This is a genomic window from Sphaerisporangium rubeum (assembly GCF_014207705.1).
Classification (GTDB): domain Bacteria; phylum Actinomycetota; class Actinomycetes; order Streptosporangiales; family Streptosporangiaceae; genus Sphaerisporangium; species Sphaerisporangium rubeum.
The window spans coordinates 57672-112500 of record NZ_JACHIU010000001.1 but is presented as its reverse complement, the minus strand read 5'-3'; the positions used below and the strand labels follow the sequence as shown (position 1 = coordinate 112500).

The 54829-nt window shown below is 69.7% G+C and carries 61 protein-coding genes, 2 tRNA genes and 1 other RNA gene (2 of these 64 only partly in view); 27 read left to right on the top strand and 37 right to left on the bottom strand.

The genetic code is table 11. The features are described 5' to 3' along the window. A protein-coding gene (locus BJ992_RS00585; protein ID WP_184977993.1) for a TetR family transcriptional regulator crosses the window boundary here: on the bottom strand, positions 1-364 show its 5' portion. 227 nt of this gene lie to the left of the window's left edge; 364 of the gene's 591 nt are visible here — the first part of the coding sequence; it begins with the start codon at positions 362-364; the stop codon falls past the left edge of the window. Positions 365-469: 105 nt separating this feature from the next. Next, positions 470-994, bottom strand: a complete 525-nt coding sequence (locus BJ992_RS00580) for a GNAT family N-acetyltransferase (protein WP_184977992.1) — start codon at positions 992-994, stop codon at positions 470-472. Positions 995-1085: 91 nt separating this feature from the next. Between BJ992_RS00580 and BJ992_RS00575 the strand changes: the two genes are divergently transcribed. Further along, positions 1086-1580: a winged helix-turn-helix transcriptional regulator gene (locus tag BJ992_RS00575; RefSeq protein ID WP_184977991.1), complete on the top strand. Its 495-nt coding sequence runs from the start codon at positions 1086-1088 to the stop codon at positions 1578-1580. On the opposite strand, the gene BJ992_RS00570 is transcribed toward BJ992_RS00575, so the two are convergent. Continuing rightward, complete coding sequence (locus BJ992_RS00570) at positions 1577-2242, bottom strand: VC0807 family protein (RefSeq protein WP_184977990.1); 666 nt, start codon at positions 2240-2242, stop codon at positions 1577-1579. The two genes, BJ992_RS00575 and BJ992_RS00570, sit on opposite strands and share 4 nt — an antisense overlap. A gap of 255 nt (positions 2243-2497) precedes the next feature. Here BJ992_RS00570 and BJ992_RS00565 point away from each other — a divergent pair, with 255 nt between their 5' ends. Together BJ992_RS00565 and BJ992_RS00560 are read left to right on the top strand one after the other, a co-directional pair. Next, complete coding sequence (locus tag BJ992_RS00565; protein WP_184977989.1) at positions 2498-3316, top strand: SURF1 family cytochrome oxidase biogenesis protein; 819 nt, start codon at positions 2498-2500, stop codon at positions 3314-3316. Positions 3317-3491: 175 nt separating this feature from the next. Continuing rightward, positions 3492-4688 carry an amidohydrolase family protein gene (locus BJ992_RS00560; protein WP_184977988.1) on the top strand — a complete coding sequence of 399 codons (1197 nt, stop codon included), beginning with the start codon at positions 3492-3494 and terminating at the stop codon, positions 4686-4688. Positions 4689-4823: 135 nt separating this feature from the next. Here BJ992_RS00560 and BJ992_RS00555 read toward each other — a convergent pair whose 3' ends face one another. The 3 genes from BJ992_RS00555 to BJ992_RS00545 form a co-directional block, all read right to left on the bottom strand. Beyond that, complete coding sequence (locus BJ992_RS00555) at positions 4824-5204, bottom strand: YkvA family protein (protein ID WP_184977987.1); 381 nt, start codon at positions 5202-5204, stop codon at positions 4824-4826. A 116-nt stretch (positions 5205-5320) separates the two neighbouring features. Further along, complete coding sequence (locus tag BJ992_RS00550) at positions 5321-6280, bottom strand: LLM class F420-dependent oxidoreductase (RefSeq protein WP_184977986.1); 960 nt, start codon at positions 6278-6280, stop codon at positions 5321-5323. A gap of 140 nt (positions 6281-6420) precedes the next feature. Further along, entirely contained in the window at positions 6421-7098 is a 678-nt protein-coding gene (locus tag BJ992_RS00545) for a TetR family transcriptional regulator (RefSeq protein ID WP_184977985.1), read from the bottom strand. Positions 7099-7252: 154 nt separating this feature from the next. On the opposite strand from BJ992_RS00545, the gene BJ992_RS00540 reads away from it, so the two are divergent. Next, entirely contained in the window at positions 7253-8110 is an 858-nt protein-coding gene (locus BJ992_RS00540) for a hypothetical protein (RefSeq protein WP_184977984.1), read from the top strand. A 17-nt stretch (positions 8111-8127) separates the two neighbouring features. On the opposite strand, the gene BJ992_RS00535 is transcribed toward BJ992_RS00540, so the two are convergent. The 7 genes from BJ992_RS00535 to ffs form a co-directional block, all read right to left on the bottom strand. Further along, positions 8128-9192: an aspartate-semialdehyde dehydrogenase gene (locus BJ992_RS00535; protein ID WP_184977983.1), complete on the bottom strand. Its 1065-nt coding sequence runs from the start codon at positions 9190-9192 to the stop codon at positions 8128-8130. After that, positions 9189-10466, bottom strand: a complete 1278-nt coding sequence (locus BJ992_RS00530) for an aspartate kinase (protein ID WP_184977982.1) — start codon at positions 10464-10466, stop codon at positions 9189-9191. Before BJ992_RS00530 ends, BJ992_RS00535 begins: the two co-directional genes overlap by 4 nt. A gap of 90 nt (positions 10467-10556) precedes the next feature. After that, positions 10557-11087 (bottom strand): DUF5063 domain-containing protein, encoded by a 531-nt coding sequence (locus tag BJ992_RS00525; RefSeq protein WP_184977981.1) that lies wholly within the window; start codon positions 11085-11087, stop codon positions 10557-10559. Next, positions 11080-11679, bottom strand: a complete 600-nt coding sequence (recR, locus tag BJ992_RS00520) for a recombination mediator RecR (protein ID WP_184977980.1) — start codon at positions 11677-11679, stop codon at positions 11080-11082. Before recR ends, BJ992_RS00525 begins: the two co-directional genes overlap by 8 nt. Positions 11680-11684: 5 nt before the next feature. After that, entirely contained in the window at positions 11685-12032 is a 348-nt protein-coding gene (locus BJ992_RS00515) for a YbaB/EbfC family nucleoid-associated protein (protein ID WP_184977979.1), read from the bottom strand. Between the two features lie 102 nt (positions 12033-12134). Next, entirely contained in the window at positions 12135-14201 is a 2067-nt protein-coding gene (locus BJ992_RS00510; protein WP_184977978.1) for a DNA polymerase III subunit gamma and tau, read from the bottom strand. 111 nt (positions 14202-14312) lie between these two features. Next, positions 14313-14408: signal recognition particle sRNA small type (gene ffs, locus BJ992_RS00505), an RNA gene on the bottom strand. Positions 14409-14535: 127 nt separating this feature from the next. Here ffs and BJ992_RS00500 point away from each other — a divergent pair. Further along, a tRNA-Ser gene (locus BJ992_RS00500) sits at positions 14536-14621 on the top strand. Positions 14622-14809: 188 nt separating this feature from the next. Then, positions 14810-15661 carry a permease-like cell division protein FtsX gene (locus tag BJ992_RS00495; protein WP_184977977.1) on the top strand — a complete coding sequence of 284 codons (852 nt, stop codon included), beginning with the start codon at positions 14810-14812 and terminating at the stop codon, positions 15659-15661. A gap of 33 nt (positions 15662-15694) precedes the next feature. On the opposite strand, the gene BJ992_RS00490 is transcribed toward BJ992_RS00495, so the two are convergent. Then, on the bottom strand, positions 15695-15907 hold the full coding sequence (locus BJ992_RS00490; protein ID WP_184977976.1) for a hypothetical protein: 213 nt from the start codon (positions 15905-15907) through the stop codon (positions 15695-15697). A 234-nt stretch (positions 15908-16141) separates the two neighbouring features. On the opposite strand from BJ992_RS00490, the gene ypfJ reads away from it, so the two are divergent. The 3 genes from ypfJ (at position 16142) to BJ992_RS00475 (ending at position 17804) form a co-directional block, all read left to right on the top strand. Beyond that, a complete protein-coding gene (gene ypfJ / locus BJ992_RS00485; protein WP_184977975.1) occupies positions 16142-17020 on the top strand; it encodes a KPN_02809 family neutral zinc metallopeptidase in 879 nt (292 codons plus the stop codon). Beyond that, entirely contained in the window at positions 16980-17411 is a 432-nt protein-coding gene (locus BJ992_RS00480) for a type II toxin-antitoxin system VapB family antitoxin (protein WP_425503633.1), read from the top strand. The genes ypfJ and BJ992_RS00480 overlap by 41 nt, the downstream gene beginning before the upstream one ends. Positions 17412-17534: 123 nt before the next feature. After that, the gene (locus BJ992_RS00475; RefSeq protein ID WP_184977973.1) at positions 17535-17804 is read left to right on the top strand and encodes a hypothetical protein; all 270 of its coding nucleotides are present in this window, start codon (positions 17535-17537) and stop codon (positions 17802-17804) included. Positions 17805-17882: 78 nt separating this feature from the next. Here the strand turns inward: BJ992_RS00475 and BJ992_RS00470 are convergent, their stop codons facing one another. Continuing rightward, positions 17883-18161 carry a hypothetical protein gene (locus tag BJ992_RS00470; protein ID WP_184977972.1) on the bottom strand — a complete coding sequence of 93 codons (279 nt, stop codon included), beginning with the start codon at positions 18159-18161 and terminating at the stop codon, positions 17883-17885. 301 nt (positions 18162-18462) lie between these two features. Here BJ992_RS00470 and BJ992_RS00465 point away from each other — a divergent pair, with 301 nt between their 5' ends. Beyond that, the gene (locus BJ992_RS00465; RefSeq protein ID WP_184977971.1) at positions 18463-18984 is read left to right on the top strand and encodes a GNAT family N-acetyltransferase; all 522 of its coding nucleotides are present in this window, start codon (positions 18463-18465) and stop codon (positions 18982-18984) included. A gap of 62 nt (positions 18985-19046) precedes the next feature. On the opposite strand, the gene BJ992_RS00460 is transcribed toward BJ992_RS00465, so the two are convergent. The 4 genes from BJ992_RS00460 to BJ992_RS00445 all read right to left on the bottom strand — a co-directional run bounded on the left by BJ992_RS00460 (position 19047) and on the right by BJ992_RS00445 (position 20701). Then, positions 19047-19136 (bottom strand) — tRNA-Ser (locus BJ992_RS00460). 82 nt (positions 19137-19218) lie between these two features. After that, entirely contained in the window at positions 19219-19653 is a 435-nt protein-coding gene (gene tadA, locus BJ992_RS00455; RefSeq protein ID WP_184987384.1) for a tRNA adenosine(34) deaminase TadA, read from the bottom strand. A gap of 51 nt (positions 19654-19704) precedes the next feature. Next, positions 19705-20196: a tRNA adenosine deaminase-associated protein gene (locus BJ992_RS00450; protein ID WP_184977970.1), complete on the bottom strand. Its 492-nt coding sequence runs from the start codon at positions 20194-20196 to the stop codon at positions 19705-19707. A gap of 16 nt (positions 20197-20212) precedes the next feature. Next, positions 20213-20701, bottom strand: coding sequence for a tRNA adenosine deaminase-associated protein (locus tag BJ992_RS00445; protein ID WP_184977969.1), 489 nt, complete (start codon positions 20699-20701; stop codon positions 20213-20215). Positions 20702-20877: 176 nt separating this feature from the next. On the opposite strand from BJ992_RS00445, the gene upp reads away from it, so the two are divergent. The 5 genes from upp (at position 20878) to BJ992_RS00420 (ending at position 24931) form a co-directional block, all read left to right on the top strand. Further along, positions 20878-21513 (top strand): uracil phosphoribosyltransferase, encoded by a 636-nt coding sequence (upp, locus tag BJ992_RS00440; RefSeq protein ID WP_184977968.1) that lies wholly within the window; start codon positions 20878-20880, stop codon positions 21511-21513. A gap of 135 nt (positions 21514-21648) precedes the next feature. Next, positions 21649-21867, top strand: coding sequence for a three-helix bundle dimerization domain-containing protein (locus tag BJ992_RS00435; RefSeq protein WP_184977967.1), 219 nt, complete (start codon positions 21649-21651; stop codon positions 21865-21867). Positions 21868-22143: 276 nt separating this feature from the next. Continuing rightward, positions 22144-22671 (top strand): PH domain-containing protein, encoded by a 528-nt coding sequence (locus BJ992_RS00430; RefSeq protein ID WP_184977966.1) that lies wholly within the window; start codon positions 22144-22146, stop codon positions 22669-22671. Between the two features lie 133 nt (positions 22672-22804). Beyond that, positions 22805-24142: a helix-turn-helix domain-containing protein gene (locus BJ992_RS00425; protein WP_184977965.1), complete on the top strand. Its 1338-nt coding sequence runs from the start codon at positions 22805-22807 to the stop codon at positions 24140-24142. A gap of 108 nt (positions 24143-24250) precedes the next feature. Beyond that, complete coding sequence (locus tag BJ992_RS00420; RefSeq protein ID WP_184977964.1) at positions 24251-24931, top strand: FCD domain-containing protein; 681 nt, start codon at positions 24251-24253, stop codon at positions 24929-24931. Positions 24932-24940: 9 nt separating this feature from the next. Here BJ992_RS00420 and dnaN read toward each other — a convergent pair whose 3' ends face one another. From dnaN to BJ992_RS00405, 3 genes are all read right to left on the bottom strand, one after another. Beyond that, the gene (dnaN, locus tag BJ992_RS00415) at positions 24941-26035 is read right to left on the bottom strand and encodes a DNA polymerase III subunit beta (RefSeq protein ID WP_184977963.1); all 1095 of its coding nucleotides are present in this window, start codon (positions 26033-26035) and stop codon (positions 24941-24943) included. A 112-nt stretch (positions 26036-26147) separates the two neighbouring features. Further along, the gene (locus BJ992_RS00410) at positions 26148-26801 is read right to left on the bottom strand and encodes a LuxR C-terminal-related transcriptional regulator (RefSeq protein WP_184977962.1); all 654 of its coding nucleotides are present in this window, start codon (positions 26799-26801) and stop codon (positions 26148-26150) included. Continuing rightward, positions 26798-28294 (bottom strand): histidine kinase, encoded by a 1497-nt coding sequence (locus tag BJ992_RS00405; protein ID WP_184977961.1) that lies wholly within the window; start codon positions 28292-28294, stop codon positions 26798-26800. Before BJ992_RS00405 ends, BJ992_RS00410 begins: the two co-directional genes overlap by 4 nt. A 132-nt stretch (positions 28295-28426) precedes the next feature. On the opposite strand from BJ992_RS00405, the gene BJ992_RS00400 reads away from it, so the two are divergent. Together BJ992_RS00400 and BJ992_RS00395 are read left to right on the top strand one after the other, a co-directional pair. Then, the gene (locus BJ992_RS00400) at positions 28427-29485 is read left to right on the top strand and encodes an ABC transporter ATP-binding protein (protein ID WP_184977960.1); all 1059 of its coding nucleotides are present in this window, start codon (positions 28427-28429) and stop codon (positions 29483-29485) included. A 2-nt stretch (positions 29486-29487) separates the two neighbouring features. After that, entirely contained in the window at positions 29488-30300 is an 813-nt protein-coding gene (locus tag BJ992_RS00395) for an ABC transporter permease (RefSeq protein ID WP_246496481.1), read from the top strand. A gap of 54 nt (positions 30301-30354) precedes the next feature. On the opposite strand, the gene BJ992_RS00390 is transcribed toward BJ992_RS00395, so the two are convergent. From BJ992_RS00390 to dnaB, 3 genes are all read right to left on the bottom strand, one after another. Continuing rightward, positions 30355-30582: a hypothetical protein gene (locus BJ992_RS00390; protein WP_184977959.1), complete on the bottom strand. Its 228-nt coding sequence runs from the start codon at positions 30580-30582 to the stop codon at positions 30355-30357. 6 nt (positions 30583-30588) lie between these two features. Next, positions 30589-31035 (bottom strand): redox-sensitive transcriptional activator SoxR, encoded by a 447-nt coding sequence (gene soxR, locus BJ992_RS00385; protein ID WP_343072432.1) that lies wholly within the window; start codon positions 31033-31035, stop codon positions 30589-30591. Between the two features lie 265 nt (positions 31036-31300). Beyond that, on the bottom strand, positions 31301-33559 hold the full coding sequence (gene dnaB, locus BJ992_RS00380; protein WP_184977957.1) for a replicative DNA helicase: 2259 nt from the start codon (positions 33557-33559) through the stop codon (positions 31301-31303). Between the two features lie 304 nt (positions 33560-33863). Here dnaB and BJ992_RS00375 point away from each other — a divergent pair, with 304 nt between their 5' ends. Beyond that, positions 33864-35174, top strand: coding sequence for an MATE family efflux transporter (locus BJ992_RS00375; RefSeq protein WP_343072431.1), 1311 nt, complete (start codon positions 33864-33866; stop codon positions 35172-35174). A gap of 89 nt (positions 35175-35263) precedes the next feature. On the opposite strand, the gene rplI is transcribed toward BJ992_RS00375, so the two are convergent. The 4 genes from rplI to rpsF all read right to left on the bottom strand — a co-directional run bounded on the left by rplI (position 35264) and on the right by rpsF (position 37001). Beyond that, positions 35264-35710: a 50S ribosomal protein L9 gene (rplI, locus tag BJ992_RS00370; protein WP_184977955.1), complete on the bottom strand. Its 447-nt coding sequence runs from the start codon at positions 35708-35710 to the stop codon at positions 35264-35266. Between the two features lie 16 nt (positions 35711-35726). Beyond that, positions 35727-35963: a 30S ribosomal protein S18 gene (rpsR, locus tag BJ992_RS00365; protein WP_061256131.1), complete on the bottom strand. Its 237-nt coding sequence runs from the start codon at positions 35961-35963 to the stop codon at positions 35727-35729. A 76-nt stretch (positions 35964-36039) separates the two neighbouring features. Next, positions 36040-36609: a single-stranded DNA-binding protein gene (locus BJ992_RS00360; RefSeq protein WP_184977954.1), complete on the bottom strand. Its 570-nt coding sequence runs from the start codon at positions 36607-36609 to the stop codon at positions 36040-36042. 101 nt (positions 36610-36710) lie between these two features. Next, positions 36711-37001, bottom strand: coding sequence for a 30S ribosomal protein S6 (gene rpsF / locus BJ992_RS00355; RefSeq protein WP_184977953.1), 291 nt, complete (start codon positions 36999-37001; stop codon positions 36711-36713). Positions 37002-37263: 262 nt separating this feature from the next. Between rpsF and BJ992_RS00350 the strand changes: the two genes are divergently transcribed. Further along, positions 37264-37575, top strand: a complete 312-nt coding sequence (locus BJ992_RS00350; RefSeq protein WP_184977952.1) for a hypothetical protein — start codon at positions 37264-37266, stop codon at positions 37573-37575. A 51-nt stretch (positions 37576-37626) separates the two neighbouring features. On the opposite strand, the gene BJ992_RS00345 is transcribed toward BJ992_RS00350, so the two are convergent. Further along, entirely contained in the window at positions 37627-37812 is a 186-nt protein-coding gene (locus tag BJ992_RS00345) for a hypothetical protein (protein WP_184977951.1), read from the bottom strand. A 99-nt stretch (positions 37813-37911) separates the two neighbouring features. On the opposite strand from BJ992_RS00345, the gene BJ992_RS00340 reads away from it, so the two are divergent. Further along, positions 37912-38667 carry a deoxyribonuclease IV gene (locus tag BJ992_RS00340; protein WP_221474622.1) on the top strand — a complete coding sequence of 252 codons (756 nt, stop codon included), beginning with the start codon at positions 37912-37914 and terminating at the stop codon, positions 38665-38667. 6 nt (positions 38668-38673) lie between these two features. On the opposite strand, the gene BJ992_RS00335 is transcribed toward BJ992_RS00340, so the two are convergent. The 3 genes from BJ992_RS00335 to BJ992_RS00325 all read right to left on the bottom strand — a co-directional run bounded on the left by BJ992_RS00335 (position 38674) and on the right by BJ992_RS00325 (position 43484). Beyond that, entirely contained in the window at positions 38674-39807 is a 1134-nt protein-coding gene (locus BJ992_RS00335; RefSeq protein ID WP_343072430.1) for a mannosyltransferase family protein, read from the bottom strand. A 140-nt stretch (positions 39808-39947) separates the two neighbouring features. After that, complete coding sequence (locus tag BJ992_RS00330) at positions 39948-41297, bottom strand: glycosyltransferase family 87 protein (protein WP_184977950.1); 1350 nt, start codon at positions 41295-41297, stop codon at positions 39948-39950. Between the two features lie 60 nt (positions 41298-41357). Continuing rightward, positions 41358-43484 carry a transglycosylase domain-containing protein gene (locus BJ992_RS00325; protein WP_184977949.1) on the bottom strand — a complete coding sequence of 709 codons (2127 nt, stop codon included), beginning with the start codon at positions 43482-43484 and terminating at the stop codon, positions 41358-41360. A 243-nt stretch (positions 43485-43727) separates the two neighbouring features. Between BJ992_RS00325 and BJ992_RS00320 the strand changes: the two genes are divergently transcribed. Further along, positions 43728-44033 carry a hypothetical protein gene (locus BJ992_RS00320; protein WP_184977948.1) on the top strand — a complete coding sequence of 102 codons (306 nt, stop codon included), beginning with the start codon at positions 43728-43730 and terminating at the stop codon, positions 44031-44033. 259 nt (positions 44034-44292) lie between these two features. Here the strand turns inward: BJ992_RS00320 and BJ992_RS00315 are convergent, their stop codons facing one another. Further along, entirely contained in the window at positions 44293-44700 is a 408-nt protein-coding gene (locus tag BJ992_RS00315; protein WP_184977947.1) for a DUF5318 family protein, read from the bottom strand. Between the two features lie 133 nt (positions 44701-44833). Between BJ992_RS00315 and BJ992_RS00310 the strand changes: the two genes are divergently transcribed. Next, entirely contained in the window at positions 44834-45478 is a 645-nt protein-coding gene (locus BJ992_RS00310; protein ID WP_343072429.1) for a PadR family transcriptional regulator, read from the top strand. Positions 45479-45491: 13 nt separating this feature from the next. Further along, positions 45492-46571, top strand: coding sequence for an inositol-3-phosphate synthase (locus BJ992_RS00305; RefSeq protein WP_184977946.1), 1080 nt, complete (start codon positions 45492-45494; stop codon positions 46569-46571). Between the two features lie 4 nt (positions 46572-46575). Here the strand turns inward: BJ992_RS00305 and idi are convergent, their stop codons facing one another. After that, complete coding sequence (gene idi, locus BJ992_RS00300; protein ID WP_343072428.1) at positions 46576-47172, bottom strand: isopentenyl-diphosphate Delta-isomerase; 597 nt, start codon at positions 47170-47172, stop codon at positions 46576-46578. A 210-nt stretch (positions 47173-47382) separates the two neighbouring features. On the opposite strand from idi, the gene BJ992_RS00295 reads away from it, so the two are divergent. Next, positions 47383-48690, top strand: coding sequence for an MFS transporter (locus BJ992_RS00295; RefSeq protein ID WP_184977944.1), 1308 nt, complete (start codon positions 47383-47385; stop codon positions 48688-48690). 25 nt (positions 48691-48715) lie between these two features. On the opposite strand, the gene BJ992_RS00290 is transcribed toward BJ992_RS00295, so the two are convergent. Further along, positions 48716-49990, bottom strand: a complete 1275-nt coding sequence (locus BJ992_RS00290; protein WP_343072427.1) for an adenosylmethionine--8-amino-7-oxononanoate transaminase — start codon at positions 49988-49990, stop codon at positions 48716-48718. A gap of 42 nt (positions 49991-50032) precedes the next feature. After that, the gene (locus tag BJ992_RS00285) at positions 50033-51544 is read right to left on the bottom strand and encodes a CCA tRNA nucleotidyltransferase (RefSeq protein WP_184977943.1); all 1512 of its coding nucleotides are present in this window, start codon (positions 51542-51544) and stop codon (positions 50033-50035) included. Between the two features lie 140 nt (positions 51545-51684). Here BJ992_RS00285 and BJ992_RS00280 point away from each other — a divergent pair, with 140 nt between their 5' ends. The 3 genes in view from BJ992_RS00280 to murJ are tightly spaced (at most 46 nt apart) and all read left to right on the top strand, a layout consistent with a single transcriptional unit that may run on beyond the window. Continuing rightward, positions 51685-52263 carry an aminoacyl-tRNA deacylase gene (locus BJ992_RS00280; protein ID WP_184977942.1) on the top strand — a complete coding sequence of 193 codons (579 nt, stop codon included), beginning with the start codon at positions 51685-51687 and terminating at the stop codon, positions 52261-52263. 46 nt (positions 52264-52309) lie between these two features. Next, positions 52310-54406, top strand: a complete 2097-nt coding sequence (locus BJ992_RS00275; protein WP_184977941.1) for a DUF6049 family protein — start codon at positions 52310-52312, stop codon at positions 54404-54406. Then, a protein-coding gene (gene murJ / locus BJ992_RS00270) for a murein biosynthesis integral membrane protein MurJ (RefSeq protein ID WP_184977940.1) crosses the window boundary here: on the top strand, positions 54403-54829 show its 5' end (the start). Its footprint extends 1196 nt past the window's final position; only the first 427 of its 1623 coding nucleotides appear in the window; the start codon lies at positions 54403-54405; its stop codon lies beyond the right edge, outside the window. Before BJ992_RS00275 ends, murJ begins: the two co-directional genes overlap by 4 nt.

Below are 54829 nucleotides of genomic sequence, written 5' to 3'. Positions count from 1 at the left end.
CGGGGCCGCCGGGCTCCTCGCGGCGCGGCGGCCGTTCGCTGATCAGGATGCGGGCCCGCTCGGGGTGCTTGCCGCACCACGCCATGTGCATGGCCACGATCGCCTCGATGCCGTCGCGCGCGCTCTCGTGCCGACGCAGCTCGTCGATGAAGGCCCGCTGGTACATGCTCTGGATCTCGGCGTAGAGGACCCCGAAGACGTGTTCCTTGCTGGTGAAGTGGTGGTAGAAGCTGCCGACGCTCACGCCGCTCTCCTGGCGCAGGCTCGCGAGGGTGGTGGCCGACACGCCGTCCTGGCTGAACCGGCGCAGCGCTCCCTCGATGATGCGGGTGCGGCCGTCGCGGCCGTTCTTCGGGCTCTTCACGAAGTCAATGGTGACTCAACAGAACCTTGTTCTGCAAACCGCGCTGGAGGCGCCCCCATTCTACCGGCCTCCAGAGCGGTCACGTGAGAACAGCTCGCGTCCGGCTCAGAGCGGGCCGATGAGCGCGGTGACCTCCACAGTGCCGGCCTCGACGCGCATGCGGGCCCCGGGCCAGTGCCGCTTGATCATGGCGAGCACCCTGCGGTTGTCCCCCATCACGTCCATGCCGACCTCGCGCGCGCCGTTCGCGACGGCCCTGCGCAGCAGCGCGCGCACCAGGCGGGAGCCGACGCCTCGGCCCTGCCACTCGTCGGCCACCATGACGGCGATCTCGGTGGTGCCGTCACGCAGGAAGCCCATGGCGTGACCGAGCACGCGCTCCTCGCCGTCCACGGCGAGCAGCACGTCCCTGCGGTCACCGGCGGCGATCAGCGCGCGGACCAGCCTGCGGTCCGGACGGCTGCATCCGGTGAAGAAGCGGCGGGTGAGCGTGTGGGGTGACAGGCCCGCCATGAAGACGGCGACCCGTTCCTCGTCGTCCATGCGCACCGGACGGATCTCGACGACCGGCGCCTGCGTGGCGACCGGAGGGGGTAACACACCCTGGTACCGCACCTGAGTTCCCAGCATGGACTCAGGGTCCCGGACCCGACCTGAGTCTGTCAACTAGACTTAGCACGATCGGAGGCAGGGTGGTGAAGCACGGTTGGGGAGGAGGAACATGACGACCTACGATTCGTCCATGCCCGAGCGTGACGTCTTCCGAGTGGAGAACTGCTCGATCGAGCGCACCCTCGCCGTCGTCGGCGAGAAGTGGACCTTCCTCGTGCTGCGTGAGGCCTTCAGCGGCGTCCGCCGCTTCGCGGACATGCAGGCGAGCACCGGGGCCCCGCGTCAGGTGCTCAGCGCCAGGCTGGCCAGGCTCGTGGACGAGGGCCTGCTCAGCAAGGTCCCCTACCGAGAGCCCGGCAGCCGCCGCCGTGACGAGTACCGCCTCACGCAGAAGGGCCGCGACCTCTATCCGATCATGGTGAGCCTCATGCACTGGGGCGACCGCTACCTCGCCGACCCCGAAGGCCCCCCGGTGATCCTCACCCACCGCGACTGCGGCGCGCCGATCAGCGGCCGGCTCGTGTGCGAGGAGGGCCATGAGGTGCCCTCACCCCGCGAGGTCACCCCGCGACCCGGTCCCGGCGCGCGGCGGCTGGCCGGCTAACCCGCCAGGGCCTGCTCGCGCTGCACGGCGTTCAGCACCCGGCGGAACGCGAACAGCGTGACGAGGGCCGCGGCGAGCATCAGCACGGCCACCGCGGCGGTGCGGACGATGAGATAGGTCTTGATGGGCTCGCTGAAAAGCAGCCAGAGGCTCAGCGTGCCGTTGACGAACTGCGCGGCCCCCCACAACACCGACAGGTGGACGAACAGGCGGCGCATGCGCGGATGGCCGACCAGATGGCCCGGCAGCGGCACGAGATCGGTGGTCACCCGCTCGATCAGGGGACGCCTCGCACCCGCGGTGGTCAGGAAGGCGAAGCCCGCGCAGAAGACGCCGAGCGTCGGCTGGAGGAAGTAGACGACCAGGTCGCCGGTGATCAGCGCGAGCGCGACCCTGGCCGTGATCGCCAGCATCGCGAGCAGCACCGTGCCCGGCACCGTCTCACGGCGTGCCAGCCGCAGCGCGGCCCCGCCGTACACCCACGCGACCGCCATGACCAGCCCGCCGGTGACCCCGGCGACCAGCAGCCCCGCGTAGAACACCACCACCGGAAGGATCATGGCTTCCAGCACGCGCGGCACCGCGTGCCGTACGAGCACCGACAGCCGGGGCAGTTCGACGTGCCGCGTACCGGGAAGAGGCACGAGGGAGGTGAGGGTCATCGTTGCGGGGGCTCCCGGAGGGGCGGACCGGCGGGGTGCCGGGGAGTGAAACAGGGGCCTCTGGGGGACGAAGCCTCAATGACGGTACGTCATGGTCCCGTTCGCCGCGACCCGTTCGCAAAGATCTTGGACCGCTCCCGGACGACGCGTGCCGGGCCCCGTCGCGCTCCGGAACTCGCGGCGGCCACCGGCGACCGATCCGCGCCGCCGGTGGCCGTGTCACGGACCGGCGGTGGTCCTGCCTAGGCTGAGAGCGTGTACCGGTTCCTCCTCAAGCCCCGCTGGCTGGCGTTTCACCTGCTGGTCCTCGTGCTGATCCCGTGCTTCGTGCTGCTGGGACGCTGGCAGTTCGGCCGGTTCGAGGATCGGTCCGCGTCGAGCGATCTGGCGAGCAGGAACATCGCCGCCACACCGGTGCCGCTGGAACGGCTCGATCAGCCTGGTGCGGCCGTACCGCAGGACCTGCGGTTCCGCGGCGTCACGGCCACCGGCACCTACGACCCCGGCCACGAGCTGCTGGTCAGGCGCCGCGTGCAGAAGGGCATGCCGGGCTACTACGTGCTGACCCCGCTGGTCACGCCGGGTGGACCCGCGGTTCTGGTGAACCGGGGCTGGGTGCCGATGGGACCGACCGCCGAGACCCCGCCGGAGGTGCCGCCACCGACTGCCGGTCAGGTAAGTATCACCGGCCGGCTACGTCCCGCTGAAACAGAAGACAGCACAGGAATCACCGACCTCCCCGGCCTGCCTCCCGGCCAGGTCCTGCTGATCGACACCCCCGGCATCGCCAAGCGTCTGCCGTATCCGCTCTTCGGGGGATTCGTGGAGCTGACCGAGCAGAAGCCCGCCGCGACCGCGGCCCCCGATTTGGTACCCGAACCCGACACCGGGTCCGGCGGCGGGCTCAACCTCGCGTACGGCGTGCAGTGGTGGCTGTTCATCGGCATCGCGATCGGCGGCTGGTTCATGCTGATCCGCCGCGAGGCCCGCGACCTGCAGGAAGGCAGGTCCGGCCCACCCGAGGAGTCCCCTGCGGAGTCCTCGGCGACCACGTCAGTGACCCCTGGGCCCTGAGCCCTCCATGGGAACGTGCCATCAATGATGAGTGCATTGACAGTGCTTGTCCGGAATTCGTCATAATTTCGGGCAGTCACCCACTGACACCAGGTCACCGCTCCGCGCGCGAACGGATACCAACCGGAGACCTCCCAGCTTGTCTCGTGTTATTCGTGCGGCATACGGTTTGCTCGTGAACACATCGCTGCCCCCTGACCCCGAGCCCAGGCGGCGCGACTATGTGATCATCTCCGTCGACGATCACCTGATCGAGCCCCCCGACCTCTTCGAGGACCGCCTGCCGGAGAAGTACGCCGACGCGGCCCCCAAGGTCGTGGAGACCGACGCCGGCCACCAGGTCTGGCGGTACGGCGGCACCACCTACCCCTGCGTCGGGCTGGACGCCGGGGCCGGTCTCCCCCGCGAGCAGTGGACCCTCGACCCGGTGCGGTTCGAGGAGATGCGTCCCGGCTGCTACGACATCGAGGCCCGCGTCAAGGACATGGACACCGCGGGCATCTGGGCCGCCGTCAACTTCCCCGGCATGCTCGCCGTGCAGTCCGGCATGGCCTTCGCGCGCACCCGCGACCAGAACCTCGGCCTCGCCCTCATCCGCGCGTGGAACGACTGGCACTGCGACGTGTGGGCCGGCACCTATCCCGAGCGCATCATCGCGCTCCAGCTGCCGTGGCTGCCCGACCCCGAGGTCGCCGCCAAGGAGATCAGGGCCAACGCCGCGCGCGGCTTCAAGGCGGTCGTGTTCCCCGAGTTCCCCACCCGCCTGCGCCTGCCGTCGCTGCACACCGGCCACTGGGACCCGTTCTTCGCGGCCTGCGAGGAGACCGGCACCGTCGTCTGCCTCCACACCGGCGCGTCGTCCTGGTCCCCCGTCCCGTCCCCGGACACCCCCATCGAGGCGATCACCACCATGATCCCGGCCAGTGCGATGTTCGCCTGCGCCGACTGGCTGTGGTCCGGCGTCCCCCTGCGCTTCCCCAAGCTCCGCATCCTCATCGTCGAAGGCGGCGTCGGCTGGGTCCCCATGCTCGCCGCGCGCGCCGACTACGCTCTCGACCACCCCGTGGCCGGCGAGGCCACCTGGGAAGGCGGCCTCAAACCCAGCGAGGTCCTGCGCCGCAACTTCTACTTCGGCACCCTCGACGACCACGCGCTCTCCGGCGTCCGCCTGGCCGTAGGCCTCGAACACGTCGTCCTGGAAAGCGGCTACCCCCGCTCCGAGTCCACCTGGCCCGACGTCCAGCAAACCCTGGCCCGCAACCTCGGCAGCCTCCCCCCAGCCGACATAGCCAGAGTCGCCTACGGCAACGCCGCCCGCCTCTTCGGCCACCCCCTGCCCTCCCGCGCCTGGCTCCTCCAAGAAGAGCTCTGAACCCCGTCCCCTGACCGCACACCCGTCCCGTCGCTGCCCCCCACTCTCGGCGCCGCGACGGCGAGAACGCACCACGGCGAAATCGGCGCCGCCGTACGGCGGGCAGCGGGAATGCCGGTCAGCCGGAGCCGGGATCTAGTGGCGAGGCGGGACCGGCGGCTTGCGGTGGCCTTCGTCCGGGAGGACCTGGCCGGGTACCACCTGGCCTTCCCAGTCGAGGTAACGGCCGCTTTCGCCGAGCAGGGAGCCCATCAGCCACAGGAAGGCGCCGAAGTCGTCGGTGACGCCGATCAGGGGCAGGAACTCCGGGATCAGGTCGATCGGCGAGACGATGTACACGATCCCGAGGCCCATGAGGGCCAGCTTGCGCTTGCTCAGGCCGCCGTACTCGCCGCGCAGCGTGCCGCCGATCATCCTTGGGAACGCCTTGATCCGAGCCATGACGCCGGGGGAACCCGGCCGGGAAACCTCACGGTAGGTCCGCCATGTCGCGGCGGCGCGTCCAGCCTTGCCCATCGTGGCCACCTCTTGTCCTCCGTCCCCGCGTGCGCGGGGCGACCGGATCCGCCGGCCCTCTACCCCCGCGTGCTTCTCGTTAACGCGCGGCGGTGGCGGCGGAGTTCCACTCCAGGTCAGGACGCGGCCGGGGCGAGAGCCCGTACCGCCTCGGGGACGGAGACCTCCCCTACGGCGATGGGAGCCAGGATGGGGGTGGTCAGACCGGCCGCGACGTACTCGCCGACGCGGGCCCGGCAGGTCGCCGCGTCGCCGTGCACGATCAGCTCGTCCACCACCTCGTCGGGGATGGCCTTGAGCGCCGCGCGCCGGTCACCGGCGTGCCAGGCCTCGCGCATGGGCCTGAGCGTCTCACCACGGCCGAGCCACTCGTGGAACGCCGCGTACGCCGGCACGGTGAGGTACGCGGCCAGCATGCGCCTGCCGATCTCCCTGACCCGGTCGGCGTCCTCGCTGACGCAGACGAACAGGCGTGCGGCCAGTTCGGTGCCGGGTCCGATCTCGGCCCGCACCTTGCGGACGTCCTCGGGGGAGAGCCAGTTGGTGATGGCCCCGTCGGCCTCCTCGGCGGCCAGGTGCAGCATGCGGGGCCGCAGTGCGGCAAGCATGATCCGCGGCGCGACCTTCGGGGCCCGGTCGAGCCGGAAACCGGACACGGCGAACGTCTCGTACCGCTCGGTCACCTTCTCCCCGGTGAGCGCCGCGCGCAGGAACCGCAGTGTGTCGCGGGTGCGGCCGTACGGCGCCGTGAACGTGCCGGCGTTCCAGCGCTCCACGATGACAGGGGACGACGCGCCGATGCCGAGCACGAACCGGCCCGGCGCGACGTCGGCCATGGTGGCGGCGGACATGGCGAGCAGGCCGGGACCCCGGGTCGACACCGGCACGATCGCGGTGCCGAGCCGCAGGTCCGGTGACCACCCGGCGGCGAGAGCCAGCGGCAGGAACCCGTCGGTGCCGCTGACCTCCGCGGTCCAGGCGTCGGTGTACCCCAGCCCGGCGAGCTCGCCCACAAGGTCTCCCGACTCGGCGATCATCCGGTCGGAGAACGGGATCGTGATTCCCCAGCGCTTCACCGGCCCACCTCCTGCCGCACGACCATACCAACCGGACGGTATGCGGGGTGAGGACGGCCGGCAGCGGGATGACCCTCGTGGACGGCACGAACAGGTTCCGCGCGGCGGTGCTCACGGGACCTTGTCCTCCCCACAGCTCCTCAGGCCCGCAGTTCGCGCACCGCCATGAGGAAATCCTTCGTCACCCCACGAAGCCCCGGCAAATGGGACAACCCCACCAGCCGGTCGATCAACGGCACCATCACGTCGATCAGCCGGTACGTGCGCTCACACCCCGCCGACCCGTCATGCACCCAGAACAACACGACCCCGAGCCACGACAGCCACAGCAACTCCGGCAACTCGGCCCGCAACTCCTCGTCGATCTTGTGGCCCCGTGAGCCCTCCACCACCGCGCGGTACACCCCGATGGCCGCCTCCCGCGCCGGAGTCGACTCACCGCTGAACGGGCTGAGCGGATTGTCCGGCTCGGAGGCGTGCTTGAAGAACTTCACCGCGAACTCGTGGTACGGCTCGGACACCTCGACCCAGGCCCGCAGCACCCCGCGCAGCCGCACCCCGAAGGCACGCTCGGTGGCGAGCAACCCGGCACAGGCGGCCTCGTGCTCGGACTGCGCCTGGTCGTAGTACGCCTGGATCAACTGCTCCTTGGAGGAGAAGTAGTAGTAGGCGTTCCCCACCGAGACACCCGCCTCCGCGGCGATGACCCGCATCGTCGTCGCCTCATATCCCCGTTCCTTGAACAGGCGTAGGGCCGTCTCGACGATGACCTGCCGGGTCTTCTCTCCCCCACGCGCTCTCGGCGTCGAATCGGCCACGGGCCCACTGTACGACCCGGAGACGGCCAAGGTCACAGACGCACAGCATGGCCACCATATTCCGACCAAATCCCACAGAGCAGGGGAGTCGTCACTTTCCGCGGGTGGGATAGATCCTCTTGGCGGAGGGGCGTCCGTGCAACAGAGGATCTATATGGGTTCGCATCCCGGTACACGGGGGCCCGCGTGGCTTGGTGCCAGCGCGCTGCTCGCCGTGCAGATCACGGTGACCGCTCTGGCCTCGGCCCCGGCACCCGCGTCGGCCGACGGCAGTGCCGCCGCGACCAGGAACCTTCCGTCCGGCCCGCACGCCGGGCTGTACTCGTCACCCGGCCTGGATGCCGGACACGCCGCGCGCACCTGGCGCCACGCCGAAGCCGTCCCGGCCCACCGGCTCGCGAGGCCGGCCGGCCGGCTGAGAGCGCAGCGCGAACCGGCCCGCACGACCACACCCGCGAAGAAGGCCACCGGCAGGGCCGCGGGCTCCGTGGAGGCCGCCGTCAAGGCACTGCGGCTCATCCGGACGGCCAAGGCCCTGGCGGCGCTGAAGGCAGGCGTGGTGACCGGCCGCGTGAGTCCGGTGTTGTGGCGGCAGCACCTGCTCTTCCGGGACCTACGTCTCCCGCACCAGCAGGCGGCGAACCGGCTGAAACACGCCGGCCTCGGGTGGCGCTCCTCAGGGAACTGCGTCGACCGGCGCCGTTCCACGTGCACGTCGCTGGACACGGTACGGCTCGGCACGCTCTGGGGAGTCGTGGACCTCAAGCGCCGCAGCGGCTGCCGTGTCGTCCTCACCGGCGGCACCGAGACCGGCCACGCGCACGGCACGCGAAGCCACGGCAACGGCTACAAGGTCGACATCGAGCACAACAGGTGCGTCGACCGTTTCATCCGTGGCAAGAGATCCGGCGCCATCAGAAAAGACGGCGCCGGTCTCTACCACGAACGCCGGCCGAGCGGCCACACGGTGTACGCCGACGAACCCAGCCACTGGGACATCGCCTTCACCTGACCCGCGGCCTCACCCGGTCAGGAGGTGAACTCCTTGGCGACCAGCTCGGCGATCTCGGCGGTGTTCAGCGCGGCACCCTTACGCAGGTTGTCGCCGCAGACGAACATGTCGAGCGTGTTCGGGAAGTCGAGCGCCTGCCTGATGCGGCCCACGTAGGTCGGGTCGGTGCCGACCACGTCGGCCGGCGTCGGGAACACGCCGTTCTCCGGGTCGTCGAGCACGACCACCGTCGGCGCCGCCTCCAGCACCGCGCGCGCGTCCGCGAGCGTCACGGGGCCGGCGAAGGTCGCGTGCACCGCCAGGGAGTGGGTGGTGACCACGGGGACCCGCACGCAAGTGGCGGAGACCTTCAGGTCGGGGATGCCGAGGATCTTGCGGGACTCGTTGCGGACCTTGAGCTCCTCGGAGAACCAGCCGTCCCCCTTGTACGACCCCGCGGCCGGCACCACGTTGAGCGCCAGCGGCGCGGGGAACGGCGAGTCCACCACGTCGGGCACGGTCTTGCGCACGTCACCGGCCACGGTGCCGAGCGTGCGGTTACCGGCGATCGCCTCGATCTCGTCGTACAGCCGCTCGGGCCCGACGACGCCGGCCCCCGAGACGGCCTGGTAGGACGCCACGACCAGCTCGGTCAGGCCGTACACCCTGTGCAGCGCGCCGAGGGCCGCCATCATCGACAGCGTGGTGCAGTTGGGATTGGAGATGATGCCCTTGGGCCTGGCGGCCACCTGCTCGGGGTTGCACTCCGGCACCACGAGCGGCACGTCGGGGTCCATGCGGAACGCGCCGGAGTTGTCCACCACGACCGCGCCGCGGGACGCCGCCACCGGGGCCCACTCGGCGGACACCTCGTCGGGGACGTCGAACATCGCGACGTCCACGCCGTCGAACGCCTCGGGGGTCAGCGCGACCACCGCGACGTCCTCACCGCGCACCCGCAGCAGCTTGCCTGCCGAGCGCGCCGACGCGATCAGCCTGATCTCACCCCATACGTCGGGCCGGCCCGACAGGATGTCCAGCATCACCGTGCCGACGGCGCCGGTCGCGCCGACGACGGCCAGGGTGGGCTTGCGCTCGCTCATCGGCCGGTACCTCCGTACACCACGGCCTCGACCTGGTCGGCGTCGAGATCGAACGCGGCGTGCGCGGCGGCGACCGCGGCGTCCACTTCGTTCTGACCGACGATGACCGAGATGCGGATCTCCGATGTGGAGATCATCTCGATGTTGACCCCGGCGTCCGCGAGCGCGCCGAAGAACTTCGCGGTGACCCCGGGGTGGGAACGCATGCCGGCGCCGACGAGCGACACCTTGCCGATCTGGTCGTCGAACAGGATCTTCTCGAACCCGATCTGCTCCTGGATGCGCTTGAGCGCGGTGACCGCGACCGTGCCGTCCGCGGACGGCAGCGTGAACGAGATGTCGGTGCGGGCCGTGGCCGCCGCCGAGATGTTCTGCACGATCATGTCGATGTTGATCTCGGCGTCGGCCAGCGTGCGGAAGATCGCAGCCGCTTCCCCCACCTTGTCGGGGACGCCGACCACTGTGATCTTCGCCTCGCTCCGGTCGTGCGCGACACCGGAGATGATCGGCTGTTCCATCTCGTTTCCCTCATCAGTGTTGTGGACGGAGACGACCCACGTGCCTTCCTTGTTGCTGAACGAGCTGCGAACATGGATCGGCAGGTCGAAACGGCGTGCGTACTCCACGCACCGCAGGTGGAGGATCTTGGCGCCGCAGGCGGCCATCTCCATGGCCTCCTCATAGGAGATGCGCGGGATCTGGCGCGCGGCCCCGACGATGCGGGGGTCGGCGGTGAAGATGCCGTCGACGTCGGTGTAGATCTCGCAGACGTCGGCGCCGAGCGCCGCCGCGAGCGCGACGGCCGTGGTGTCCGACCCGCCGCGGCCGAGCGTGGTGATGTCCTTGGTGTCCTGCGAGACGCCTTGGAAGCCCGCGACGATCGCGATCTGGCCGCTGTTCAGCGCCTCCTGGATGCGGCCGGGGGTCACGTCGATGATGCGCGCCTTGCCGTGTGTCGAGTCGGTGATCACACCGGCCTGGGAGCCGGTGAACGACCGCGCCTGGTGGCCGAGGTTGGCGATGGCCATGGCGAGCAGCGCCATGGAGATGCGCTCACCCGCCGTCAGCAGCATGTCGAGCTCACGGCCCGGTGGCAGCGGCGACACCTGCTGGGCCAGATCGAGCAGCTCGTCAGTCGTGTCCCCCATGGCGGAGACGATCACCACGACGTCGTTGCCGGCTTTTTTCGTCGCGACGATCCGCTGGGCGACCCGCTTGATGCGGGCGGCGTCGGCGACGGACGAACCACCGTACTTCTGGACAACGAGCGCCACGGGATGTCTCCCCAAGGGTTCAGACAGCGGAGCTCACAGTCTATCGACGCGCCTGGAAGGGCCGAATCGAATAACCACCATGTGGACGGTTCAGGCGATTGTGGACTCTTCCACCACGTCAAGACGCGCATGGGCCACCAGCGCCTGCAGGGCCCGCATGGCCGCGCCGGCGTGGTTGCCCCACGTGTTGAAGTACGAGAACTGCCACCACCACAGGGCCTCAAGCGGCCGGCCGGCGCGGTAGTGGCCAAGGCCGTGCACGAGGTCCGCGGCGACGGCCGCGAGATCGTCCGACAGGCGGTACGGCGTGACGACCGTGTCCTTGTAGGGGTCGAACACCTCGGCGTAGTCGTCGACCTCGCCGAGACGCGTGGCGAGCGCCGTACGCACACCGTCGAGGTCGGGATCAGGGCCGGTGGCCGGCTCGAAATTGCCCTGCAGGATCACGTCCTCGGCCGCGCCGAGCTGTGAACCGGCCAGGCTGACCTGAGAGACCTCGACAAGCAACATGGGGAGTATGGCGTCGCCGCCCTCACCACCCGCGAGCCGCGTCAGGCCGTCGAGGTAATTCTGTGCGTGTGCCGCGACGCGATCGGCGAGCGACTTCCACTCGTCAGACATCCAGCAGTCTCCGTCCTTCGAAAGCGCGGCCCAGTGTGACCTCGTCTGCGTATTCGAGGTCGCCGCCCACGGGCAGTCCGCTGGCCAATCGTGTCACTTTCAAACCCATCGGTTTGACCAGCCTGGCGAGATAGGTCGCCGTCGCCTCGCCCTCGAGGTTGGGGTCCGTGGCGATGATCAGCTCGGTGACCTGGCCGTCCGCCAGCCGTGTCATCAGCTCGCGTATGCGCAGATCGTCCGGACCGACGCCTTCGATCGGACTGATCGCGCCGCCGAGCACGTGGTAACGGCCACGGAACTCGCGGGTCTTCTCGATGGCGACGACGTCCTTGGACTCCTCCACCACGCAGATGACGTGGGGATCGCGGCGGACGTCCCGGCAGATGCGGCACTCCTCCTCGGCCGCGACGTTGCCGCAGACCCGGCAGAAGCGGACCTTCTCCTTGACCTCCAGCAGCGCGTGCGCGAGCCGCTTCACGTCCGCGGGATCGGCGGCCAGCAGGTGGAACGCGATGCGCTGCGCGCTCTTGGGGCCGACGCCGGGGAGCAGGCCGAGCTCGTCGATGAGGTTCTGGACGACGCCTTCGTACATGGCCGCTAGAACCCCGGCAGTTGGAGGCCGCCCCCGCCGAGCCCCTGCGCCAGTGGCCCGAGCTTCTGCTGCTGCAACTCGCCGGCGGCCCGTACCGCGTCCCGTACCGCGGCGATCACCAGGTCGGCGATCGTGTCCGCCGTCTCCTGCGGGTCCCCCTGATCGACCGCCGCCGGGCTGATCTTCAGCTCCAGCAGCTCACCCCCGCCGTTGACCGTGGCGACCACCAGCCCGCCACCCGCCGACCCCTCGACCTCGGCGTCGTTCAGCTCCTGCTGAGCCGTAGCGAGCTGCTGCTGCATGAGCTGCGCCTGCTCCAGCAACTGCTGGAGATTCACATCACCTGGATTCACGATCGTGCGCTCCTCATGACTTCCGCGTGTCCCCCGAGCCTACGGCGTCACGCACCCCCACCGCACCGCCACACCCCACCATGTGGACGAAGCGGGGGACGGTCAGTCGACCTCGTCGATGATCGTGCCGCCGAGTTCGCGCTGCACCAGAGCCATGCCGCTGAGATGGCCGGTGTCGGTGTCGGCGTCGGGGTCGGCATCGTCGGTCTCCGCGCCGGTGGCCGTGGACCGTCCGGGGACCGCGTCCGGCCATCCCGCCGCACCGGTCTTGCGCGGACGGCTCTGCACCGCCTGAGCGGCGGTGAAACCGGAACCCGCAGCGGGGCCGGGCCCTTCGTCGTCCGACGGCGCGTCGGGCCAGGACTCGTCCACCGGAGGAGGCGCCTGGGTCCTGACAGGCGCAGGCGCGGCTCGTTGCGGCTGCGGAGCCGGCGCCGGACGGGGCTGCCGCACCGCCTGCGCCGGCGCGGCCGGAGCAGGCGCCGCGCCACCTCCGTTGCCGAGCACCGCCTCGACCCGCCAGGTCCCGCCGAGCACCTCGCCGAGCACCGTCGCGACCACACTGTCCTTGCCGCCGTTGACGAAGTACCGCTGCGCGCCGACCTGGGTGTACGCGAGCGTGACGAGATCACCCTCGACCCCGGCGACCCGAGCGTGCGTGTTGACGTTCGACCAGACGGCGGGGGATCGCTGCCTGAGCGCTTCGAGGACCTGCGGCCAGGCCTGCTGGACCGCGCCGCCGCCGGTCCCGGCCCGCGCAGGCGCAGCGGCGGGGACGTCATCAGGCCGCGCCTGCGCACCGGCGCGCGTGGCCGCGGGCCAGTCACCGGCACGTGAGGCGTCGGTCTCGGCCCTGGGCTCGGCCACCGACGCAGCGGGCTCGGCCCCGCCGGTCCGCGCCGGAGGCGGCGGCACCGTCACCTCCTGCGGCCGCACCACCGTGGCGGCCTGCGGCTGCGCCAACCCGGCGTCACCCGCCACAGGAGAGGCCGCGCGCGGCGTGGCCGCCGCCACCCCTCCGCGCTCCAGCCGCTCCAACCGGGCCAGCAGCGCCGACTCCCCCTGCGCCGCACCGGGAAGCAGCACCCGCGCGCACATCAGCTCCAGCAGCAACCGAGGGGAGGTGGCCCCCCGCATCTCGGTCAGCCCCGAGTTGAACACCTCGGCGGCCCGCGTCAGCTCCGCCGGCCCCATGGACGCGGCCTGCGCGGCGAGCCGCTCCAGCTCGTCCCCCGGCCGGTCCAGCAATCCACTACCCGCCGCGTCGGGAACGTTCGCGAGCACCACGAGATCGCGGAACCGTTCCAGCAGATCCATGGCGAACCGTCGTGGATCGTGCCCTCCCTCGATCACCCGGTGCACGGCGCCGAAAACCCGGCCACCGTCACGCGCCGCGAACGCCGCGATCATCTCGTCGAGCAGATCGCCATCGGTGTACCCCAGCAGCGAAACGGCCCGCGCGTACGTGATCCCCGCGTCGTCCGCCCCCGCGAGCAGCTGGTCGAGAATCGACAGCGAATCACGCGCCGACCCCGCTCCGGCCCGCACGACCAGCGGCAGCGCCGCCGCCTCGTACGGCACCGACTCCGACCGCAGGATCTCCTCCAGCAGCCCCCGCAACGTCCCCGGCGGCATCAACCGGAACGGATAGTGGTGCGTGCGGGACTTGATGGTCCCGATGACCTTCTCCGGCTCGGTCGTCGCGAACACGAACTTCAGGTGCGGCGGCGGCTCCTCGACGAGCTTGAGCAGCGCGTTGAACCCTTCACGGGTCACCATGTGCGCCTCGTCGATGATGTAGATCTTGAACCGCGCGGACACCGGCGCGAAGAACGCGCGCTCCCGCAGATCACGCGCGTCGTCCACACCCCCGTGCGACGCCGCGTCGATCTCGATCACATCGAGGTGCCCCGCCCCCGTAGGAGCCAGCGCCACACACGACTCACACTCGCCGCACGGATCAGGCGTGGGCCCCTTCTCGCAGTTCAGCGACCGCGCCAAGATGCGCGCACTGGACGTCTTGCCGCACCCACGCGGCCCGCTGAAAAGGTAGGCATGATTGATCCGCCCCGTGCTGAGCGCCTGCCGCAACGGATCGGTGACGTGCTCCTGCCCCTTGACCTCCGCGAACGTCCCAGGGCGGTATTTACGGTAGAGGGCGAGACTCATGCCGTCTCCTCGCCTAGGGGCCGGAGTGTCAACCGCCGAAGAGCCGCACCGTCCCGCGCTCGCTGACCCCCGCGACGCCCCATCACACGCGACACCGCCCCGGTTCTCCGGCGAAAAGACCCCTCGCACACCCGCCAGAGCCCGCTTATCCTTGCTGCCTTCCGGCCCTGGGGAGGTTCACAGGATGACGCCATGCGAGGGGTCCTGAGACAGTCTAGCCCCGCCGGCCACCACTCGCTGCCGTCCCGCGACGAATCTCCTCCCCACTCATCCCCGCCGATTCCCCGCGAATCCCTGGTCTCCACCGCCCCCGAAGTCCGGTAAGCTTCTCGGCGGAGGATTCGCCTAGTTGGCCTAGGGCGCACGCTTGGAAAGCGTGTTGGGGGCAACCCCTCAGGAGTTCGAATCTCCTATCCTCCGCGCTTGGTTGAGCAGCAAGAACACGCAAGGCCCCGGACCGATCCAGCCGGGGCCTTCGTGCTGTCCGGGCCCATGTCACCTGTCCGCGACGCCGGCGAAGCATCTTTCCCGCGATTGACCAGGTCCGGACGATGTCGCCAGAGTTGTGCGGGTGGACACGCCTGAGAATGTGCCCCGGAGCCGAGGAGTTGTCGTTCGGCGACGACCCCGACCAGGAGCCTTGGTTACGCCGGTGGGTGGCCGCACATCGGAAGGTCCTGGCGATCGGCACGGCCACCATCGTCCTGCTCGCGCTGATCGCCGGCGGCGGATGGCATCTGTACCAGCAGTCCAGGAAGCCACTGCCACCGCCGGCCGTCGCACTGCCGGAGCAGACCCGTTTCATCGTGTGGTTGTGCCAGGAGGAGATCTGTCCCGGCCCGGGGACACCGCGACCCGGTGACGTGAGGCGAGTGGAAACGGCTCTGCGGTCGATGCCGGAGGTCGTTTCCATCAAGTTCTCAAGGAACCGATCTCAGGGGTCGCAGCACCCCGGCACGATCATGGACCCTGCCACTGGACACGGGATCGGTCCTGTGTTCTTCGATGCGTTCGACGGCAGATTGCGCCGCTCGTCGGACTTTCCGGCAGTGGCGGCGAAGCTGAAGGGGATGGCCGTAGCGCAACGCCTGTCCACGGACTTCTGGTTCGGCAAGGCCGATGTCACGGTGACTCTCTGCGGCACCAGCGCCGACGAGGCTTGTTCGCCGTTCCTGATCCACGACATGACCGAGGAGCAGAAGCAGGCGGTACTCGATCGGATCCGGGAGATCGACGGAGTGCGGCAGGTCTATTACGAGGACAGACAACACGCGTTGACCCTCCAGCAGCACTACCACCCAGAGACAAGCAGATCCGACCCGCCGTTGATCCTTGCCGCCATGAAAGAGACCTACCGAGTGAAGATGAGCGGACCGGACGCGGTCCGGCGTCTCCAGCAGGCGCTCAACGGAGTTCCCGGGGTCGAGTCGGTCATGTCCGTCGCCCCCTTCGCGTACTGACGAGGCAGGCAGGGCCACGCCGATCTCGTGATCTCATGGGCCCGTGGACGTCGCATGAGGCGCGGGACGCTGCACCGGGCAGGTGGGGATGAGGGCGAGGGTGAGGCCGGCGGTGGTGGCGGCGGTCAGGGTGAGGGCGGCCAGGAGGGGGGCTCGGGCTTTGGTGAGGTCTTTCAGCCAGGTGGCGGTGGACATCACGGGGGTGCTGCGGTGGAAGTACGAAGGGGGTGGGAGGTCTGGTGGCATTTCGGTCTCCCCGTCGACGGTGTCGGTGATCAGCGGGGAAGCTAGCCGCTGCCGGGGGTCGAGTTCATGATCACTCGCGGGAGGAGTGGGGTTTCTTGGGGTTTGCGGGGGAGTGGTTGGCGGAGTTAGGGGGATGAGCTGGGGAAACGCTGAGGTTTGCATGATCGATTGGTTGGGGGGAACTCAGGAGGGGGATCACCCGGCCAGCGGGTTGGACATAAGGGGTTCAGGGCGATGGACTTCAGGGACAATGTCGATCTCGATGCCTCACAGGTCGAGAACCGCGGGGGTGGCGGCATCGGCAGAGGCGGCATCGCCATCGGTGGCGGTGCCGCGGGGATCATCGCGCTGATCGCGGCGCTGCTGTTCGGGGTGAACCCCGGAGACATCATGGGAGGCGGCGGGAGCGACCCGGGGGCGGTGCAGCCTTCGTCCGATCTGGCGGACAAGTGCAAGACAGGGGCGGACGCCGACCAGTCCGAGGAGTGCCGGGTGGTCGGCATCGTGAACAGCATCCAGGAGTACTGGAGCGGCGCGCTCGACAAGGAGGCGTCGGGGAGCTACACGCCGGCGAAGACCGTGTTGTTCTCCCAGGCGGTCGACACGGGATGCGGGCAGGCCAGCTCGCAGGTGGGGCCGTTCTACTGCCCGAACGACCAGAAGGTGTACCTGGACCTGACCTTCTTCGACGAACTGCAGAGCCGGTTCGGGGCCAAGGGCGGGCCGTTCGCGCAGGCGTACGTCATCGCGCACGAGTACGGACACCACGTGCAGAACCTGCTCGGCGCCATGGAACGCGCGCAGGGCGACCAGCAGGGACCGGAAAGCGGGTCGGTACGGCTGGAGCTGCAGGCGGACTGTTACGCCGGAGTGTGGTCGAAGAACGCGGTGAACACGGGTTTCTACGAGAAGGACTTCACCAAGACCGAGATCCAGGAGGCGCTCGACGCGGCCGCGGCCGTCGGCGACGACCGGATCCAGGAGCGCAGTCAGGGCCGCGTCGATCCCGAGGCGTTCACGCATGGCACGTCGGAGCAGCGGATGAAGTGGTTCACCAGGGGCTACGAGTCGGGTGCGCCGGACCGGTGCGACACGTTCGCCGGTGATATCTGACCCAGCGCGAGGTCATCGGCGACCCATCGGCACGGCTGATACTCGAACCTCTCTTAAACTGACTAGCGTGATCTTTAAGTCAGTCGGCGAAGGACGCCCTTACCCAGAGCACGGCCTTTCGCATCGCGAATGGGCACAGATACCGCCGCGCCAGGTGCGGCTGGACACGCTGATCACCACCAAGGCCGTGCTCGACCTGCACTCTCTCCTCGCCAAGGACTCCACGTTCTACGGCGACCTGTTCCCCCACGTCGTGCAGTGGCGCGGCGAGATGTACCTCGAGGACGGCCTGCACCGCGCGCTGCGGGCGGCGCTGCACCAGCGTTCGGTGCTGCACGCGCGGGTCCTGGACGTCGACGCGTCCGCCGAGCAGGGACCCGGCAGCGAATGAGTCGCGTACACCGAAGGTAAAAGAGTCCCCGTCCCGCCTCCCCGCCTGTCTCCCGCTTCCTAAGCTGCCACCGTCGCAGGGGCGACACTGAACCGAGACCTCGGGCGGATACCAATGCGAGATGTGACGCAGATCGTGGCGCAGGTCCGTGAAGAGCTCGCCGGAGAGCTGCGCGACAGGGTGCGGAGCCGGCTTCACGAGCAGTCCGCGGACTGGCTTGTCGACCAGCTCATGGCGCTGGTGCTGCGGCCGGAGGACACCGTGTACACCATCCCGCGGCAGGTCCCGCGCGGCCCGGCCGCCGGTGAGGGCCTGCCTTTCCTTCCTCCCTGCGATGACGACGTCACGCCGACACCCCCCGAGGGGGACGGCGACGACCCCACCCGCGGCTGACCGTCCTCGGGCCGCCGGAGTCGCCCCGTCAGGTGGGTCCCTCCGGGGCGACGGAGCATCGGTGCCCGCGACCGGCGATCAGCGACCGCCGCGTTTCTTGTGTTTACCACCGCTGTGCTTTTTGTGGTGCCCGCTGCCGTGTTTCTTGTGTTTGGCGCTGTGCTTCTTGTGCTTTCCGCTGTGGTGCCTCTTGTGCTTCTTGTTCTTGTGGCCGCTGCTCTTGCAGCGACCGTTGCGACAGGGAGCCTGCGGAACGGCTTCAGAAACATAGGAGACCGCGGTGGCGGACGGGCTCGTGGTGGAGGCCGCGGCGGCGTTGAGCGCCAGCGCACCTGGGATCACCAGGGCGGAGGCCACCAGTGCGCCTGCGGCGAGAGTGTGTCTGAGCATAGGAGATCACTCCGAATCGAGTGGTCGGCCACGGGATTTACCGGGCGCTCGGCGCACCATTCTCAGTATGACGTGAAAACGGTGCGGAAATGTCCAATATCACCTTAAGGCGGGCGAATCCAACGAAGGGCTTGGCCGCGGCAAAGCCTTGGTCGCGGCGTGCGTCGGAAATTCTTCGTTCCAAAGGGCATTCACCGGACGCGGAGAGGGAACGCGCGGAGCGCTAATTCGCTTGACGCCGCCGTCCTCTCCTGGAAAGCCTTGCCCGGTGCTGGTACGACGAGAGACCCCCGCCGACGTCCCCGAGATCCATGCCGTCCACCTCGCCGCCTTCGCCGCCGCGTACGCTCCGGACACGGTCCCGCCGGAGGCCGGACTGGTGGACGCGCTGCGCGCCTGCGACGCGTGGCTCCCCGAACTGTCCCTGGTCGCGCAAGACCCGGACGGGACGGTGATCGGCCACGTCGTGTGCACGCGGGCCCATGTGGGCACCCGGCCCGTGCTCGGGCTCGGCCCGCTCGGCGTGCTCCCCGCACGGCAGCGCGAAGGCACCGGCCACGCGCTCATGCACGCGGTGCTCGGAGCGGCGGACGCGCTCGGCGAGCCCCTGGTCGTACTGCTCGGCCACCAGGACTATTACCCGCGCTTCGGCTTCCGCCCCGCGGCCGACCTCGGCGTCACACCGCCGGTCCCCGCCTGGGCCCCGCACTTCCAGGCCCGCACGCTCACGACCCATACCCCGGACCTGCGTGGCCCCTTCACCTACGCCGCACCGTTCCAGGACCTGTGACCAGATGAGACGACGAAGGGCCTCGTGAACCGGTCGCGCCCGGTCTCGAGGCCCTTCGTCGCTGGCGGTGGAGGTGGGATTTGAACCCACGGATAGGTTGCCCCATCACACGCTTTCGAGGCGTGCGCCCTCGGCCACTAGGCGACTCCACCGCCGAGCAGCCTACCGGATCCGCCCCCCGCTTCGCGCACGACCTATGTCCGGCCTGTAGAAAAAAGCGAAGAATACGGTGATTCAGCCGCGTCGCTCGGCGAAGAAGTCCCGCAGGAGGGAAGCGCACTCGGCGGCGAGCACACCGGCGATCACCTCGGGACGGTGGTTGAGACGCCGGTCGCGCACCACGTCCCACAGGGAGCCGACGGCCCCCGCCTTCTCGTCCACCGCGCCGTACACCACGCGGTCCACCCGGGAGAGCACCGCGGCCCCCGCGCACATCGTGCAGGGCTCCAGTGTCACCACGAGCGTGCAGCCGGACAGGCGCCACCCGCCGAGCGAGCGTGCCGCGGCGCGCAGCGCCAGCACCTCGGCGTGCGCGGTCGGATCGGCCGTGCCCTCACGATCGTTGCCGGCCTCGGCGAGGACCTCCCCCGACGGGCCCACGACGACCGCACCCACCGGGACCTCGTCGCGTACGGCCGCGAGTGCCGCCTGCGCGAGAGCCCGCCGCATGGGCTCCTCGAACCCGGTCGCCGTCGTGCTCACCGGAATTTCGGTCCTGCCCTAACGCAGGCGGTCGAGCTCGTCGGCGAAGGAGAGCTTCTCGGCGATCACCGAGAGAGTGTCGGCCGGGAGGACGCCTTCCTCCATAGCCAGCTCCAGAAGTTCCTCAGGGGACAGCCCGAGGTCGCTCAACAACTCGAAGTCGCCTGCGGGCCGGACGCCGAGATCGGCCTCCTTGTCCGGCACGAGCACCCCGGCCAGCTCGTTGAACAGCTCACCCAGAGGGTCGCCGGCCGCGGCGTGCGCGTCCGACACGAACGCCCTCGGGTCCGTCTCGTCCTCGTAGCGGGCGATGGCGAACCATTCGTCCTCGACCTCGACACACAGGAGGACGAGTTCGTCCCCACTGAGGCCGAGGACCTCCTGGACGGCGTCCCCGAGGTCGTCGGCGATCTCGGCGGTGCCGAGGTCGATCTCGGCACCGCTCCACCCGTCGGGGACACGGACGAAAGCGGCGGCGAACAGAGAACCACGTGAAGGTCTCGAGGGCATGATCGGGGCTCCGAGGTCAGCCTAGGGCTGAGTCGACGGCACGTTCGAAAGGCTGGGAGAAGCCCAGCCGGGCGGCGATGCTGGAAAGCACCTCGTCGGGCAGCAGTTCGAGATCGCCGGACAGAGCGCCGAGCTCCATCTCGTCCAGGCCGAGATCGGCGAAGATCGACAGGTCTCCCGCGGGGAGCACCATGTCGAGTTCTTCCTCCTCGGGCACGGGTACGTCGAGGAACTCAAGAACCTGTTGGGCCAGTGGCCAGTCCCAGGACGCGGTGATGTCGGAGAGGAAGACGTCGACGCGCTCGCCGAAGACCCGTAATGCCACGAAGAAGTCATCCCCCACCGCGACGAGGCCAATCGTGGCACCCATGCTCGGCTGCTGCCTGAGCGCGTGAACAAGGCCGTGGAGGTCCTCGGTGAGGCCCACGGGCAGCATCTCGGCTTCCCACTGGTCATCCTCACGGTAGACCACGATGGCGAAGTCAAGAGCGTCTACGTCTGTCATCTTCACTCCACCGACGCGGTTCTCACAGTTGGCAATGCTCCCAGAATCACTAGGCCCTCGTACGGCGCTCCGGCAAATTGTGATCAAAAACGAGTGGTCAGGCCTCGGGTGCGCATGATGGTCGTTACCGGCCCGCTTGTACCATTCATCGGGTCACAGAGGATACCTTGGCAGCCATGAAGACCCTCGTCGTCGATCATCCGCTCGTCGCGCACAAGCTGACCGCGCTGCGTGACGAGCGAACGGACTCCCCGACGTTCCGCCGGCTCGCCGACGAGCTCGTCACGCTACTCGCGTACGAGGCGACACGTGACGTCAGGGTCGTGGAGACCACCGTGAACACCCCGGTCGCCCCCGCCGACGGTGTACGGCTGGCCCGTCCCGCGCCGCTGGTGGTGCCGATCCTGCGGGCCGGTCTCGGCATGCTCGACGGCATGACCCGCCTGCTGCCGACCGCCGAGGTGGGCTTCCTCGGCATGATCCGCGACGAGGGCACACTGAAGGCGCAGACGTACGCGACGCGGCTCCCCGAGGACATCTCCGGCCGCCAGTGCTACGTGCTCGACCCCATGCTGGCCACCGGCGGCACGCTGGCCGCCGCGATCCGGCTGCTGTTCGAGCGCGGCGCGGAGGACGTGACGGCCATCTGCCTGCTCGCGGCGCCGGAGGGCCTCGCGTACATGGAGAAGGCCCTGGCCGACTTCGCCCCGGTGCGTGTGGTCACCGCGTCGCTGGACGAGCGGCTGAACGAGAACGGCTACATCGTGCCGGGCCTCGGGGACGCCGGGGACCGCCTTTACGGGTCCGTCTGAAACCCTTTTTCCTTCGTTCTCCCGCAGCTTGCCATACGGGTTGTTACATCGCGTCTCTCACTGGGTACTCATAGTGACGAAGACAGTGATCCGTGTCTCCGGCCTCGCGGCCGGGGAGGCACGCCTTGGAGAACTATGGACCATCACCCGGACGGCGAGACCTACGCACAGGTCGAGTCCGTGCTCACGATGGAGTTCGCCGGGGTTCATCCCGCCGCGACCGTGACCCGCTGCATCGAAGCGGCTCACCACGGTGCGATGGAGGTCACCGGGTACGCCTACCCGGGCTTGGTGGAGCGCATCGCGCGCAAGCACCTGCAGGTGCTGGCCGTGATCGCCACCGATCAAGGGTGACGCGGACCGGCATCCTCACCCCTCAAGCAAGACTGGTGGGTCAGGATGCGCTTTACCCGGCCATGTGGCTGGGTAATCTATACGGTGGGTGCAGTGGGTGAGTGGTTAATCGGAGGCGGCAGTGCAGGTCAAGAAGGTTCTAACGTACGCAGCCATAGCGTTTGTGGCTTTCTACCTGTTCACCAGACCGGCTGACGCAGCCAGCGCGGTCAAGGGAGCAATGGACACTGTGGTGAATGCCGCGGATTCGCTGGCTCTATTCTTCACGAAGCTGACATGAGGCTGGTGACCCACGGGGACTCTGCTCCGGCGTCGGTCAACCGTTACCTTCTCCCCCAAGAGCACCAGGTCATCATGGTACGCCGCCATCCGGCGGTGCTGTTACGGCCGGTCGCCGAGGTCTTCGGCGGCTTGATCCTGGCGGGGCTCCTCAGCAAGTGGCTCGGTGAGAGTTCCGGCTCGCAGGCGTTGGTGATCGTCTGGTGGGCCTGGCTGCTCTTATTGATCCGCTTCGTGTGGAAGGTAGCGGAGTGGTCGGTCGACTACTTCGTGGTGACCTCCAAGCGCATGTTGCTGACCAGAGGTCTCATCACGCGGCGGGTCGACATGATGCCCCTCGGCAAGGTCACCGACATGAGCTTCCAGCGGTCGCTGCTCGGTCGCATGCTCGGGTACGGCGAGTTCGTGCTGGAGTCGGCCGGCCAGGACCAGGCGCTGTCGACGGTCCCCTACATCCCCTATCCGGAGACTCTGTACCTGGAGGTCTGCCAGATGCTCTTTCCGGGTTCAAACGACGACGATTAGTGATGATTCGTCCGGAATCCCGAGGTGTGAGACATGGCTCTCCCTCGGGATTCTTGACGTGGGTATACCCGATTCGGCTCCTTCGTGCCATCATGGCGGAACCATTGACCAAATCCTCGCCCTAAGAGATCACATGCCGAGTCAGGGAACCATCGGTGACCGCGTCCGCGGATTGCGGCTGAGCAGGCGTATGTCTCAGGCCCAGTTGGCTGGACCCGACCTATCCGACAGTTATGTCTCTCTCATCGAGTCCGGCAAGCGCACGCCGACGCCGGTCGTGGCCCGTCTGCTCGCCGAGCGGCTCGGGTGCACCACCGAGTTCCTCCTGCACGGGATCGAGCCGCGCCAGCGGATCGACACCGAGCTCGGGTTGCGCCATGCCGAGTTGGAGCTCAACCACGGCGACCCCGCGCTGGCCGCCGAGCGCTTCGGCGAGATCGTCCGCGCCGCCGGTGAGGACAACGCGCTCCTCGCGGCGCACGCACGGCTCGGCCGCGCTCGCGCGCTGGAGGCACAGGGCAAGATCGGCAGCGCCGTCGAGGCGTACGAGCGGCTCCGCCGTGAGGCCGCCGCGCACCCCGAGCGCCTGGCCGACCTTCCGCTGACCGTGGCGCTGTGCCGCTGCTACCAGAGAGCGGGTGACGTCCTGCGTGCGCGTGACCTCGGCACGCAGGCGCTGGAGCAGGTCACGCGGCTCCCCCTCGTCCACGGTGACGTGGCCGTCGACCTCGCCGCCGCGCTCGCGGAGGCCGAGATCGGCCTGTCGTACGTCGAGCAGGTGCTCGCCTCGACCGGCGTGCCGGTCCCCGACGACCGCACCACCGAGATCCTCTCCCTGTGGCAGGCCAGCGTGTCCGCCGCGGAGGGTGAGGATTCCGCGCTCGCCGTGCGGTTCGCCGACGACGCGCTCGCCGCCGGCCGTCCCGCCAGGATCGCCACCCGCATGGCCCAGGTGGCCACGCGCTGGGCCGAGCTGTCGGCGGCCCAGGGCAACGTCCAGGCCGACGAGTTCGACCGTCTGGTCTCGGGTGCGAGCGAGGTCTTCTCGGCACTGCCCGCCGCCGCGGCGGAGCACGGCCGCAGCCTCATCGTGCTGGCCAGGCTCAGGTTGAAGTCCGGCGACCACGTCGACGCGTCCCGCCTCGCGGGCCGCGCGCTCACGTTGCTGGCGGACGGCCCGGTGGCCGTCTCCGCCACGGCGCACCTGGTGCAGGCCGAGGCGGCGTTGGCACGGTCCGACGGCGACCCCGCGTCCAGCCTGCGGCAGGCCGTGGCCCTGCTGACCGCCGCCCCCACGACAGGAACGGTCCGCGACCGCGAGGTCGCCCGGGTCTGGCGTGAGCTCGGCGATCTGTGGGGAAGGGCCGGTCATCGTGATCAGCAGGCGCGAGCGTATCGTAGGGCACTCGAAGCGGTCGGAGTGAGGTCGACCGTCGCCGGTGTCGTGACAGCGGCGGTGTTCGCCAGGTAGGCCTCCATCTCCCGCGCTTTCTCGGATTTGGCGCTGAGGCACGGGAATAACTAAGGTCAACCAATCATTGACTCGTGGGATGATTGGTTACCTCGGAGGAGGCAGACTGTGAGTCTGCGTACGGCACAGCGGGCTTCCCTCGTCGATCAGGTGATCGAGCAGCTGAAGGATCAGATCACCTCGGGGTCCTGGCAGATGCATGCCAAGATCCCGACCGAGACGGTGCTCGCCGAGCAGCTCGGAGTCGGGCGCAACACCGTCAGAGAGGCGGTGCGCGCCCTCACCCACGCGGGTCTGCTGGAATGCCGCCAGGGCGACGGCACGTACGTCCGGGCCACCAGCGAGCTGTCGGGGGCGATGGCGCGCCGCCTGCGCGCGGCCGAGCACATGGAGATCCTCGAGGTGCGCCGCGCACTGGAGATCGAGGCGGCCAAGCTCGCCGCGGTGCGCCGCACCGAGGGTGACATCGAGCTCATCGAGGCGGCCCTGAAGCGCCGCGACCAGGCCTGGATGGCCGCCGACACCGACACGTTCGTCGAGGCGGACCTGGCCTTCCACATCGCCGTGGTCGAGGCCACCCACAACCGGGTGCTCATCGACCTCTACAAGGACTTCTCCACCGCTCTGCGCGCCAGCATCGCCGCGGCCGGCGCACCGCTCGCGGGCCACATCCCGCACGACGCCATCGCACGCGCCATCGCCGACGGCGACGCGGCCGCGGCCGAGCGCGCCGGGCACGCCTGCATGGAGCACATCGCCATCGCCCTCACCGAGGGAGAGCAGGACTAGGCCCGCGCCTCAGGCGAGCCGCAGGGACATGACCAGGTAGCGGAACGCCGGATCGTCGTCGTGGTCGGTGACGAGGACCGGCCGCGTCGGGGACGCCATGTTGAGCCGCACGTCCTCGGTCTCGACGCCGGCGAGGCCGTCCAGCAGGAAGTGCGGCTGGAAGGCGATCTGGAGCTCCTCGCCGTCGAGCTCGGCGGGGAGCGCCTCGGCGCCGCGGCCGATGTCGCCGCCGCCGGCCTGGACCAGCACCTGGCTTCTGGTGAACGACAGCCGGACCGGGGTGTGGCGCTCGGCGACGAGGGCCACCCGCTTGACTGCCTCCACGAACGGCGCGACCTTCAGCACGGCCGTGATGGGCCACTCGTCGCTGAGCCTGGAACGGTAGTCGATGAACTGCTCGTCCATCAGGCGCACGGTGGTCGAACGACCCGCGCACTCGAACCCGGCGATGCCGTCGCCGAACCCGACGGTCACCTCGCCGGCCCGCAGGGAACGGGCCACATCGGCGATCACGCGCGCGGGAACCATGGCCGACAGCCGCTGACCGGACGTCTCCGGGTGCCACAGGAAGTCCCTGGCCGCGATGCGGTAACGGTCGGTGGCCGCCAGCGAGACGTCGACGTCGTCCACGTCCACCCGCACACCGGTGAGCATCGGCAGCGAATTGTCCCTGCTGGCCGCGACGGCGACCTGTCCGACGGCCGCGGCGAACACACCGCCGCCGACGGACCCGGCCGCCGGTGGCATCGCCGGGAGCGTCGGGAAATCGTCCACCGGCAGGGTGAGCAGGCCGAACTCCGTGCTGCCACAGGTGAGCACCGCCTCGCCGCCGGCGGTGACGATCTCGACCGGCTCACCGGGAAGGCTCTTGGTGATCTCGGCCAGCACCCGCCCCGGAATCACCGCCGTGCCGGGCTCGGCGACGTCCGCCTCGACGAAGGCCCTTGCCGAGACGTCGTAGTCGAACACCGACAGCGTCACCCCGCCGTCCGACGCCTCCAGCATGATCCCCGACAACACCGGCACCGCCGGCCGCCCCGGCAGCGACCGCGCACACCACGCCACCGCGTCGGCCAGCACATCTCGGTCCACCTGGAACTTCACGCTGATTCATCCCCTCCGGAACGTCCGTCACCGCAAAGGTAACGCGCGACACAGACAATTGACGTCCAAGCGGCAACTCACTGCGAGTTCGCCTCCGGCACGACGACCCCGGCTACTTCCTTGTGCCGTTCAGATAGGTGAGGACGGCGAGGACACGGCGGTTGTCGTCGTCGGAGACGGCGAGGTCGAGCTTGGTGAAGATGGCGGCGGTGTGCTTGGCGACGGCGCTCTCGCTGAGGAACAGCCGCTGCGCGATGGCGGCGTTGGAACGGCCCTCGGCCATGAGTCCCAGCACTTCGCGCTCGCGAGAGGTGAGCCGGCCCAGGGGCTCGTCGCGCGCGTTGCTGGCGAGGAGCCGTGCGATGACGTCGGGGTCCATGGCGGTGCCGCCCCCCGCCACGCGGCGCACGGCGTCCACGAACTGGCCGGCGTTGAAGACGCGGTCCTTCAGCAGGTAGCCGACACCGCCGGTGCCGTCGGCCAGCAACTCGCGAGCGTAGAGCTGCTCCACATGCTGGGAAAGCACCAGCACCGGCAGGCCGGGGATCTTCCGCCGGGCCGCGAGTGCCGCCTGCAGTCCCTCGTCGGTGAACGTCGGCGGCAGGCGCACGTCCACCACGGCCACCTCGGGCCGCTCGACCAGCAGGGCCTTCAGCAGCTCCGGCCCGGACTCCACCGCCGCGACGATCTCGAATCCGTGGGCCGTGAGCAGGTTGACCAGGCCGTCCCTCAGCAGGAACAGGTCTTCCGCGATGACGACTCTCACGTGATCGTTCCCAGCTCCGCTCGTTTCGCCATGCGCAGGCTCTGCATGCCGAAACCCACCATAACCAGCCCGAGGGAGATCATGCCGATGATCACCGGCCACTGCAGCGGCTCCGGCATGTACAGCGCGAGGAACCAGCTGCGCTCCGGCACCCCGAAGATCTTCAGCCCGGCCGCGGCCAGGCCCTGCGGGAACAATGGCAGCCAGAACAGCCCCCACGAGAGGTTCATCAGGCGGCGCCGCCACACCGGCAGCGCCTCGCACGGCTCGCCTGGGAAGGCCCGCGGGATCTCGACCGTCGCCATGGTGGGCCCGCCTGCGGGGCTGCGCATCGCGAGCACACCGTCGAAGGCGGCCAGCCGGCGTTCGATGCCGCGCAACCCGCTGCCCTTCGCCGGGTCGGCGCCGCCGTGGCCGTCGTCGATGACGGTGACACGCAGAGCGGGGCCGCGGTGACTGATGTCCACGGTGACCGATCGCGCGCCGGAGTGCCGGCCCGCGTTGGCCACGAGTTCACTGATCACGAAGTACGCGGCCGACTCGACGGGTGCCTCCGGCCGGCGCGGCAGATCGACCGCCACCGTGATGTCGAGCGAACTGTCCAGCGCGAGAGCCCGCACGGCGTCACCGAGACCGCGCTCGGCGAGCACCGGCGGATGGATGCCCCGCACGAGCTGCCGCAGCTCCGTGAGGGAGGCGGCGGACGCCTCACGCACCTTGGCGATGAGGGCCTTGGCGGCGGCGGGGTCGCTCTCGACCAGTTCCTCGGCCGCGCCGAGGGTCATGCCGATGGCCACGAGACGCGCCTGCGCGCCGTCGTGCAGGTCACGCTCGATGCGCCGCAACTCCGTCGCCTGCGCGTCCACCACCTCGGTGCGTGACCGGTCCAGATGACGCAGCTGACGGTCAAGACGGGCCCGCACCGTGGGCCGCAGCAACACGCGGGTCCACCGTGCGTGCAGCTCAGGAGTGTTGACGGCCACCCACGGCACCAAGGCGAGCAGGAGAAGGCCGATGACGACCTGCGTCAGGCCGAGCGTGGCGATGAGCGCGACACCACCGGCGAGCATCAGCAGCGGCGCCGCCGCGATCGTGAGACCCACCACAGGGTCGCACACCAGCCATGCGTAGTCGCGCCAGGTCGCCGGGTCGCCGACCATCCAGGTGAACTCACGGTTGAATCGCGGGACGAGAGACGTCCGGTAGCGCAGCGGTCCTTCCCGGTACCACCCGTCGCGGTCCGGCAGAGGCGGCGGCGGTGCCGGACGGTACGGCGACGCGACGCCGTTCCCCGACCACGACTTCGCCATCGCACGTGCCTGACCCGCACGCGAGCGGACCATCCGCACGCTGGTCGGGAAGAGGAACACCAGCCCGAGCCCGAAGGTCAGCAGCAGGAGTGCCAGAGCCGGCACCACCACCACGAGGTTGGCGAGCGCGAGCATCACCAGCACCATGCTGCGGCCGAGCCCGGCGAACGTGCGAAGAACCATAGCCCCAGTGTGCGGCACCGGCACCGCGAGGTCATTGGACGTGGCCCCCCGGTGGGGGTGTATCCAGGTACACCCCCACCGGGGACGCAAGCGCATTCCGGCCGCGGTGGCCCCGCTTCTACCGTCGATGCCATGGACATCATCGAGATCACCGGCCTGCGCAAGCGGTACGGGGGGCGGACGGCGGTCGACGACGTCTCGTTCGGCGTCGCCGAAGGCGAGGTGTTCGGCATCGTCGGCCGCAACGGCGCGGGCAAGACCACGACGGTCGAGTGCGTCGCGGGCCTGCGGGTGCCGGACGCCGGCACCGTCAGCGTCGCGGGCCTCGACCCGCGTGCGGACCAGGCGGAGCTGCGCCGCACCCTCGGCGTGCAGCTCCAGGACTGCACGCTGCCGGACAAGCTGAGGGTCGGCGAGGCACTGCGCCTTTATGCGTCCTTCTACGAGCATCCCGCCGACTGGCGCACCCTGATGGAAGAGGTCGGCCTCGGCTCCAGACAGCACACGGCGTTCGCCAAGCTGTCCGGCGGCCAGCGCCAGCGTCTGTCCATCGCGCTGGCCCTCGTCGGCGCGCCACGAGTGGCGATCCTGGACGAGCTCACGACCGGCCTGGACCCCAAGGCGCGCAGAGAGACGTGGGAGCTCATCGAGCAGGTCAAGGCACGCGGCGTCACGATCCTGTTGGTCACCCATTTCATGGAGGAGGCCGAGCGGCTCTGCGACCGCGTCGCGGTCCTGGACGGCGGACGGGTGGCCGCCGTCGACACCCCCGAAGGCCTGATCGCCAGGGTGGACGGCAGCCACCGGCTGCGCTTCCGCGCGTCACCGGAGGCCGGTCCCGTCCTGCGATCGCTTCCCGAGGCGGTGACCGTCGGCGTGGAGGGTGACCGCTTCACCGTGACCGGCACAGGCGACCTCCTGCTGTCGGTGGTCACCGCACTCGCGGCCCATCACATCGCGCCAAGGGACTTCACGATGGACCGCGCGACCCTGGACGACGCCTTCCTGGCCCTGACAGGACACACCCCCCACCAGACCGACGAGAGGTCGACGACCAGGGACACACGCGGCACGGCCGACCCAGGCGCCGGTGCCACCCGCGGCACGGAGCCCGGGGGCAAGAGGCCGATGGTCCAAGACGCACACGGCAGCGCCGGCGCGCAAGGCGACAGCACTCTGGAGGAGAGATGAGCATGGCCACACCGGTCAGGTCCTCCGCGACCGCGGAGGGCTCGGAGCCGGTCGGTCGGCGGCGGCGCGTGGGGGGCACGCGCATGTTGCTGCTGACCGAGACGCTGATCTATCTGCGGGAGCCGATGACGACGTTCGTCACGCTTGTCCTGCCTCTCGGGTTGTTGCTGGGGCTCGGCCTGACGATCCCCGACTTTCGCGTCCCGCTGCCGGATTTCGGGGGCCAGCGGGTCGTGGACACTCAACTGCCCGCCATGATGATCATCTTGTCGGTCGCGGCGTCGGCTTTCAGCGCGATCCCCGCGGCACTCGCCACGTACCGCGAGCGTGGCATCCTGCGCAGGTTGTCGGTCACCCCTCTCCCACCTTCCCGGCTGCTCGGGGTGCAGCTCGTGATCAACCTGGCGTCCGCCGTGGTCGCGGCCACGCTGACCATCGTCGTGGGCCGTCTGCTGCTCGGCTCACGGATCCCGGTCCAGCTCGGCTGGTTCGTGGTGTCGTTCGTGCTCGGCGTCTGCGCGATGTTCGCCATCGGGCTGCTGCTCGCCGCCGTGGTGCCGGGAAGCCGCGCGGCCGGCGGCGTCGGCGCTCTGGTGATGTTCCCCCTGCTGTTCCTCGGCGGCATGTGGGTCCCGAGGGAGACGATGCCCGAGGTCCTGCGCCAGATCAGCGGCTTCACCCCCACCGGCGCCTTCGGCCAGACGTTGCGCGACGCCTGGGCCGGTACGACGCCTGAACCGCTCCACCTGGCCGTGCTCGCCGCCTGGCTCCTGCTGGCGAGCGTCGCGGCGGCCCGCCTGTTCCGCTGGGAATGACCTGCCCGCGACCCCGGCCGCGGATGACCCGGATCACGTCCAGGTCACCCGCGGTCACCTCGCGGCACCGCCGGCGTACCGGCCCACCGGCGGCGTACCGGCGGCGTACCGGCGGCGTACCGGCGGCGTACCGGCGGCGTACCGGCGGCGTACCGGCGGCGTACCGGCGGCGTACCGGCGGCGTACCGGCGGCGTACCGGCGGCGTACCGGCGGCGCAGCCGACATGTCGGTGACGTGGTCGGCCCGTTCGCGAAACTCCGGGAGCCGGAGGCGTGGGACATGGGGGGTCAGTCGCCGATGAGGCGGCGGGGGCCGGGCCCCTGGCGGCCCAGGTCGTCGCCGGGGTTGATCAAGGGGCAGCGGTCCAGGGACATGCAGCCGCAGCCGATGCAGTCGCTGAAGTCATCCCTTATCTGCTGAAGGCGGCGGATGCGCTGGTCCAGTTCGTCCCGCCACACCTCCGACATGCGCCGCCAGTCGGCGCGGGTCGGCACATGATCCGGCGGGAAGGTGGCGAGCACTGCCGCTATGTCCGCCAGGGGGATGCCCACCCGTTGCGCCATACGGATCAGCGCCACCCGCCGCAGCATGTCCCGGCGGTACCGCCGCTGGTTACCCGCCGTCCGACGGCTGCTGATCAGTCCCTGCCGCTCGTAGAAGTGCAACGCGGACACCGCCACACCGCTACGCGCCGCCAACTCCCCCACGGTGAGCTCGAAGCTGATCCCGTTCACGCGCGCACCCACCGATCACCGTTCGCGGACCTCAACCATACTCAAGGACGATACGGAGGAGGGGTCGTGTCAGCAGGGAACGGCCGGGAGCCGGCCGGCGGCGAACATCGTCGGAGTTACGTGCACGACTTCGCGGAACTCCGCGGTCATGTGTGACTGGTCGTGGTAGCCGGCGTCGCCGGCCAGACGGCTCACCACCCTGAAAGAACGATGAGACGCCGTCAACCGGGACCGGCGAGCGCGGTGGGAGGCGCCGGACGACTGATCAGTGCGGCGCCATGTCCACGAAGCGGCTGTAATGGCCCTGGAAGGCGACCGTCACCGTCGCCGTGGGGCCGTTACGGTGCTTGGCCACGATGAGGTCGGCCTCCCCGGCACGTGGTGACTCGCGCTCGTAGGCGTCCTCGCGGTGCAGGAGGATCACGACGTCCGCGTCCTGCTCGATGCTGCCGGATTCGCGTAGGTCCGACACCTGGGGTCGCTTGTCGGTGCGTTGCTCGGGGCCGCGGTTGAGCTGGGAGATGGCGATGACCGGGACCTCCAGCTCCTTGGCGAGGAGCTTGAGCGCACGGGAGATCTCGGAGACCTCCTGCTGACGGCTCTCGGTCTTCTTCGGCGAGCTCATCAGCTGGAGGTAGTCGACGATGACGAAACGCAGGTCGTGGCGCTGTTTGAGCCGGCGGCACTTGGCGCGGATCTCCATCATCGACATGTTGGGGGAGTCGTCGATGAACAGAGGGGCCTCGGCGACCTCGCTCATGCGGCGCGCGAGCCGGGTCCAGTCGTCGTCGTTCATGGTGCCGGCGCGCATGCTGTGCAGCGCGACACGAGCCTCGGCGGACAGCAGGCGCATGGTGATCTCGTTGCGGGACATCTCCAGCGAGAACACCACCGTCGTCATGTGGTGCCTGATGGCGGCGGACCGCGCGAAGTCCAGGCCGAGCGTGCTGTTGTGCGTCGGCACGCAGGACCGTCCCGCGAGGTACATGTGGTCGGCGTTGTCCACCTCGACGCAGCGGACCGGCCGGGACGGCACCGGCCGCACCGCCACCACCCGCCGGACTCGCCGCGACTCCCCCGTGACCTCGGCCACCGTGAGGCACACCGCCTGTCGGGGTGCCGAGACGCCGTGCACGGCCAGGGTCCGCAGCGTGGCGGTGGCACCGAGGCTCAGTGCGAGCTCGTGTACGTCCTCGGCGAGGCCGGGCCGCTCGAAGTCCAGCTCGACCACATCGCCGTCCCGCCGTCCCGCGACGGCGCACAGAGCCGCGAGCAGTTCCCGCCGCTGGGTCTCGGAGCCGCGAAGGTAGGCACGGGGGACACGCTTCAGCGAGCCGAACCGTGCCGCGAGCGCTGAGGCCGGCTCAGGCAGGTCCTGAGCCGGCAGCACGAACGGCGCGGCCGGCTCGACGAGAACGTCGCGTCCTGGCAGGACGGCGGCGATCTGGTCCGTGGTGAGGACGACGGAGCGCGCGGCGGACCGCACAGCGGGGAGCGTGAGGCCGGGGCCGAACTCGCCGGTGTGCACGTCACCGGGCTCGATCCGAGAAGGACCGGCCTGCTCGGGGGTGAGCACGGGTACGGCAGCGGCGCCGGACGCGACCGAAACGGCACCACGAGGAAGTGGGACGAGCGCCGGGACGGTGACGCGCCACTGGTGGAGCGCGTCGGCGACGATGACGGTGCCGTCGTCGAACTCCACCTCGTGACAGGGACGGCCGTGCAGTACGCCGGTGGCGGCCACGACGCGGGTGGGGCGGCCGTCGGCGCCGATGAGCAGGTCGCCGGGGGTGACCTCCCCCATCGTCGTCCAGCCGCCGGGGGTCGGCAGCGGGGTGTCGAGGGCCAGTGCCTTGCCGATGGCGGGACGTGCGGCGACCACGATCATCTGGCCGGGATGCAGGCCGTTCATCAGCGCGTCGAGGTCCTGGAAGCCGGTGGGGACCCCGACCATCTGGCCGCTGCGGCTGCCGATGGCCTCGATCTCGTCCAGCGCTCCCGGCATGATCTCCGACAGCGGCCGGTAGTCCTCGCTGGTGCGCCGCTCGGTCACCGCGTAGATCTCGGCCTGCGCACGGTCGACCAGCTCGTCGACCTCTTCGTTCTGACCGCCGTAACCGTAGGACACGATGCGGGTGCCGGCCTCGATGAGCCGCCGCAGGATCGCCTGCTCCCGCACGATCTTGGCGTAGTAGCCGGCGTTGGCCGCGGTGGGGACGACGGCGGTGAGGGTGTGCACGTACGCGCCGCCGCCGACCCTGGCTATCTCGCCGCGTTTGGACAGCTCACCGAAGACCGTCACGGCGTCCGCGGGCTCGCCGCGGCCGTACAGGTCGAGGATGGCGTCGTAGATGATCTGGTGGGCCGGCCGGTAGAAGTCGTCGGAGCGCACCACCTCGACCACGTCGGCGATGGCGTCCTTGGACAGCAGCATGCCGCCGAGGACCGACTGCTCGGCCTCGATGTTGGCGGGTGGTGTGCGCTCGAACGGTGTTTCGAACGACGGGGCGATCTCGCTGCTCATCCCGGCGCCCCTCCTTGAACCCACCGGCACCCCCGAGGTGGCCGGGGTGACAGTTTGGCCCTTTCCGCGAGAACCGGCAACGTGTCCTGTAGACAAGGCTGTGGATAACGTGTGGACTTCTCGCCTCAGGGTGTGGGTGAGCTGGGGACAACTCTGTGGATAACTCAGAGGCCGTTGTGCACAACCCATACTGAGCAGCGGAAACCGTATCCACCGGCTGTGGAGAAAAGAAAGTCGGCCCGACACGCCGCCGATGGCCCACCCCGGGTGCGGACCACGCAGACGTAAGGGGCAAAATAACCTAGTGGCCCTTACATCGCGTGCGGACGGCCGAGAGATCCTCCGCCTCGCCGTCCCCGCGTTCGGCGCGCTGATCGCCGAACCCCTGTTCATCCTCGCCGACTACGCGATCGTAGGCCGTCTCGGCACCACCGCGCTCGGCGCGCTCGGCATCGCCGGCGCGGCGATCACGACCCTGGTGAACATCTGCGTCTTCCTCGCCTACGGCACCACGGCCGCGGTGGCCCGCCAGGCGGGGGCCGGCGACCTGCCACGCGCCGTGAAACAAGGTGTGGACGGCCTGTGGCTGGCCATCACCATCGGCGCCGTCCTGATCGCGGTGTGCTGGCCGCTCGCTCCATGGATGGTCGAACTGTTCGGCGCCACCCCGGACGTCGCCGGTCAGGCCGTCACCTATCTGCGGATCAGCCTCATCGGCACCCCCGCCATGCTCGTCATCCTCGCCGGCACCGGCGTGCTGCGCGGGTTGCGCGACACCGTCACGACCCTGACCGTGTCCATCGGCTCCTTCACGCTGAACGCCGTGCTGAACGCCGTCTTCGTGCTCGGGTTCGGCTGGGGCATCGCCGGGTCGGCCTGGGGCACGGTGCTCGCGCAGACCGCCGGAGCGGCCGTCTACCTCGCGACCGTGGTCCGGGCCGCGCGACGGCACCGCGTGCCGGTACGGCCCGACCTCGCCGGGATCCGGGCCAGCGGGACGGCCGGCATCGCGCTGCTGATCCGGACCGTCTGCATGCGGATCGTGCTGCTCGTCGCCACCGGCGCCGCCACCCGCATGGGTGACGCACCGCTCGCGGCGCACGCCATCGCCACCCAGATCTGGACCCTGACGGCGTTCGCCCTCGACGCCATCGCGATCGCCGGCCAGGCCATCACCGGGCACGCGCTCGGCGCGGGGGACGTGCGCCGCACCAGGGCCGCGACCCGCACCATGGTGATCTGGGGTATCGGGTACGGCGTGGTGCTCGGCCTGCTCATCCTGCCGCTCGCACCGGTCATCCCGCACCTGTTCGGCGCGGAGCCCGCCGTGGCCGAACACCTGGTTTCGGTGTTGTGGCTGGTGGCGCTGCTGCAACCTCTGGCCGGGCTGGTGTTCGTGCTCGACGGCGTGCTCATCGGCGCGGGTGACCGCCGCTACCTGGCCTGGGCCTCGGCCGCCACCACCGTCGTGTACCTGCCGGCCGCCTACCTCGTCACCCACCTCGGCGGCGGACTCGTGGCCCTTTGGGCCGCTCTGGCACTGTGGATGGCCGCCAGAGCGTGCACCCTGTCCCTCAGGGCCAACGGCCACGCCTGGCTCGTCACCGGCGCTTGAGAGGCGGACATGCCGCGACCCCTCACCGGCGGGGCCGGAAAGGGGTCGCGGGCCGAGCGTTTCTCACCGCGGGACGGCGAGAGCCGAGCTCAGGAGCCGAGGACCTCGACGTCGAGGCTGGCGGAGACCTCCGGGTGGAGGCGGACGGACACCCGGTGGGAGCCGACGCTCTTGATCGCGTTGTTGATCTCGATGCGGCGGCGGTCCAGCGAGGGGCCACCCGCGGCCTTCACCGCGTCGGCGATGTCGCCGGTGGTCACCGAGCCGAACAGCCGGCCGGAGTCGCCGGCCCGGGTGCGCAGCGTCACCCGCAGGTTGCCGAGGCGACCCGCGACCTCCTTGGCGGTGTCCAGGTCACGGATCTCGCGGGCCGAGCGGGCCTTCTTGATCGACTGGATCTGCTTCTCGCCGCCGCGGGTCCACAGCAGCGCGTACCCACGGGGGATGAGGTAGTTACGGCCGTAGCCGTCCTTGACCTCGACGACATCACCCGGGGCGCCGAGGCCCGTGACCTCGGTGGTCAGAATGAGCTTCATGTCTTCCGGCCTCCCGTCAGCGCGCCGTGCTCGTGTACGGCAGCAGGGCCATCTCACGAGCGTTCTTGATCGCGGTCGCCACGTCACGCTGGTGCTGGGTGCAGTTGCCCGTCACCCGGCGCGCACGGATCTTGCCACGGTCGGAGATGAACTTCCGCAGCAGCGCCGTGTCCTTGTAGTCGACGTAGGAGATCTTGTCGTGGCAGAACAGGCAAACCTTTTTCTTCGGCTTGCGCAGTGCCGGCTTCGCCATCGTGGTGCTCCTCCTGAAGAGCCCCGCTCACGCGGGAATGGTCGATATCGGTTACTGGATGTGGATGGAACGTGGATCAGAAAGGCGGTTCGTCGCTGAGGTCGCCACCCTGGGAGCCGCCGAAGCCGCCACCCTGGTTGTAGCCGCCACCACCCTGCGAGCCGCCGCCGTAGCCGCCGCCACCGCCGCCGAAGCCGCCACCGGACGGCGCCGGCGTGGCCGAGGCCCACGGGTCGTCGGACCCGCCGAAGCCGCCGCCACCGCCGCCGCCACCCTGACGCGAGGTCTTGTTGACCTTGCAGGTGGCGTTACGCAGGGACGGGCCGACCTCGTCGACCTCGACCTCGTAGACGGTGCGCTTCTCGCCTTCCTTGGTCTCGTACGACCGCTGGCGCAGCCGCCCCTGGACGATGACCCGCATGCCACGCTGAAGGCTCTCGGCGACGTTCTCCGCCGCCTGGCGCCAGACGTTGCAGGTCAGGAAGAGGCTCTCGCCGTCCTTCCACTCGTTGGTCTGGCGGTCCATGAACCGAGGAGTGGACGCGATGCGGAACCGGGCCACGGCCTGCCCCGAAGGGGTGAAACGCAGCTCGGGGTCGTCGACAAGGTTGCCGACGATGGTAAGGGTGGTGTCGCCTGCTGCCATCGGTCGCTCTCGCCTTCGTGGGTGAATCTGCGCTGCTATCGCGCCCAGAGTACGGCCATCGTCCGACAAAAACCGGGCTTCGGCCGCACCGGCGGCGCGGCTCAGTGCACGTCGGGACGCAGCACCTTGGTCCGCAGGATGCCTTCGTTCAGGTTGAGCTGACGGTCGAGCTCCTTGACGGTCGCCGGCGCGGCGGTGACGTCGATGACGGCGTAGATGCCCTCGGACTTCTTGATGATGTCGTACGCGAGACGGCGACGTCCCCAGACGTCGACCTTCTCCACGGTGCCGCCGTCGTTGCGCACCACCGTGAGGAACTGGTCGAGCGAGGGAGCGACCGTGCGCTCGTCGAGGGACGGGTCGAGGATGACCATGAGCTCGTAACGGCGCATAGGACTTCCAACCTCCTCTGGACTCTGCGGTCACGACACCATGCCGTGACAGGAGGACGCTGACGTCGTCGCCCCGCCTTCGGAGGCGGTGCGGTGATCGCGCGGTGACGACACGCGCACAACTTGCCGACGTAGCTCGGACGAGTCTACCAGCGACCCGCCACCACCCGGCGACGCTCAGGTGCGTACGGCGAGAGCGAACCGGGAACGTCATGCCGAGAAGAGACAGTGAACGACAAAAGGGAGGAAGGAGGCGGCCGGCATGCCGCACACCATAGGCCCGCTGCGACTCAAGACCCCGAAGCTGACCCTCAACTCCGACGGCCGCAGGCATCCGCTGGAGAACGCACTCACCCTGACCGCGCTCGGTCTCGGCCTCGTGGCCCTGGTCTGCGGGCTCGTCACCCCGGCGCACGCCGCCGCGTCATGGGCCGGCGTGCTCGGCTTCCCGATCGGGCTCTACGCGCAGTACGTCTCGGCCACGACCGAGGAACGGTCGGTCAACATCGTGGCCATCATCATGTCCTTCGTGGGAGCCGCTCTCGGCATCTACCACGGAGGCTTCCTCTTCTAGGTGACAGGCGGGGCGCTGTCGAACACGCCCCGCCGGGGAGCCGCAGCGCCGTCATTTGCCACCGATGTGCAGGTCGACGCCGAGAAGGATCAGGAACCACAGGAAAACCGCGAGAAGCGCCTGCGCGATCTGCCTGAGCAGAGCGGGGGTGATGTAGTCGTGAACCCAAGCCACGTAAATGCCGATCAGGATGTAGATCAGCCCTAAAAGACTGACCCCGCGGCGGTAGTAGGCCACTTTTGTCTCCTATATGTCACGGTACGCGGGTCTCTTGGCGTACCAACGCGGCGCTCCACTGCCCCTGCATCGCCCCCCGAAACGGCTAGGCTGCACCGCATGGTGCGTATCGGAGCTCACGTCGACCAGGACGACCCGCTGGCCCACGCCGCGGCCCGTGACGCCGAGGTGGTCCAGTTCTTCCTCGGCGACCCGCAGGGCTGGAAGGGCCCGGTGATCCCGGCGAGCGCCGACGCGTTGCGCGCCTCCGACGTCGAGGTCTACGTCCACGCGCCGTACGTCATCAACGTCGCGACCGCCAACAACCGCATCCGCATCCCGAGCCGCAAGCTGCTCGCGTCCCAGCTCCAGGCCGCGGCGTCGATCGGCGCCAAGGGCCTGATCGTGCACGGCGGCCATGTCGGCAAGACCGACGACCCGCAGACCGGCTTCGACAACTGGCGCAAGGTGTTCGAGCGGCTGGAGCAGCCCGTCCCCGTCCTGATCGAGAACACCGCGGGCGGCGACAACGCCATGGCGCGCCGCCTGGAGCGCATCGCCAGGCTGTGGGACGCTCTGGACGGCTTCGACGTCGGTTTCTGCCTGGACACCTGCCACGCGCACGCCGGCGGCGAGGAGCTGATCGGCCTGGTGGACCGGGTGAAGGCCATCACCGGCCGCATCGACCTGGTCCACTGCAACGACTCACGCGACGCGTTCGACTCCGGCGCCGACCGCCACGCCAACCTCGGCAAGGGCTCGATCGACCCCGAGCTCATCCTCGCGGTGTGCCGCGCCGCCGGAGCGCCGGTGGTCGTGGAGACCCCGGCGGACGGCCAGGCGGCCGACATCGCCTTCCTGCGCGAGCACCTGTGACTGGCGTCAGCCGGCCCAGGCCCCGCTGAGGAACGTCAGCACGTTCAGCACCATCAACGGCCCCGCGAGCAGCGCGTACGTCCACAGCACCGGCTTCCGCCTGACCGCCGCCTGAGCGAGCAGGATCCACACCGGCCACCACAGCAGCGCCGACCGGGGGATCGACAGGTAGTACGCCGAGAGCACCAGCGCGCCGAGCTGCAATGCGACGTACAGGAACTCGCTCCAGCGCCGCCGGATCAGCAGCCACAGGAGGGCCGCGACCCCGAGCAGCGCTCCCGCGATCTCCATGCGGAACGGCCAGGCGAACTGCCCGTCGCCGGAGGCCATCTGCCACGTCGTCCAGAACGACTCCCACGGCCACGACATCTCGCGGCCCCAGCCCGCCTGCTGCGCGTGCTGCCAGGCGAGCCAGTCACCCGAACGGCTGTACTGGTAGGCCGAGTACGCCACCAGCGGCAGGAACGGCACCAGCAGCCACGGCGCCTTGCGCGCCGGCTGCCTGCGCATCACGAACTCGACGATCAGGGCGAGCGCCAGGAACAGACCGGTGATACGGGCCCCCGACGCTCCGGCGGCGAGCAGCCCCGCGGCCATCCAGTTGCCGCGCCGCGCGGCCAGCCACGCGGGGATCGCGAACCCGAGGAACAGCGCCTCGCTGTACCCGGCGAAAAGGAACACCGCGGTGGGGCACAGCAGGAGCATCACGACGGCCAGCCGGCCGGTTCCCGGCGGGCCCTCCAGCTCGCCGAGCCGCGCCAGGGCCACCATGGCCACGGCCCCCGCGACGAACGAGATCAGCAGTCCCGCGAGTGACCAGTCCGGGATGATCAAGTGCACCAGCCGCAGGGCCAGCGGCATGCCGGGGAAGAAGGCCGGCAGGCCCGCGTCCGGCGGGGCCGCGGGGTCGCCGTCGTACCCGAACTTCGCGATGTCCACCAGGAGTTTGGCGTCCCAGTGCAGCCACCGCTCCAGGAACGAGCTGTCCTTGTCCTGCGCGAGCACACCGATCCACACGATCGCGGTGAGGACGATACCGGCCCGCGACAGCGTCCACAGTCCCACCGTGGCGGCGTATGTGTCACGGGCCGAAGGCCGCGCGTCGGCTACGGCCTCGGTCTCCTGGGGGGACGTCTGCACGTAGAGGAGAATAGGCGGTCATCCCGGACTCTCGATCAGATTTACGGCGACTGACGGGACGGGACATTCTTGATCAGCCCGGCCGTCACCACGCAGGACGGCACGGCCGGGACAAACGTGAAACTTTCGCGTCCGCCGGATCAGGCGGGGGCCGCCGGAGCCTCGTCGCGCGCCGCCGGACGGTCCAGCCGCAGCGCGAAATGGTCAGGCGCGCCGTCGAAGACACCGCCGATGGGGTCGTCCACGCCACCCTGCCGGATCACGTCGTGCTCCGGCCACAGGATGTCGCGCACCACGAACGCGGCCAGGATCGCGATGGCCAGCACCCGGCCCCACACCGTGGCGAAGTAGGCGGTGTCGCCGATGCCGAGCATCTCATTGCCGGGCTGGAGGTGGACCAGGTAGAGCCAGATGGCGAAGAAGTACGCACACTCGGCGATCTGCCACAGCACGAGCGGCTTCCAGTTGGGCCGGGCCAGCACGGCGAACGGCACCAGCCACAACACGTACTGCGGCGACCACACCTTGTTGGTCATCATGAACGCGGCCAGCACCAGGAAACACAGTTGCATGAGCCGGGGCCGGGTGCGCGCGGTGAGCGCGAGCACCGCGATGGCCACGCACATCAGGCCGAACGACGCGATGCCGAGAGTGTCGACCTTGGCCGAGTCCCCGAGGTAGGGCCACTGCTTGCTCTGGAAGAAGAACCACACCGACCCCCAGTCGGCGCCACGCTCGCTGCTGAAGACGTAGAACCTCTTCCAGCCCTGGAAGGCCAGCAGCATGTACGGCAGGTTGACCACCACCCAGGTGATCACCATGCCGCCGACCGCGTACAGGAAGGCGGGGAACTTCCTCGTGCGCAGCGCGAGAAGGAACAGCGGCCCGAGGAAGACCACGGGATAGAACTTGGTCGCCACCGCGAGGCCGAGCAGCACACCGGCGAGGAAGTGTTTCTGCCGGGACCACGCGAGGAAGGCGCCGAGCGCGAGCACGCCGCACAGCAGGTCCCAGTTGATGAACGCGGTGAGGATCAGCGCGGGGGCGAGCGCGTACCACGCGGCGTCCCACGGCCGGCGCTGCAGGAGCGCCAGCTTCGCCATGATCACGACCCCGACGACCAGTGACACGGCCATCAGCAGCACGGTGAGGTCGTAGAACCACACCCCAGGGTCGTTCAACCCGCCGACGATGCGCTGGATCATCCACATCAGAGCGCCGATGCCGACCGGGTACTCCACAGGGTGGCCGAAATAGGGAGCCAGACCCTGGTCGAGCTTCTCGTTCCACCACAGCGGATAGATGTCGGTGTAACAGAAGTTCAGGAACTGCTGCGTACCGTCGTTCCACGCGCCGTTGAACCGGCACGGCCACTTCCACAGATACGCGAGCAGCGCTCCCGTCGTCGCGAGGAGCGCGAGGGGCACGAACGGCGCCGCGGCCCGCGCCACGGAACCCGACGTTCCCGCGGCGTACGTCGATCGGTTCATGACCTCATCCCATCACCTTGTCCCGGCACCCCGATGGCGCCGGGACTCCCAGATGATCCCTCACCGCGCCGGTGCGCGTCGTCCGCTTGTCTGTTCAGGGCCGGGGGTGGGGGGAGGGGTCGTCGCCGCGGCACCGGGTGCGTCGCCCCCGAACGGGTCGGGTCCGCCGCCGTTGTTGCAGGCGTCGTCCCACGGGAGACAGCCGTCGTTCGGAATGCCGTTGTCGTCCGGCAGTCCGTCGTCGGTCGGGAAGCCGTCGCCGTCGGGGAAAGTTTCATCCTGAGTGGGTGTCGGGGTGGGGGTCGGCTTCGGCGCGAGGTCCAGCGGCGAGCCGATGTTGGACGGCGGCGGGAACTCCTCGGCCTTCTTGCCCTTCATCGCCTCGGCCATGAAAGCGCGCCACACCCGGGCCGGCACGGTGCCGCCGTCGAAGTTGTTGCCGAGGGACAGTTCGGCACCGGTCTTGCGGTCTTCCTTGTACATGCCGACCGCCGTGGACAACTGCGGGGTGAACCCGACGAACCACGCTTCCTTGTTGTCGTTGTTCGTACCGGTCTTGCCGGCCACCGGACGGTCGGCGAGCGCCGCCGCCGTACCGGTGCCGCCCTTGACCACCGACCGGAGCGCGACGATCGCGTCGGCGGCGACCTCTTCGGCGATGACCTGCTTGGGTGTCTTGTCCTCGGTGATGATCTGGACCTTGTTCGGGTCGAGCACCTTGATGACGGTGTGCGTCGAGTAGTGCTTACCGGCGTTCGCGAAGATCGAGTAACCGGCCGCCTGCTCCAGCGGGGTGACGCCGGCACTGCCGATGGAGAACAGGTACTTGTGCTTGTTGACGCTCGTCTCCATGGCGTCCTTGCTCAACCCGGCGTCCTCGGCGATGCGCTTGACCGCGTCGAGACCCACCTCGAACCCCATCTGGCCGTAGGCGGTGTTGATGGAGTGCTGCGTGGCGTAGATGATGTCCATCGCGGACGGCGTGGAGTGGCCGTTGCTGATGGGGGTCGTGCCTTCGAGCTTCAGCGGCTGCTTGCCGGTCACGTAGCTCTTCAGGCTGTGCCCCGCCTCCAGCCACGCCGCCAGCACGTACGGCTTGAACGCCGACGCGGCCTGCTTGCGCGCCTGGAACGCCTCGTTGAACTGGTCGGGACGCTTGCCGAGGTAGTTGTTGCCTCCGTAGAACGCGATCACGCGGCCGTTCGTCGGATCGACGGCGGCGAGGCCGGTGTGGACCTCCTTGGGGAGGCCGGCGGTGGTCTGGTTCACCGCCGTCCTGGCCGCCTGCATGAGCTTGCGGTCGAAGGTCGTGTAGATCTTGTAGCCGCCGGTCTCGATCTGCGCGCGCGGCAGGCCCTTGGCCTCCAGCTCCTTGAGCGCCTCGGTCAGCATGTAACCGCGCAGGCCGCCGAACGCCGACGACTGCTTGCGCGGCTCGATCTTGGGGAACTTCAGGGTGGCCGGGTAGGCGCTGTACTCCTGGGGGTTCAGCTTGGCCATCTGCTTGAGCACATAGCCGAAACGGAACTGCGTGCCGGAGAAGTTCTTCTTCTCCTCCGCGATGTCGAACGCACCCGGCTGCTGGATGCGGCCCGCCAGGTAGGCACCCTCGGCCGGGGTGAGCTTCTTGACGCCGTGACCGAAGAACTCCTTGGCGGCGGCCTCGATGCCGTAGGTGTTGCGGCCGAAGGGGATGGTGTTCAGGTAGTACTCGAGGACCTTGTCCTTGCTCCACTCCTTGTCGAGCTTGATCGCGATGAAGATCTCCTTGACCTTCCGCTTGATCGCTCGCTCCTGGCTGAGGCCCTTGAAGTAGTTGCGCGCCATCTGCTGGGTGATGGTCGACGCACCCTGCACCTGCTCCCCGGTGGCCGTGGACCAGGCCGCGCGCACCAGGCCGGTGAAGGAGATGCCGTCGTCGCTGTAGAACGTGTCGTTCTCGGCCGAGATCACGGCGTCCCGCACGTACTTCGGCACGTCGTCGAGCTTGACGGCCCTGCGTTCGGTGCCGAGGCGCGCCATGGTGGAGCCGTCGGCGTAGTAGAACGTGCTGCCCTCGGCCTTGGCCGCGTCCTGCGCGTCCTTCTCGGTGGGGAGGTCGGTGTTGGCGTACGCGACGGCGATCATGCCGAAGATCCCGGCCGTCAGGACCGCGAGGCCGGCCAGCATGATCTTCCAGCTCGGCACGAACCGGCGCCATCCCTTACGGCGCGGCGGCTCGCCGCCGTCCTTCCCGGCCCGGCGCCTACCGGGCCCGCCTGGACCACCCGGGCCACCAGGACCGCCTGGGCCACCGGGACCGCCTGGGCCACCGGGCGGGCCGCCTCTGCGGCGGGAGACCCGGGTGCCCGGCTCACGGCTGACCACGGTCTCCGCGTCGGACGGGCCGCGCCGCTCGGCCGGCCCCAGGTCACGCCGCTCAGGGCCGCCGTGATCACGGCGCGGGCCGCCTGGGGCACGGTCGTCCGGGGCACGGTCGGCGGGACCGCGGGCCGGGGACGCGGCCCCCGCGACCCTGGCCATCGACTGGGTGTCCTCGTACGCCGCCTCGGCGCGCCGGGAACGCGGGCCCCCCGAGGGCCCACGTCGCTCGCCGCCGGCCGCGCGCGGGTCGCCCTGCCGACGGCCCGGCTCGGCCGTGGCGCGGCGCTGCTGCTCGCCGTACCCGTCGTATGGCTGGGGTGCGGCACGGTCGCGGCTCTCGGGCCGGAGTGGCGCCGCGCGGCGTCCCGGTGACGGTTCCTGCGACCAGCCCGGTGGCGGGGCCTGGTGTCCAGCGGCGGGAGCACTCCCCTGAGCAGAGCGACGGCGCCGCCCCTGACGAGCGGATGCATCGGATCCCTCGGCTGGGCCGGGGTGGCCGGTCGGCTCGGGGCCATAGCTGCTGTAACTCACGCGTCCTCGTCGGGTCAACTGGCGATCTGGAGGTCTTCGACGTCTGTGCAGGCGGTTGTAACACGCCTTGAGGGAACAGAGAGACTCGATCGGGGGCCGGCTAGGTCTCCGCGATCTGCCGGCCCAAGTCGGAGTCGCCCGGTGGCCCGTCAGTGCCTAGGACGAAGGAGACCGTCAGGTGATTCCATGCACAACCTTGGCAGACCTCGACAACGTAGACCCGGAATTCCTGGTATTCGCGGGCCATCTGAACAAGGTCTGACGTCGCCTTTACGTGCCCTGCGACCCTGCCGAGCTGGTCACCGTACACGTATGTGACATGGGTCACGTTCTGGTGCTCGCATATAGGGCATCTGCGCTGCGTTGGCTCGCCGTGGTATCTGGCCGCACGCAGAAGGTAGGGATGAGCATCGCACACATCACGCTTGGTCGTGCGACCCGAGCGAAGCGACTGGACCGTCGCCCGCTTCGCGAGGCCGTAATCCACGACCCGTCGCTGTGACCACATGAGCGCCAGACTACGACTTTTTTCGCAAATGAGGTCAATCGCCGAGCGAGTCCCTTGATTGCAGACTATGCCGACCCGACGTATCCTGCTGATGTATCGGCTCGATACATCAGCGCGAGAGGGGGCGGTTCCAGTGGCGGTCGGACGAGGCGGTGTGCTGGAACTCGCCGTGCTCGGCTCGCTCAACGAAACACCTCTACATGGCTATGAGCTGCGCAAACGGCTCAACGCCTTGCTCGGCATGTTCAGGGCGTTCTCCTACGGTTCGCTCTACCCATGCCTGCGGCAGTTGCTCATCAACGGCCTGATCGCGGAGGAGCCGCCGGAGGACGGCGACACGGCCACGCAGAGCGATGTGGCCCCGCCGCTCACCGGCCGTCGATCGAAGATCGTTTACAAGATCACCGCAGAAGGCAAAGAACGACTGCAAGAGCTGCTGACCCAGTCGGGGCCCTCGTCCTGGGAGGACGAGAGCTTCGGCGTGCACTTCGCCTTCTTCCGCCTCACGGAGGCCGAAGTGCGGTTGCGCATCCTGGAGGGCCGCCGCAGCCGCTTGGAGGAGCGTCTCGACGCGGTCCGCACCGCTCTCGCCCGCACGCGCGAACGGCTCGACAGCTACACCCTTGAGCTGCAACGCCACGGCCTGGAGTCGGTCGAGCGCGAGGTGCGCTGGCTGAACGAACTGATCGACACCGAACGCGCGCAAGCCGTTCGAGCAAGAGCGGAGAGGGCGCAGGCGCAGTCCGCCGAGCCCGTTCCTGATGAATCGAATGAGTAAAGGAGCGAGTGCGATGGGTTCCGTGCGCGTAGCCATCGTCGGCGTGGGAAACTGCGCCGCGGCGCTGGTCCAGGGCGTGCATTATTACAAGGACGCCGACCCTGCCACCCGGGTTCCCGGGCTGATGCACGTCCAGTTCGGCGACTACCACGTCGGTGACGTGGAGTTCGTCGCGGCCTTCGACGTCGACGCCAAGAAGGTCGGCCGCGACCTGTCCGAGGCGATCGTGGCGTCGGAGAACAACACCATCAAGATCTGCGACGTGCCTCCCACCGGGGTCACCGTGCAGCGCGGCCCCACCTACGACGGCCTCGGCGAGTACTACCTCGAGATGATCGAGGAGTCCGACGAGTCCCCGGTCGACGTGGTCGCCGCTCTCAAGGAGGCCCGCGCCGACGTCCTGGTGTCCTACCTCCCGGTGGGCTCCGAGGACGCCGACCGCTACTACGCGCAGTGCGCCATCGACGCCGGCGTCGCCTTCGTCAACGCGCTGCCGGTGTTCATCGCCTCCGACCCGGTATGGGCCAAGAAGTTCACCGACGCGGGTCTCCCGATCGTCGGCGACGACATCAAGTCGCAGGTCGGCGCCACCATCACCCACCGCGTCATGGCCAAGCTGTTCGAGGATCGCGGGGTCGAGCTGCTGCGCACGTACCAGCTCAACTTCGGCGGCAACATGGACTTCATGAACATGCTGGAGCGCAAGCGTCTCCAGTCCAAGAAGATCTCCAAGACCCAGTCGGTCACCTCGCAGATCCCGCACGAGATGGCCAAGGCCGACGTCCACATCGGCCCGTCCGACCACGTGCCGTGGCTCGACGACCGCAAGTGGGCCTACGTGCGCCTCGAAGGCCGTTCCTTCGGCGACACGCCGCTGAACCTCGAGTACAAGCTCGAGGTCTGGGACTCGCCGAACTCCGCAGGCGTCATCATCGACGCGGTGCGCGCCGCCAAGATCGCCATGGACCGCGGCATCGGCGGCCCGATCCTGTCGGCCTCGTCCTACTTCATGAAGTCCCCGCCGGAGCAGTACTCCGACGACGACGCGCGTGACGCCGTCGAGAAGTTCATCCGCGGCGAGGTCGAGCGCTGACCCGTCAGCCTTGACCACCGGGCCGCGCGGCGGCAGGCAGGTCCGCCGGGTCGCCCACGGGCCACGCCGCGGGGTCAGGTCCGAGTGCGGTGAGGAGGGGCACCTGCTCACCGCACCACGGCGAGATGGCGAGCAGCCCGCTCGTCACGTCGTCGGCGAACTCCTTCCACGGCATCCAGCGCGCGTCCCCCACCTCGTCGGGGTTCGGCCGCGGGTCGCCGGAGACGACGGCGCGGTAGACCGGGCACATCTCGTGCTCCACCGTGCCGTCCCCCATCACCGCGCGGTACGCGAAGCCCGGCAGGATGAGGTCGACGCGGCCGGACGTCAGGCCGAGCTCGTACGACAGCCGGCGGACCACCGCGTCGGACGGCGTCTCACCCGGCAGCGGGTGACCGCACACGCTGTTGGTCCACACCCCCGGCCAGGTGAGCTTGTGGGAGGCGCGGCGGCTGAGCAGCACGCGGCCGTCCTCGTCGAACACGTAGCACGAGAACGCCAGGTGCAGCGGCGTGTCGGCGCCGTGCACGGCCGCCTTTGGCGCGGTGCCGACGGCCTCACCGGCGGCGCTGAGAAGCACGACATGTTCGTCAAGGCTCACCTGTCCGAGATTACGTGGCCCCGCCCGGTCCACGACACGAGGCCCGGACGCGGCGCGTCGTAGCGCCTTTCTTCCCGGAGAGTCAAACGTCACCCCGAGGGGGGCAGCTCTCATCCCGGCGCACGCCGGAGGCGTTGCCGCCGCTCGTCGATGCTGTATCAGGGTTGTTCCGGATGTGACGCGGGCCACCCGGCCAGTAGGCTGACGCGCGTGTCTTTCGTCTCCGACCTCCGGGTCGTCCTCCGAGGCCGGGACTTCAGACGGCTGTTCGCCACCCGACTGGTGTCCCAGTTCTCCGACGGCGTCTTCCAGTTCGCGGTGGCCGGTTACGCGTTCTTCACCCCGGAGAAGCAGACGAGCGCCACCGAGGCCGCCGTCGCGTTCGCGGTGCTCCTCCTGCCGTACTCCGTCCTCGGGCCGTTCGCCGGGGTCCTCATCGACCGCTGGTCGCGCCGGCAGATCCTCGTGATCGCGCCGATCGTGCGCGGTGCGCTGCTGCTGCTCGCGGCGCTGCTCGTCGCGCTGAACGCGCCGGACCTCTACTTCTACGGCGCCGCGCTCCTCGTGCTCGGCGTCAACCGCTTCTTCCTCAGCGCGCTCAGCGCCGGCCTGCCTCATGTGGTCGAGGAGCGGCTGCTGCTCACCGCCAACGCGGTCACCCCGACATCAGGCACCGTCGTCACGTTCGTCGGCGCGGGAGTGGGGTTCCTGCTGCGCATGCTGTTCGGGCCCTCACATCTCGGCACCGCGTTGATCCTCATGATCTCCGGTGTGCTGTTCGGGCTGTCCGCGCTGGTCGCCGTCACCATGGCGCGCACCCTGCTCGGCCCTGTCTACGACACGAGCCTCCCCCAGGCGCGCGAGGCGGTGCGCAACGTCCTCACCGGCCTCGTCGACGGCGCGCGGCACGTGCTGCACCGCCGCTCCCCGGCGGCGGCGCTCGGCGGCATGGCGGCCCACCGGTTCATGTACGGCCTGACCATCGTCATGACCGTCATGCTGTACCGGTACTACTTCACCGACAACGCCGAGGCGGGGCTCAGCGAGGTCGCCGGGGTGCTCGCGACGTCCGGCGCGGGCTTCTTCGTCGCCGCGCTCATCACCCCGTGGGCCACCGAGCGGTTCCGTCCGGAGACGTGGATCCCCATCATGCTCGCCACCGGCGGCGCGCTCGAACTGGTGCTGTGCCTGCCGTTCCACCAGGCGGGGTTCCTCGCGATGGGCTTCGTGCTCGGCGTGACCGGTCAGAGCGTGAAGATCTGCGCCGACACGATCGTGCAGCGTGACGTCGGCGAGGTGTACCTCGGACGGGTCTTCTCCATCTACGACATGCTCTTCAACGGCATGCTGGTGCTCGCCGCCTCGGTCGCCGCCTTCCTGCTCCCCGCCAACGGCAAGTCGTACGTCGTGCTGACCATCGCGAGCCTCGGGTACATCGCCTCCGCGATCGTGTTCCGGCTGGTCACCGGCGGCGCCGCCACCGCGCGCCGCGCGCCGGAGGAAGTGCCGCAGCAGTAGGCGCCGGCCGGGCCCTGAGCCGGCCCTAGGCCGGCAGGGCCGCGGCGGCCGCGGTCATCGCGCGGGTGACGGCCGCGAGGTCGGCCGGAGTGACGCCGTACGGCGGCATCGTGTAGATGAGCCGGCCGAACGGCCGCAGCCAGACGCCGTGCCCCATCACGATCTCCTGCACCTTGCCGGCGTCCACCGGTTCGACGGTCTCGATCACCCCGATCGCGCCGAGCACCCGGACGTCCGCCACCCCCGGAGCGCCTGCCGCCTCGGCGAGACCGGCGGCGAGACCCTCCTCGATGCGCCTGACCTCCTCCTGCCAGGGCCGCTCGGCCAGCAGGTCGAGCGAGGCACCCGCCACCGCCGCGGCCAGCGGGTTCCCCATGTACGTCGGCCCGTGCATGAGCACGCCGACCCGCTCGGCCACCTCATCGGTGCACAAAGTGGCCGCCATGGTGAGATATCCGCCGGTGAGGGCCTTGCCGACGCACATGATGTCCGGCCGCACCCCCGCGTGGTCGCAGCCGAACATCTCGCCGGTGCGGCCGAAGCCTGTGGCGATCTCGTCGGCGATCAGCAGCAGGCCGTGCTCGTCGGCCAGCTCACGCAGCCTGCGCAGGTAGGCGGGGTGGTAGAACCGCATGCCTCCGGCTCCCTGCACCACGGGTTCCACGATGATCGCCGCCAGCTCGGCGGCGTGCCGGGCCACCAGCTCCTCCAGATGGGCCAGGTAGGCCGGGTCAGGCGCGGACGGCTCGCGCTCCCCTTCGGGCCCGAGGTGCCGTCCGTGGTCGCCGGGAGGCGCGTCGGCGAACACATGCCGCGGCAGCAGGCCGGAGAACAGATGGTGCATGCCGTTCACCGGGTCACAGACCGCCATGACGCCGAACGTGTCGCCGTGGTAGCCGTTCCTCACGGTGAGCAGCCGTCCTCGGCCGGTGGCCTGCACGGCCATCTTGACGGCCACCTCGACGGCCACGGAGCCCGAGTCGGCGAGGAAGACCTTGGGCAGCCCGGTGAGCCCCGCGAGGCGCACCGCCAGCCGCACCGCCGGCTCGTGGGTGAGGCCGCCGAACATGACATGAGGCATCACGTCGAGCTGCGCACGCGCCGCGGCGTTGAGCCGCGGGTGGTTGTGACCGTGGATGGCGGCCCACCACGACGACATGCCGTCGATCAGCTCCCTGCCGTCGGCGAGGGTCAGCCGCACACCGGCGGCCCGCGCCACGGGGTGGGCATGGGCCGCGACCGAGGCGTACGGGTGCCACAGATGCGCGCGATCGAGGTCACTCAGCGTGCCGGCGTCCACCCGGCCCACCTTAACCGGCCGGGCAGACGCGCGACGCCGGGCTCAGCCGTCCGCGGCGGCGTCCGTGGCTGCGTCCGTGGCGGCTTCCTTGGTCGCGTCCTTGGGATCGCTTCCCGTGCCGTCCCCCACGCCGTGCTCGCCGGCCCACCGCAGCAGCGCCTCGGCGGCGGCCTCCTTGCCGATCACTCCCTTGTCCAGGCGCATGTCGAGCAGGAACTTGTACGCCTCGCCGACGATCGGGCCCGGCCGCACGCCGAGGAGCCGCTGGATCTCGTTGCCGTCGAGCTCCGGCCGTATCTTGGCGAGTTCCTCCTCCTCGGCGAGGCGGGAGATGCGCCGCTCCAGGTCGTCGTAGGTCCGCGACAGCGCCTGGGCCTTACGGCGGTTGCGCGTCGTGCAGTCGGCCCTGGTCAGCTTGTGCAGCCGCTCCAGCAGATGGCCGCCGTCGCGGACGTACCTGCGCACCGCCGAGTCGGTCCACTCGCCGGTGCCGTACCCGTGGAAACGCAGGTGCAGCTCGACGAGCCTCGCGACGTCCGCCACGACGTCCTTGGGGAACCGCAGCTCCTGCATCCGCTTCTTGGTCATCTGCGCACCGACCACCTCGTGGTGGTGGAACGAGACCCGGCCGCCTTCCTCGTACCTGCGGGTCTTGGGCTTGCCGATGTCGTGCAGCAGCGCCGACCAGCGCAGCACCCGGTCGGGACCGGCCTGCTCCAGCGCGATGGCCTGCTCCAGCACGATCAGGGTGTGCTCGTAGACGTCCTTGTGGCGGTGGTGCTCGTCGATCTCCAGGCGCAGCTTCGGCAGCTCCGGCAGGACGTGCGCCGCGAGGCCGGTGTCCACGAGCAGGCCGAGACCCTCGCGCGGGTGGGCCCCGCAGATCAGCTTGTCCAGCTCGTCACGGATGCGCTCGGCCGAGACGATCTCGATGCGGTCCGCCATGCCGGTCATCGCGTCCACCACGGCCGGATCGACGGTGAAACCGAGTTGCGCGGCGAAACGCGCCGCTCTCAGCATGCGCAGCGGGTCGTCGTCGAAGGACCGCTCAGGCGGGCCGGGGGTGCGCAGCACCTTGGCCGACAGGTCCGGCAGGCCGCCGTACGGGTCGACGAACTCGTGGCCCGGCAGCCGGACCGCCATGGCGTTGACCGTGAAGTCACGCCGCTCCAGGTCGGCCTCCAGCGTCTCGCCGTACACCACGCCGGGTTTGCGGGACTTCGGGTCGTACGACTCGCTGCGGTAGGTGGTGATCTCCAGGACCCAGTTGCCCTTGCGGACCCCCACCGTGCCGAAGTCGATGCCGATGGTCCAGATCGAGTCGGCCCAGTCCTTGACGACGTCGAGCACCTGCTCGGGACGCGCGTCGGTGGTCAGGTCGAGATCGTTGCCGATGCGGCCGAGGAAGACGTCGCGAACCGACCCGCCGACCAGGGCGAGCTGGTGGCCGTGCGCGGCGAAACGGTCGCCGAGCTCGTCGGCGACCGGTGCGATCCGCCGGAACAGGTCGATCACTGCCTTCTGCTGACTGACGCTCAGATTTGACACGGACAAGCTGGGTAGGTCCTTCGATTGCGGTTGCGATCCTCCGCACCGGGCTCGGTACGTCCCCGCCAGGGGACCTACCCCGGGCGGACACCGGGTCACGGCTGCGGATCCGTCGGGGGCACCCGCCGAGAACAGGAGCACAAGCGATGAAAGACGCCCTCGCGATCCACCGTTGGCTCCTGTCCCACCAGATCCATCACGAAATCGTAAGGCTTCCACGCGCGTTAACGTGTGTCGACGATCTGCCCGGCATTCTGGATGTCGAACCCGCTTCCTGTGTGAAGGTCACGGTCTTCGAGGTCACGACCCGCGACTGGCGGGATCCTGTGGCGGTCGTCACCACCGTCGCGGCGCCGCCGCGGCCCGGTGCCGTCGCCGCGCTTCTCGGCGCGCGCCGGGTGCGTCCCGCGCCGGCGTTCATGGTCAACGCCGCCACCGACTACGCCGCCACATCGGTGTCACCTCTGCTGCTGCCGCCGGCCCTTCGTGTGCTGGTGGACGACCGTCTCGCCGAGATCCGCGACCCCGACGACCCGCTGTACTCGCCGACCGGCGAACGCCGCACCGCGCTGCGGCTGCGGGCCGTGGACCTGGTCACGCTCCTGCCTGGCAAGTTCGTGGACCTGCAGGCGCCGAGGCACCGCACGGTGCGGCTGCCGGGTTCCAAGGAGGTGCGGCCCGTCGTGAGCCCGCCTCGCTGCGGGTCGCCGCCCGCTCGGCTTTAGGCCATACCATTCTTCGCGTGCGCCGAACTCCACCCCTGGCCGGCACGTGATCCGCGGAGCCGCCCTCATCTGCCTGCTGACCGCCGCGTTCCTGTTCGCACCGGCGGCGGCCTCTGGCGCACTGGGGCCGGCCGCCACGGCGGCCCGTCAGGACGTCCGGATCGCGGTGGAGAAGATCACCCCGGACGCTCCGAGCGCGCCGGACACCCCGATCACCATCGGCGGCGAGGTCGCCAACACCGGCGCCGCGCCACTGCAGTGGATGCAGATCCGCCTGCGGTTCTCCCGCCAGCCGTTCGCCGGCCGTGACCAGATGCAGAGCTTCGCCGCCGGGGGTCAGATCCTCGACACCAGCAGGCGTGCCGTACCGGTGGCGCAGCTCCCCGCGTCGTCCTCGGTGCCGTGGGAGTTCGCCTTCACCCCCGCCGAGATCGGCATGTACCGCTTCGGTGTGTACCCGGTCACCATCGAGCTCATCGACTCGGCTCAGCGCCAGCTCGCCGCGCAACGCACGTTCCTCGTGTACGCACCCAAGGGCCAGGTGCCGTCCCGCACGAAGATCTCCTGGGCACTTCCTCTCGTCGACCAGCCCCACCGCGCGGACGACGGCGTCTTCGTGGACGAGGAGTTGCGGCGCACGCTCGCCGACGAGGGGCGGCTCGGCCGCGTGCTCAAGGTCGCGGAAAGCCCGGCCAAGGGGGTGAGCTGGTTCGTCGACCCCGGGGTCCTCGACGACGCCGAGGTCATGTCGCGGGGCTACACCCTCGCCACCGGCGACGACGGCGGCGAACGCGCCACCAAGGCGGGGGACCAGGTCGCGGCCGGGTGGCTGGCGCGGCTGCGCACCGCACTGACAGAGGTCCCCGTCAACGCCACACCGTACGCCGACCCCGACGTCGCCGCCCTGGTCCACTCCGGCCTCGACGGCGCCACAGGTGCGGCGCTCGCCAAGGGTGCCGTCGCCGCCACACAACTGGTCGGCAAGGACGTCACCACGAGCGTCAACTGGCCGGTCGGCGGCCTGCTCGACCACGACGCGCTGGACGCGCTGGCCGTCGGCGGCGTGCGCACCGTGCTGCTCGGCGCCGCCGCGCTGCCGCCTGCCACGCCAGCGTCCTTCACCCCCGACGCGGCGGCCTCCCTGGAGACCGTGGCGCACAAGGTCCGCGTCCTGCTGGCCGACCAGGTGCTGAGCGACCTGCTCACCCCGGCCGAGGGCACCGGACTGCTCGCCAGGCAGCGGTTCCTCGCCGAGACCGCGATGATCAGCGCGGAGACCGCGCCGGCGGCCCGCTCGGTGGTCGTCGCGCCGCCGCGGCGCTGGAACCCCGATCCGGCGTACGTCACCGGCCTCATGCGCGCGGCGTCGGCCGTGCCGTGGCTCAAGCCGGTCTCGCTGGGCTCGATCAAGCCGTCCGGCGCCTCGGTGCCCCGCACCGATCTGACCTACACCGACAAGGACCGCGCCGCCGAGCTCGCCAGGCCGTACATGGCGGGTGTCGGGAAGCTCAGCGACCGCGCGGCACTCACCGCGACGGTCACCGGGGACCGGCGGCGGCCGTTCGACACCGCGCTGCTGCGGCTCACCTCCTCGGCGTGGCGCGGCCGCACCGGCAGCGCCGTGCCGTACGTCGAGCAGGTCGACCGGGCCATCGCACGGCGCACCGACGCCATCTCGGTCACCACAGGAGAGCAGCGCACCCTGGCCGGCAAGAACGGCATCGTGCCGATCACCATACGGAACGATCTGAGCGACCAGGAGGCCACCGTCGGTGTGAAGATCACCTCGGCGGACCGCAGGCTGCTCACCATCGGCGCGTACGAGTCACCGGTGACCGTCGGCCCCGGAGGCACCCGCCAGCTCGACATCCCGATGGAGGCCGGCGGCGGCGGTCAGGTCGTCGTCAAGGTGCAGCTCACGACGGCCGACGGCACACCGTACGACGAGCCGGTCGAGCTGAAGGTCACGACCACGGGCTACGGCGCCATCGCGCTGGTCATCGTCGGCGGCGGGTTCGCCGTGCTGCTCGCCGCGATCGCGCTGCGCGTGCTGCGCCGCCGGTCGCGCCGCATCGTGGCGAATCGCCGCGCGGCCCAGGCGCCGCCTCCCGCGGTGGCCGCACACAGAGAGGGACAGTCATGAGCCGGGTGCTGCGCGCCAGCGCGATCATGGCGGCGGGCACCATGGTCTCCCGCCTGACCGGTTTCGCGCGCACGGCGGTGCTGGCGTCCGCCATCGGCGTGGCCACGCTCGGCAACGCGTACAACGTGGCGTACACGATCCCGTTCATCCTGTTCGACCTCCTGATCGGAGGCGTCCTGAGCAGCGTGATCGTGCCGATGATCGTCAAGGCGCAGAAGCACGACGCCGACGGCGGACGCGCCTACGAGCAGCGCCTGATGACCATCGCGACGCTGGTGCTCCTCGCCATCGCGATCGTCGGCGTTCTGTGCGCGCCGCTGCTGGTGTCGCTGCTCACCACCGACCTGCCGCCGCGCGGCTACGACGTCGCGGTCACGCTGGCCCGCTACATCCTGCCGCAGATCGCGTTCTTCGGCATCGGCG

Coding starts and splice junctions, on each gene's coding strand:
- BJ992_RS00580 (WP_184977992.1), bottom strand. CDS start 994: ATGCTGGGAACTCAGGTGCGGTACCAGGGTGTGTTACCCCCTCCGGTC.
- BJ992_RS00575 (WP_184977991.1), top strand. CDS start 1,086: ATGACGACCTACGATTCGTCCATGCCCGAGCGTGACGTCTTCCGAGTG.
- BJ992_RS00570 (WP_184977990.1), bottom strand. CDS start 2,242: ATGACCCTCACCTCCCTCGTGCCTCTTCCCGGTACGCGGCACGTCGAA.
- BJ992_RS00555 (WP_184977987.1), bottom strand. CDS start 5,204: ATGGGCAAGGCTGGACGCGCCGCCGCGACATGGCGGACCTACCGTGAG.
- BJ992_RS00540 (WP_184977984.1), top strand. CDS start 7,253: ATGGGTTCGCATCCCGGTACACGGGGGCCCGCGTGGCTTGGTGCCAGC.
- BJ992_RS00535 (WP_184977983.1), bottom strand. CDS start 9,192: ATGAGCGAGCGCAAGCCCACCCTGGCCGTCGTCGGCGCGACCGGCGCC.
- BJ992_RS00525 (WP_184977981.1), bottom strand. CDS start 11,087: ATGTCTGACGAGTGGAAGTCGCTCGCCGATCGCGTCGCGGCACACGCA.
- recR (WP_184977980.1), bottom strand. CDS start 11,679: ATGTACGAAGGCGTCGTCCAGAACCTCATCGACGAGCTCGGCCTGCTC.
- BJ992_RS00510 (WP_184977978.1), bottom strand. CDS start 14,201: ATGAGTCTCGCCCTCTACCGTAAATACCGCCCTGGGACGTTCGCGGAG.
- BJ992_RS00490 (WP_184977976.1), bottom strand. CDS start 15,907: ATGCCACCAGACCTCCCACCCCCTTCGTACTTCCACCGCAGCACCCCC.
- ypfJ (WP_184977975.1), top strand. CDS start 16,142: ATGGACTTCAGGGACAATGTCGATCTCGATGCCTCACAGGTCGAGAAC.
- tadA (WP_184987384.1), bottom strand. CDS start 19,653: ATGCGGCGGGCTCTCGCGCAGGCGGCACTCGCGGCCGTACGCGACGAG.
- BJ992_RS00450 (WP_184977970.1), bottom strand. CDS start 20,196: ATGCCCTCGAGACCTTCACGTGGTTCTCTGTTCGCCGCCGCTTTCGTC.
- BJ992_RS00445 (WP_184977969.1), bottom strand. CDS start 20,701: ATGACAGACGTAGACGCTCTTGACTTCGCCATCGTGGTCTACCGTGAG.
- upp (WP_184977968.1), top strand. CDS start 20,878: ATGAAGACCCTCGTCGTCGATCATCCGCTCGTCGCGCACAAGCTGACC.
- BJ992_RS00435 (WP_184977967.1), top strand. CDS start 21,649: ATGGACCATCACCCGGACGGCGAGACCTACGCACAGGTCGAGTCCGTG.
- BJ992_RS00430 (WP_184977966.1), top strand. CDS start 22,144: ATGAGGCTGGTGACCCACGGGGACTCTGCTCCGGCGTCGGTCAACCGT.
- BJ992_RS00425 (WP_184977965.1), top strand. CDS start 22,805: ATGCCGAGTCAGGGAACCATCGGTGACCGCGTCCGCGGATTGCGGCTG.
- BJ992_RS00405 (WP_184977961.1), bottom strand. CDS start 28,294: ATGGTTCTTCGCACGTTCGCCGGGCTCGGCCGCAGCATGGTGCTGGTG.
- BJ992_RS00400 (WP_184977960.1), top strand. CDS start 28,427: ATGGACATCATCGAGATCACCGGCCTGCGCAAGCGGTACGGGGGGCGG.
- BJ992_RS00395 (WP_246496481.1), top strand. CDS start 29,488: ATGGCCACACCGGTCAGGTCCTCCGCGACCGCGGAGGGCTCGGAGCCG.
- BJ992_RS00390 (WP_184977959.1), bottom strand. CDS start 30,582: ATGTCCCACGCCTCCGGCTCCCGGAGTTTCGCGAACGGGCCGACCACG.
- dnaB (WP_184977957.1), bottom strand. CDS start 33,559: ATGAGCAGCGAGATCGCCCCGTCGTTCGAAACACCGTTCGAGCGCACA.
- rplI (WP_184977955.1), bottom strand. CDS start 35,710: ATGAAGCTCATTCTGACCACCGAGGTCACGGGCCTCGGCGCCCCGGGT.
- rpsR (WP_061256131.1), bottom strand. CDS start 35,963: ATGGCGAAGCCGGCACTGCGCAAGCCGAAGAAAAAGGTTTGCCTGTTC.
- BJ992_RS00360 (WP_184977954.1), bottom strand. CDS start 36,609: ATGGCAGCAGGCGACACCACCCTTACCATCGTCGGCAACCTTGTCGAC.
- rpsF (WP_184977953.1), bottom strand. CDS start 37,001: ATGCGCCGTTACGAGCTCATGGTCATCCTCGACCCGTCCCTCGACGAG.
- BJ992_RS00350 (WP_184977952.1), top strand. CDS start 37,264: ATGCCGCACACCATAGGCCCGCTGCGACTCAAGACCCCGAAGCTGACC.
- BJ992_RS00340 (WP_221474622.1), top strand. CDS start 37,912: ATGGTGCGTATCGGAGCTCACGTCGACCAGGACGACCCGCTGGCCCAC.
- BJ992_RS00330 (WP_184977950.1), bottom strand. CDS start 41,297: ATGAACCGATCGACGTACGCCGCGGGAACGTCGGGTTCCGTGGCGCGG.
- BJ992_RS00315 (WP_184977947.1), bottom strand. CDS start 44,700: ATGTGGTCACAGCGACGGGTCGTGGATTACGGCCTCGCGAAGCGGGCG.
- BJ992_RS00305 (WP_184977946.1), top strand. CDS start 45,492: ATGGGTTCCGTGCGCGTAGCCATCGTCGGCGTGGGAAACTGCGCCGCG.
- BJ992_RS00280 (WP_184977942.1), top strand. CDS start 51,685: ATGAAAGACGCCCTCGCGATCCACCGTTGGCTCCTGTCCCACCAGATC.